Origin of the sequence: uncultured Pedobacter sp. (genome assembly GCF_913776295.1) — a bacterium.
Taxonomy (GTDB): Bacteria; Bacteroidota; Bacteroidia; order Sphingobacteriales; family Sphingobacteriaceae; genus Pedobacter.
On record NZ_CAJYOJ010000039.1, the window covers coordinates 57672 to 115342 of the forward strand.

The 57671-nt window shown below is 38.5% G+C and carries 50 protein-coding genes (2 of these 50 cut by a window edge); 23 read left to right on the plus strand and 27 right to left on the minus strand.

The window, feature by feature from the left end; translation table 11 throughout:
- From QZ738_RS07005 to QZ738_RS07020, 4 genes are all read left to right on the plus strand, one after another.
- Positions 1 to 2081, plus strand: partial view of a sodium-translocating pyrophosphatase gene (locus tag QZ738_RS07005; protein ID WP_293785993.1) — the 3' portion only. The gene continues 166 nt to the left of window position 1, outside the view; 2081 of the gene's 2247 nt are visible here — the last part of the coding sequence; its start codon lies beyond the left edge, outside the window; the stop codon is at positions 2079 to 2081.
- Positions 2082 to 2214: 133 nt separating this feature from the next.
- The gene (locus QZ738_RS07010) at positions 2215 to 3723 is read left to right on the plus strand and encodes an amino acid permease (protein WP_293785996.1); all 1509 of its coding nucleotides are present in this window, start codon (positions 2215 to 2217) and stop codon (positions 3721 to 3723) included.
- Positions 3724 to 3803: 80 nt separating this feature from the next.
- The gene (locus QZ738_RS07015) at positions 3804 to 5153 is read left to right on the plus strand and encodes a porin (RefSeq protein WP_293785999.1); all 1350 of its coding nucleotides are present in this window, start codon (positions 3804 to 3806) and stop codon (positions 5151 to 5153) included.
- 79 nt (positions 5154 to 5232) lie between these two features.
- On the plus strand, positions 5233 to 5799 hold the full coding sequence (locus QZ738_RS07020; protein ID WP_029274105.1) for a MarC family protein: 567 nt from the start codon (positions 5233 to 5235) through the stop codon (positions 5797 to 5799).
- A gap of 391 nt (positions 5800 to 6190) precedes the next feature.
- Here QZ738_RS07020 and QZ738_RS07025 read toward each other — a convergent pair whose 3' ends face one another.
- From QZ738_RS07025 to QZ738_RS07055, 7 genes are all read right to left on the minus strand, one after another.
- Positions 6191 to 7351 carry an RsmB/NOP family class I SAM-dependent RNA methyltransferase gene (locus QZ738_RS07025; protein WP_293786002.1) on the minus strand — a complete coding sequence of 387 codons (1161 nt, stop codon included), beginning with the start codon at positions 7349 to 7351 and terminating at the stop codon, positions 6191 to 6193.
- Positions 7352 to 7381: 30 nt separating this feature from the next.
- Entirely contained in the window at positions 7382 to 8593 is a 1212-nt protein-coding gene (locus QZ738_RS07030; RefSeq protein WP_293786005.1) for an ABC transporter substrate-binding protein, read from the minus strand.
- Between the two features lie 114 nt (positions 8594 to 8707).
- On the minus strand, positions 8708 to 10237 hold the full coding sequence (gene guaA, locus QZ738_RS07035; RefSeq protein WP_293786006.1) for a glutamine-hydrolyzing GMP synthase: 1530 nt from the start codon (positions 10235 to 10237) through the stop codon (positions 8708 to 8710).
- A gap of 147 nt (positions 10238 to 10384) precedes the next feature.
- Complete coding sequence (locus QZ738_RS07040) at positions 10385 to 10783, minus strand: type II toxin-antitoxin system VapC family toxin (RefSeq protein WP_293786007.1); 399 nt, start codon at positions 10781 to 10783, stop codon at positions 10385 to 10387.
- Positions 10780 to 11016, minus strand: a complete 237-nt coding sequence (locus tag QZ738_RS07045) for a prevent-host-death protein (protein WP_293786008.1) — start codon at positions 11014 to 11016, stop codon at positions 10780 to 10782. Before QZ738_RS07045 ends, QZ738_RS07040 begins: the two co-directional genes overlap by 4 nt.
- 94 nt (positions 11017 to 11110) lie before the next feature.
- Positions 11111 to 11569 carry a dCMP deaminase family protein gene (locus QZ738_RS07050; protein WP_293786010.1) on the minus strand — a complete coding sequence of 153 codons (459 nt, stop codon included), beginning with the start codon at positions 11567 to 11569 and terminating at the stop codon, positions 11111 to 11113.
- Positions 11570 to 11633: 64 nt separating this feature from the next.
- On the minus strand, positions 11634 to 13070 hold the full coding sequence (locus QZ738_RS07055) for an MFS transporter (RefSeq protein WP_293786012.1): 1437 nt from the start codon (positions 13068 to 13070) through the stop codon (positions 11634 to 11636).
- A gap of 143 nt (positions 13071 to 13213) precedes the next feature.
- Here QZ738_RS07055 and QZ738_RS07060 point away from each other — a divergent pair, with 143 nt between their 5' ends.
- Positions 13214 to 13840 carry a LysE family transporter gene (locus QZ738_RS07060; protein ID WP_293786014.1) on the plus strand — a complete coding sequence of 209 codons (627 nt, stop codon included), beginning with the start codon at positions 13214 to 13216 and terminating at the stop codon, positions 13838 to 13840.
- Positions 13841 to 14185: 345 nt separating this feature from the next.
- Here the strand turns inward: QZ738_RS07060 and QZ738_RS07065 are convergent, their stop codons facing one another.
- Positions 14186 to 16087 (minus strand): class II glutamine amidotransferase, encoded by a 1902-nt coding sequence (locus QZ738_RS07065; RefSeq protein ID WP_293786016.1) that lies wholly within the window; start codon positions 16085 to 16087, stop codon positions 14186 to 14188.
- 222 nt (positions 16088 to 16309) lie between these two features.
- Here QZ738_RS07065 and QZ738_RS07070 point away from each other — a divergent pair, with 222 nt between their 5' ends.
- The 4 genes from QZ738_RS07070 to QZ738_RS07085 are packed head-to-tail and all read left to right on the plus strand — an operon-like array spanning position 16310 to position 23177.
- A complete protein-coding gene (locus QZ738_RS07070; RefSeq protein ID WP_293786018.1) occupies positions 16310 to 19084 on the plus strand; it encodes a TonB-dependent receptor in 2775 nt (924 codons plus the stop codon).
- An 11-nt stretch (positions 19085 to 19095) separates the two neighbouring features.
- Positions 19096 to 20421, plus strand: a complete 1326-nt coding sequence (locus QZ738_RS07075; RefSeq protein WP_293786020.1) for a DUF4876 domain-containing protein — start codon at positions 19096 to 19098, stop codon at positions 20419 to 20421.
- Between the two features lie 48 nt (positions 20422 to 20469).
- A complete protein-coding gene (locus QZ738_RS07080; RefSeq protein WP_293786022.1) occupies positions 20470 to 22035 on the plus strand; it encodes a DUF6850 family outer membrane beta-barrel protein in 1566 nt (521 codons plus the stop codon).
- Positions 22036 to 22037: 2 nt separating this feature from the next.
- The gene (locus tag QZ738_RS07085) at positions 22038 to 23177 is read left to right on the plus strand and encodes a cytochrome c peroxidase (protein ID WP_293786024.1); all 1140 of its coding nucleotides are present in this window, start codon (positions 22038 to 22040) and stop codon (positions 23175 to 23177) included.
- A gap of 341 nt (positions 23178 to 23518) precedes the next feature.
- Here QZ738_RS07085 and murI read toward each other — a convergent pair whose 3' ends face one another.
- The 16 genes from murI to ubiE form a co-directional block, all read right to left on the minus strand.
- Positions 23519 to 24334: a glutamate racemase gene (gene murI / locus QZ738_RS07090; protein WP_293786026.1), complete on the minus strand. Its 816-nt coding sequence runs from the start codon at positions 24332 to 24334 to the stop codon at positions 23519 to 23521.
- A 249-nt stretch (positions 24335 to 24583) separates the two neighbouring features.
- On the minus strand, positions 24584 to 25162 hold the full coding sequence (locus QZ738_RS07095) for an OmpH family outer membrane protein (protein ID WP_293786028.1): 579 nt from the start codon (positions 25160 to 25162) through the stop codon (positions 24584 to 24586).
- A 63-nt stretch (positions 25163 to 25225) separates the two neighbouring features.
- Positions 25226 to 25756: an OmpH family outer membrane protein gene (locus QZ738_RS07100; protein ID WP_293786179.1), complete on the minus strand. Its 531-nt coding sequence runs from the start codon at positions 25754 to 25756 to the stop codon at positions 25226 to 25228.
- A gap of 188 nt (positions 25757 to 25944) precedes the next feature.
- Entirely contained in the window at positions 25945 to 28488 is a 2544-nt protein-coding gene (bamA, locus tag QZ738_RS07105; protein WP_293786030.1) for an outer membrane protein assembly factor BamA, read from the minus strand.
- Positions 28489 to 28636: 148 nt separating this feature from the next.
- Positions 28637 to 29377, minus strand: coding sequence for an isoprenyl transferase (locus tag QZ738_RS07110; RefSeq protein WP_293786032.1), 741 nt, complete (start codon positions 29375 to 29377; stop codon positions 28637 to 28639).
- Between the two features lie 19 nt (positions 29378 to 29396).
- Entirely contained in the window at positions 29397 to 30209 is an 813-nt protein-coding gene (locus tag QZ738_RS07115; RefSeq protein WP_293786033.1) for a DUF6089 family protein, read from the minus strand.
- 2 nt (positions 30210 to 30211) lie between these two features.
- A complete protein-coding gene (locus tag QZ738_RS07120; RefSeq protein WP_293786034.1) occupies positions 30212 to 31093 on the minus strand; it encodes an NAD kinase in 882 nt (293 codons plus the stop codon).
- A gap of 395 nt (positions 31094 to 31488) precedes the next feature.
- On the minus strand, positions 31489 to 32031 hold the full coding sequence (locus QZ738_RS07125; protein ID WP_293786035.1) for a hypothetical protein: 543 nt from the start codon (positions 32029 to 32031) through the stop codon (positions 31489 to 31491).
- On the minus strand, positions 32031 to 32858 hold the full coding sequence (locus QZ738_RS07130; protein ID WP_293786036.1) for a hypothetical protein: 828 nt from the start codon (positions 32856 to 32858) through the stop codon (positions 32031 to 32033). Before QZ738_RS07130 ends, QZ738_RS07125 begins: the two co-directional genes overlap by 1 nt.
- Positions 32858 to 33382 (minus strand): hypothetical protein, encoded by a 525-nt coding sequence (locus QZ738_RS07135; protein WP_293786037.1) that lies wholly within the window; start codon positions 33380 to 33382, stop codon positions 32858 to 32860. The genes QZ738_RS07130 and QZ738_RS07135 overlap by 1 nt, the downstream gene beginning before the upstream one ends.
- A gap of 43 nt (positions 33383 to 33425) precedes the next feature.
- Positions 33426 to 34088, minus strand: a complete 663-nt coding sequence (locus tag QZ738_RS07140) for a CBS domain-containing protein (protein WP_293786038.1) — start codon at positions 34086 to 34088, stop codon at positions 33426 to 33428.
- Positions 34089 to 34853, minus strand: coding sequence for an alpha/beta hydrolase (locus QZ738_RS07145; protein ID WP_293786039.1), 765 nt, complete (start codon positions 34851 to 34853; stop codon positions 34089 to 34091).
- 181 nt (positions 34854 to 35034) lie between these two features.
- A complete protein-coding gene (locus QZ738_RS07150; protein WP_293786040.1) occupies positions 35035 to 35481 on the minus strand; it encodes a GatB/YqeY domain-containing protein in 447 nt (148 codons plus the stop codon).
- Positions 35482 to 35591: 110 nt separating this feature from the next.
- Entirely contained in the window at positions 35592 to 36350 is a 759-nt protein-coding gene (locus QZ738_RS07155) for an SDR family NAD(P)-dependent oxidoreductase (RefSeq protein ID WP_293786041.1), read from the minus strand.
- An 89-nt stretch (positions 36351 to 36439) separates the two neighbouring features.
- Entirely contained in the window at positions 36440 to 37237 is a 798-nt protein-coding gene (locus tag QZ738_RS07160) for an outer membrane beta-barrel protein (RefSeq protein WP_293786042.1), read from the minus strand.
- Positions 37234 to 37965, minus strand: a complete 732-nt coding sequence (ubiE, locus tag QZ738_RS07165) for a bifunctional demethylmenaquinone methyltransferase/2-methoxy-6-polyprenyl-1,4-benzoquinol methylase UbiE (protein ID WP_293786044.1) — start codon at positions 37963 to 37965, stop codon at positions 37234 to 37236. Before ubiE ends, QZ738_RS07160 begins: the two co-directional genes overlap by 4 nt.
- A gap of 164 nt (positions 37966 to 38129) precedes the next feature.
- Between ubiE and yihA the strand changes: the two genes are divergently transcribed.
- The 3 genes from yihA (at position 38130) to QZ738_RS07180 (ending at position 41488) form a co-directional block, all read left to right on the plus strand.
- A complete protein-coding gene (gene yihA, locus QZ738_RS07170; RefSeq protein WP_293786046.1) occupies positions 38130 to 38753 on the plus strand; it encodes a ribosome biogenesis GTP-binding protein YihA/YsxC in 624 nt (207 codons plus the stop codon).
- An 85-nt stretch (positions 38754 to 38838) separates the two neighbouring features.
- The gene (locus QZ738_RS07175) at positions 38839 to 39696 is read left to right on the plus strand and encodes a UbiA-like polyprenyltransferase (RefSeq protein WP_293786048.1); all 858 of its coding nucleotides are present in this window, start codon (positions 38839 to 38841) and stop codon (positions 39694 to 39696) included.
- 85 nt (positions 39697 to 39781) lie between these two features.
- Entirely contained in the window at positions 39782 to 41488 is a 1707-nt protein-coding gene (locus tag QZ738_RS07180; RefSeq protein WP_293786050.1) for a M3 family oligoendopeptidase, read from the plus strand.
- Positions 41489 to 42275: 787 nt separating this feature from the next.
- Here QZ738_RS07180 and QZ738_RS07185 read toward each other — a convergent pair.
- Entirely contained in the window at positions 42276 to 43499 is a 1224-nt protein-coding gene (locus tag QZ738_RS07185; protein ID WP_293786052.1) for an MFS transporter, read from the minus strand.
- Positions 43500 to 43768: 269 nt separating this feature from the next.
- Here QZ738_RS07185 and QZ738_RS07190 point away from each other — a divergent pair, with 269 nt between their 5' ends.
- Positions 43769 to 45739, plus strand: a complete 1971-nt coding sequence (locus tag QZ738_RS07190) for an amino acid permease (RefSeq protein ID WP_367268567.1) — start codon at positions 43769 to 43771, stop codon at positions 45737 to 45739.
- Positions 45740 to 45747: 8 nt separating this feature from the next.
- Positions 45748 to 46299, plus strand: a complete 552-nt coding sequence (locus QZ738_RS07195; protein ID WP_293786054.1) for a transposase — start codon at positions 45748 to 45750, stop codon at positions 46297 to 46299.
- A 195-nt stretch (positions 46300 to 46494) separates the two neighbouring features.
- Here the strand turns inward: QZ738_RS07195 and QZ738_RS07200 are convergent, their stop codons facing one another.
- Complete coding sequence (locus tag QZ738_RS07200) at positions 46495 to 48453, minus strand: KUP/HAK/KT family potassium transporter (protein ID WP_293786056.1); 1959 nt, start codon at positions 48451 to 48453, stop codon at positions 46495 to 46497.
- A 180-nt stretch (positions 48454 to 48633) separates the two neighbouring features.
- Between QZ738_RS07200 and QZ738_RS07205 the strand changes: the two genes are divergently transcribed.
- From QZ738_RS07205 to QZ738_RS07245, 9 genes are all read left to right on the plus strand, one after another.
- Positions 48634 to 49164: a T9SS type A sorting domain-containing protein gene (locus QZ738_RS07205; protein WP_293786058.1), complete on the plus strand. Its 531-nt coding sequence runs from the start codon at positions 48634 to 48636 to the stop codon at positions 49162 to 49164.
- A gap of 72 nt (positions 49165 to 49236) precedes the next feature.
- Complete coding sequence (locus QZ738_RS07210) at positions 49237 to 49848, plus strand: fumarylacetoacetate hydrolase family protein (protein WP_293786060.1); 612 nt, start codon at positions 49237 to 49239, stop codon at positions 49846 to 49848.
- 3 nt (positions 49849 to 49851) lie between these two features.
- Positions 49852 to 51582, plus strand: a complete 1731-nt coding sequence (locus QZ738_RS07215; RefSeq protein WP_293786062.1) for a M23 family metallopeptidase — start codon at positions 49852 to 49854, stop codon at positions 51580 to 51582.
- Positions 51583 to 51704: 122 nt separating this feature from the next.
- A complete protein-coding gene (gene bcp, locus QZ738_RS07220) occupies positions 51705 to 52169 on the plus strand; it encodes a thioredoxin-dependent thiol peroxidase (protein ID WP_293786064.1) in 465 nt (154 codons plus the stop codon).
- 57 nt (positions 52170 to 52226) lie between these two features.
- On the plus strand, positions 52227 to 53072 hold the full coding sequence (locus QZ738_RS07225) for a transketolase (RefSeq protein ID WP_293786066.1): 846 nt from the start codon (positions 52227 to 52229) through the stop codon (positions 53070 to 53072).
- An 88-nt stretch (positions 53073 to 53160) separates the two neighbouring features.
- On the plus strand, positions 53161 to 54117 hold the full coding sequence (locus QZ738_RS07230) for a transketolase family protein (RefSeq protein ID WP_293786068.1): 957 nt from the start codon (positions 53161 to 53163) through the stop codon (positions 54115 to 54117).
- Between the two features lie 78 nt (positions 54118 to 54195).
- The gene (locus QZ738_RS07235) at positions 54196 to 54756 is read left to right on the plus strand and encodes a sigma-70 family RNA polymerase sigma factor (protein WP_293786070.1); all 561 of its coding nucleotides are present in this window, start codon (positions 54196 to 54198) and stop codon (positions 54754 to 54756) included.
- A 33-nt stretch (positions 54757 to 54789) separates the two neighbouring features.
- Complete coding sequence (locus QZ738_RS07240; RefSeq protein WP_293786072.1) at positions 54790 to 55449, plus strand: hypothetical protein; 660 nt, start codon at positions 54790 to 54792, stop codon at positions 55447 to 55449.
- 7 nt (positions 55450 to 55456) lie between these two features.
- Positions 55457 to 55897, plus strand: a complete 441-nt coding sequence (locus QZ738_RS07245) for a hypothetical protein (protein ID WP_293786074.1) — start codon at positions 55457 to 55459, stop codon at positions 55895 to 55897.
- 43 nt (positions 55898 to 55940) lie between these two features.
- Here the strand turns inward: QZ738_RS07245 and QZ738_RS07250 are convergent, their stop codons facing one another.
- Positions 55941 to 57671, minus strand: partial view of a hypothetical protein gene (locus QZ738_RS07250; protein ID WP_293786076.1) — the 3' portion only. 912 nt of this gene lie beyond the right edge of the window; 1731 of the gene's 2643 nt are visible here — the last part of the coding sequence; its start codon lies off the right edge, out of view; it ends in the stop codon at positions 55941 to 55943.

Consider the following 57671-nt stretch of genomic DNA (forward strand, 5'->3'; position numbering starts at 1 on the left):
AAGCTGAATGGAGGGTATTGAGTATTTTTGCTGTTTTTACGGCAGCACTCCTGGCTTATTCAGGAACGATCACTGAAATTAAAGGTATCCCGATGCATTCAAGCTGGATTATCGCTATCTCTTTTATTATTGGAGCAGTATTTTCTGCCACCGCAGGTTATATCGGTATGAAATCGGCTACAAAAGCTAACGTAAGAACCACACAGGCGGCCAGAAAGAGCTTAAAACAAGCCTTAAAAGTGTCGTTTACCGGAGGAACGGTAATGGGTTTGGGCGTTGCCGGACTAGCTGTTTTAGGTTTAGGTGGCTTATTTATTGTATTTCTTAAGCATTTTAATGTTGTTTCGGTTAATAGTGTTGAAATGAAAACTGCAATAGAGGTTTTAACCGGCTTTTCTCTGGGTGCCGAATCCATTGCCCTATTTGCCCGTGTAGGCGGTGGTATCTATACTAAAGCTGCAGATGTTGGTGCCGATTTAGTGGGTAAGGTAGAGGCTGGTATTCCTGAAGATGATGTGCGCAACCCCGCTACCATTGCCGATAACGTGGGAGATAATGTGGGGGACGTTGCCGGGATGGGTGCCGATTTATTTGGTTCGTATGTAGCCACTATCCTGGCAACTATGGTGTTGGGCCAGGAAATTAACGTAACTGATAATTTTGGAGGAATGTCTCCTATTCTTCTACCCATGGTAATTTGCGGACTGGGCATTATATTTTCGATCATCGGGACCTGGTTCGTCACGATTAAAGACGAAAAATCGAATGTGCAAAATGCATTGAACCTGGGTAACTGGTCATCTATTGTGATTACGGCAGTTGCTTCATTTTTTATTGTGAAATGGATGTTGCCTGAAACGCTTAATCTACGTGGATACGAATTCTCCAGCATCAACGTATTTTATGCTATTATAGTAGGTTTGGTAGTGGGTACCATTATGAGTGTTGTTACCGAATATTTTACGGCAATGGGCAAGGGACCTGTAAATTCAATTATTCAACAATCTTCAACCGGACACGCCACCAATATTATTGCAGGTTTATCTGTAGGGATGAAATCTACCGTAATTCCTATTCTTGTATTGGCCGGAGGAATTATGGCTTCCTATCATTTCGCAGGCCTGTATGGGGTTGCCATAGCCGCAGCCGGAATGATGGCTACGACAGCCATGCAGTTGGCCATTGATGCTTTCGGGCCGATTGCCGATAATGCCGGTGGTATTGCTGAAATGAGCCAGTTACCGCCCGAAGTACGCGAACGTACTGATAATTTAGATGCTGTAGGTAATACCACCGCAGCCACCGGAAAAGGTTTTGCCATTGCTTCAGCCGCGCTTACTTCATTAGCCTTGTTTGCTGCTTTTGTGGGTATCGCCGGCATTACTGCCATTGATATTTATAAAGCACCTGTTCTGGCCGGTTTATTTGTAGGTGGGATGATTCCTTTTATCTTTTCTGCTTTATGTATCCAGGCGGTTGGCAAAGCCGCAATGGATATGGTACAGGAAGTGCGCCGCCAGTTTCGTGAAATACCGGGCATTATGGAATACAAAGCCAAACCTGAATACGAAAAATGTGTAGCCATTTCTACCAAAGCCTCCATCCGTGAAATGATGATGCCGGGCGCGATTGCTTTAGTTACACCTGTAATTGTGGGCTTCACGTTCGGACCTGAAGTTTTGGGCGGTTTATTGGCCGGCGTTACCGTAACGGGCGTATTAATGGGTATTTTCCAGAGTAATGCCGGTGGTGCATGGGATAACGCCAAAAAATCTTTCGAACAGGGTGTAATGATTAATGGAGAAATGCACTACAAAAAATCAGAACCGCATAAAGCATCTGTAACAGGAGATACTGTTGGTGATCCTTTTAAAGATACTTCCGGGCCTTCGATGAATATTTTGATTAAATTAATGTCTATTGTTTCACTGGTTATTGCTCCTTACATCGCAGTAAAGGCAATTGAAGGCGAACACAAACAGGAAGTTCGGAAAGAAATCAGGATTGAACAAAAAACCGATGCTTTGGGCAACATAAAAACAGACACTTTGATTAATACAACCGATACATTGAGCCGTTAGTTGTAAAATCATAGATATAAAGACTCATAAAAGGGATTTTAACAGAATCCCTTTTACATTTACGTAATTTTTAATTACGTTTGGGGCTGAAAAACTTATATTCACCAATAAATCAAAACAACAACTAACTTTTATGAGTTTATTTCTCAAGAAATCAATTACTCAACTTTTAGCAGATTCATCAGAATCTGAGAAAAGCTTAAAACGCACCCTATCAGCGGGTTCGCTAGTTGCTTTAGGTATCGGGGCAATTATTGGCGCAGGCCTTTTTGTCCGTACTGCAAATGCAGCAGCCCAAAGTGCAGGCCCATCAGTAACTTTCGGGTTTATCTTAGCGGCCATCGGTTGCGCGCTTGCTGGTCTGTGCTATGCTGAATTGTCATCTTCTATTCCAATTTCGGGTAGTGCCTATACCTATACCTACGCTACAATGGGTGAGTTTATGGCCTGGATTATTGGCTGGGACCTGGTTTTGGAATATGCAGTAGGTGCAGCTACAGTTGGTATCGCCTGGAGCGAATATCTTAACAAATTACTCACTGAAGTTATACACACCAGCCCCATACCTTATGAATGGTGCCACTCGCCATTTCAAAGTGAAGGCGGTGTAAATGGAATCATGAACGTTCCGGCATTACTTATTATTTTCTTATTGAGTCTTTTGCTGATAAGAGGTACGCAGGAATCAGCATTTGTAAACGGACTTATCGTAATTACAAAGGTAGCCATCGTATTGCTAATCATTGCTTTCGGCTGGTCTTTCATCAATCCGGTTAATCACACACCTTACATTCCTGAAGCGACAAAATATGTTGATAAGGAGGGTTTAACACATAATTTTGGTGGTTTTTGGGGTATTGTTGGTGCTGCGGGCACCGTATTCTTTGCCTTTATTGGTTTTGATGCGGTAAGTACGGCAGCTCAGGAAACTAAAAACCCTAAAACAGCGATGCCAATTGGTATTTTAGGGTCTCTTGCAGTATGTACTGTTTTGTATATCCTTTTTGCACACGTTTTAACTGGTATGGCCCCGGTAGAGTTCTTTAGAACAAAAGGTGGCGAGGCATCTGTTGTTGCAGCAATTATTGACTATATGCCAGGTTATGGTTGGTTAGCAAAACTGGTAACAGTAGCTATTTTGGCCGGTTTTTCTTCCGTAATTTTAGTGATGTTACTGGGCCAGAGCCGTGTATTCTACTCCATGAGTAAAGATGGTTTATTACCTAAAATTTTCAGTGATTTACATCCCAAATATAAAACGCCATATAAAGCAAATATGATTATTTTTGTAATATGTGCTTTGTTTGCTGCATTTGTGCCAGGCGATGTTGTGGGTGACATGACCTCTATTGGTACATTATTTGCCTTTATATTGGTTTGTGCGGCTGTAATCGTACTAAGAAAAACAGACCCAGGTTTGCATAGAGAATTTAAAACTCCATTTGTGCCATTACTACCTATTTTAGGTATCATTGCCTGTACTTTAATGATTTTAGGCCTACACTGGACCAACTGGTTAAGGTTATTTGGCTGGCTGGCTATCGGCTTTGTAATTTACTTTGGTTATAGCCGCAAAAATTCAGTTTTGGGTAACACAGGGAAAACAGTAGACCCTGTTGATCCTCCTAAACCAGAATTGTAAATTCAACAACCATATTTTCATTTAGCCCCGATCAAAAGTCGGGGCTTTTTTATGTTAAATAATTGTTAATAAAGTTACCTTTGCAAAAAACCGATAAAATGTACCGCAATCCGGCCAAACTTAAACGCATTTATTTTTTTTTAACTATTGCTTTATTACTTAGTTCCGCATTAGCGCATGCACAAAGGACGATTAATGATGTAATGGATTCTACTACGGTTAATCATTTGCTCATCATATCAAAAAAGTACGGCTCATTATCATTTAGCGGATATTTGCAGCCACAATTCCAGCTGGCAGAATCAAAGGGGACACAGGCCGAATTTCAGGGAGGAAATTTTGGTGATTTCACCAACAACCGTTTCAGATTGAGGAGGGGCCGATTAAGGGCCGACTATATGATGTTGACCGAGGATGGCAGTCCATCTACCTATTTCGTACTGCAGTTTGATGGCACCGAACAAGGTGTGGCTATCCGCGATTTCTGGGGACGTTATTATGAGAATAAATGGAAAATGTTAGCGGTAACATTAGGGCTATCAGGTCGTCCGTTCGGTAACGAACTACAACTGTCTTCTTCTGTAAGAGAAGCACCAGAACGTGGACGGATGTCGCAGATTTTAATGAAAACCGAGCGTGATCTGGGGGTTACTTTTACCTTAAATCCACGCTGGAAAGATGCCAGCCTTAAAAATTTTGTATTCGATTTTGGCATTTATAATGGACAGGGCTTAGCCGGTAATGGGGAGTTCGACAATAGTAAAGACTATATTTTTAGGTTAAGCCACAAACCTTATGCATTTAAAAAATTTACCGTTGCAGGCGGTATAAGTACCCTTCAGGGAGGCTTAGATCATCGTTTGCCGGTAAGCTACAAAATGGAGCAGAACAATAATGTATGGAAAATGGTTAAAGACTCTTCTGCCGCAACGGTAAATAAAGTTGCTCCGAGACGATATTATGGTGCAGACATCCAGTTAGCTACAAAAACGAAAAGCTGGAAATCAGAACTTAGGGCAGAGGTAATTTCGGGCTTACAAACGGGCACTGCAACCACATCAACTACACCAGGCTCCTATCCTGTCGACAACAAATCGCTTGCATTACCTTATTACACCAGAACTTTTAACGGTGCCTACTTTACTTTTGTGCAAACTTTAAATAGTACTGATAACCAGCTCATTTTAAAATACGATTGGTATGACCCTAATGCAAAGGTTAAAGGAACGGATATTTCGGCTGACAAGGGACTATCGCCTGCAGATATTCGTTTTGATACGTTTGGTTTTGGCTTTCTACATCATTTCAATCCTCACTTTAAAGCGGTAATTTATTACGACGTCATTAAAAACGAATCGACACAGATTAAAGATTATACTGCTGACAGAAAAGACAATGTGCTCACTTTAAGAACACAGTTCTATTTCTAATAAATATTTTCTTCATATCGGAATTGACACAAATTCCACTACCTTTGCTTAAAATTGCGCCGCTATGAAATCTGATTTTATGACGTTCAACTTAAGCCAGATCCTATCAACAACGATGGTATTGTTTGCGATTATCGATATTTTGGGTGCGATCCCGGTAGTAATCGAACTTCGTAGAAAAGCCGGCCATATCGAATCGGAAAAGGCTTCGCTGGTAGCCACAGGCTTAATGATCCTTTTTTTATTTGTTGGCGAATCGCTGTTAAAAGTTATCGGTTTAGATGTAGAATCTTTTGCTATTGCAGGCTCCTTCGTAATCTTTTTTATCGCCATGGAAATGGTATTGGGATTAACTATTTTTAAAGAAGAAGCACCAGAAACAGTATCTATAGTGCCGTTGGCTTTTCCTTTGATTGCCGGGGCCGGAACAATGACCACTTTGCTTTCGCTAAAAACAGAATATCATACCCAGAATATTTTAGTAGGTATTATCCTTAATATGTTGTTTGTTTACTTTGTATTGAAAAACACTAACAGACTGGAAAAACTTTTCGGAAAATCGGGTCTGAATATTTTGCGTAAAGCTTTTGGGGTAATTTTACTGGCGATTGCCATCAAATTGTTCAGGAATAATACGGGACTATAGAGATCATTTCAAAGATTTGTCACCCTGATCCAATAGCGATCTGATTTATTTCAGGGTCCAATCAGGAAATTCAGTATGACTATTAATCGAGATCTCTTACGTTTTAAATAACAATACTTTAACCGATCTGTAACAAAAGATCCCTATATTCATCTAAACATAAAGCTTAAACGATGAACAGCTTTGAAGAATATACTTTACTCATCGGCGCAATAGCCGTTTTATTAGAAGCGGTAAAGTACGTTAAAAGGAATTTCGTATCCTGGTTTGAACATAGGTAATTAAATGGATTCGTTCAACTTGATTGGCAATTTTAAAGCATTAGCATTCCCAAATGCGCAAGATCCGGGAATATATTTACTGATCTTGAGATCCTTTAATCCTGATTATCCTAATGCTTAATCATCCTGGCCACAAACATCGTATCAGCATTATTTTCGTAGCCTTTTATCAACTCCATCTTTTCCAATTCCAATGGCAGTGTATCAACCAAATGTTGCACCACAGCCTCGTTTTCCGCCGCGAACGCTGAACAGGTAATGTAAATCAAAGGTTTTCCCGGCTTAAGGTATTTTACTACGTTCTGAGCGATCCCTTTCTGTATGGCGGTAAACTGGTTAATTTTACGTTCTTCAAAAAAAGTAAGCATTTCGGGAGTTCTTCCCCATGTTCCCGAACCCGTACAAGGTGCATCTAAAATAATTCCATCAAATTGATAATGGTGTAAAACCTGATCATTGTTCTGCAAAAGATCAAGTTCTTTTTTATGGTATTTTCTAATTCCTGCCAGGCGAAAACGCTCATCTAAATTTAAGAGCACGCTCTCCCGCAAGTCGGAAACTAAAAGTTCAATTACCGGTTCAAAACTGTGTAGCAGCAAAGTTTTTCCGCCCGAGGCCGCACAACAATCCCACCATTTATCCCATTTATTTGGCTGAAAGTACAAGCCAGTATGTTGTGAAGATAAATCCTGAACCTGATAACTTCCTTCCTTTAAAATAGGTTCAAGCTTGGTTCCGTTTGGCAAGGCCAGGGCAGTATCAGTAATGGCTTTAACGGTGATGTTTTCAGCTTCCAGCTTGGCAATAATGGCTGCTGAATCTTCAGCTTTCACCCGGATGAACAGATCTGGCTGTTTAAAAAACGAGGTAAAAAATACTTCTTTATCAATGCCGTCTGAAAGTGCAGCATGAAAAGGATAAACCTGTTCCCCATCAAAATCAGGATATTTAGCTTTGATCAGCGCTAATTTTTCTTCGGGCGATACCGCGATGCTTTCCTTTAAATCGGGCAGGTTCTTTTCTACTAACAGGCTTAAAGTATCGTGACATAGAAAATCTGCAATACTCAAACGCTCTTCGGCAGGTAATGACGGTAAAGCCTTACCTAATCTAAAAAAACTGTAGATGTATCTTGTTGCCCATCGCCTGTCAGATGAACCCATTTGTTTATGCTGTTTAAAATAAATGGGTAGAAAGCGATGTAAGGGCATGCTACCATCATAACTATTTAAAATCTGTTCAAAGGCTCTTAACTGATGATCTGCTCTCATGCGATAATTAAAATGGAAGAAAATTGTAGATTACTCAACCGGGCTTAAGGCGAAGTTTTTATACTTCAATAACATTAAACTGGTATTAATATAGCCCGATTTTTCATCACGGATAAATGAAAAATTATTATGCAGCCCTTTGTATTTATCTTTTACGATATAATCCCTGTAATCTTCACCATAGGTTACCAGCAACCTGCCGAAATAATAGCCAACATCAAAACCTTTAAAAGCAAACTCCCCGGGCTCAAAACCATATTTATAGCGGTATTTTTTGATAAAAGTAATCACGTTAGGGTTTTTATAGTCGATTTTATAAGAAGAACTGATGATGGTATTCAGATCCTGTAGCTTATCTGCCGGGTAATTTTGTTTTACCCAATTCGGATGGCCAAAAAGCGAGATATTATATCCACCCGTTTTAAGATGTTTTAATTTATACAGTTTTTCAATGGTAGGCAGTACAAAAGCACGATCTGAAGAGGATAGCACCACTGCATATTGTTTGCCTTTGATCATCCTGGTTTCAAAAGCAAAGGCAGAAGCATATTCCTGAACAACAAATTTACCATTGGCCTGTAAATAACTTTTTATGGGCGCTGCAAAAGCTTCGTCTTCTGTTTTTTTAGGGTTGATGAATACCACAATCGTATTTGAAGGATTGTAATTTTTAGCCAGATAGGAAGCTATCTTTTTTCCATGTATCCCAATATTATTTACAACAGATACCAGATTTGGATTATTGAATTCGGTGGGTTCTGATGCAGCTAACGGAGATACAATAATGGCATCATTTTCTTTGGCATAATTAGAAATAAACTTTAATCCATCCGGAAAAACAGGCCCAATAATTAAATTGCTTTGCTTAAAACGTTCATTCTTGTACAAGGAAGCAATGTGCGCATTGTCATCCTCCGTATCAAAAACATTTAGTTTAAAATTCAAACCCAGGGCTGCAGCAGAGTCCAATCCCAATTTAAAGCCCTGATAAAAATCGATAGGCATGGCATACTTTTCGATCTCGGCCTTTGTAGCTGTTTTTAAATTCAGCTGATTTAATTTGAAGGGGACAAGCAGGGAAACACTTGCCTGCGAAAACCTCTTAAGTGGCTTTTTGTCTGTGGGCTTCTCTTTTTCAACCGGTTTATCTTTCTCTGGTTTAGGTGTCCTGATTTTAGGCGAACAAGCACCTAAAACCATCACAAACAAAATCAGCAATCCGTAAACCTTCTTCAAATTCATACCTATCGTTTTTTAACAAAATATGCTAGCAAAGTTTATTCCACCTTGCTAGCATCACCTTAATTTTATACAGTTTGTATTCCAAACTGACAACTCAAAACTGCAAACTAAAAGCTATTCCCACTCAATAGTTGCCGGTGGTTTAGAGCTGATATCGTACACTACCCTATTGATTCCCTTAACTTTATTAATAATTTCGTTTGAGATTTTAGCCAATACCGGATAAGGCAGGTGGCACCAATCTGCGGTCATGCCATCAAGTGATTCTACCGCTCTTAAAGCAATTACATTTTCGTAGGTACGTTCATCGCCCATCACCCCTACCGATCTTACGGGTAAAAAGATTGCTCCAGCCTGCCATACTTTATCGTATAAACCAGCTTCTTTCAAATTATCGATATAAATTTTATCTGCATCTTGTAAAATCGCCACTTTTTCAGGGGTAACTTCTCCGATGATTCGAATGCCCAAGCCCGGTCCTGGAAAAGGATGGCGCCCTAAAATAAATGATTCTAAACCTAATGCAGTACCTACTCTTCTTACTTCATCTTTAAACAAAGTTTTAAGCGGTTCTACTACTTTAAGTTTCATAAAATCCGGCAAGCCGCCCACATTATGGTGCGATTTAATGGTTGCAGATGGACCTTTTACCGATACGGATTCGATAATGTCAGGGTAGATGGTACCCTGAGCCAGCCACTTTACATCCTGGATCAGGTGAGATTCCTCATCGAAAACTTCGATAAATACACGGCCAATAATTTTACGCTTTGTTTCAGGATCTTCTACACCCGCTAACTGACCTAAAAATTTGTCTTTGGCATCAACGCCCTTAATATTTAAGCCAAAATCTTTGTACTGCTCTAAAACACTTTCATATTCGTTTTTGCGTAATAAACCATTATCCACGAATATGCAGTGTAGATTGGTACCAATAGCTTTATGCAAAAGTACCGCGGCAACACTGCTATCTACGCCGCCTGAAAGCGCCAGAACCACTTTATCATTACCCACAGTAGCTTTAATATCTGCAATGGTTGTTTCAACGAAAGCAGCCGAAGTCCAATCCTGGCTACAGCCACAGATATCAACCAGGAAATTTTCTAAAAGAATTTTTCCATCAATACTATGGGTAACCTCAGGGTGAAACTGAATGGCATAAGTATCAGAATCTTTAATGTGGTAAGCTGCAACCCTCACGCTATCGGTACTGGCAATCAGATCAAAATTTTCAGGAATATCGGTAATGGTATCGCCATGGCTCATCCAAACCTGAGAACCAATGTTGATCCCTCTAAACAATTTGTTTTCCTGATTTACAAAATTTAAGTTAGCACGGCCATACTCACGCGTTGAGGAAGGCTGAACGCTACCACCTGAATGTTGGGCGATGTATTGCGCGCCATAACAAACGGCCAGTAATGGATATTTTAAATGATATTTTGATAAATCAATCTGAGGTGCATCTTCCTGGCGAACAGAATACGGACTTCCAGAAAAGATAACACCTTTTACATCGGGCGTAACCTCTGGAAGATTGTTGTATGGATATATTTCACAGTAAATATTTAGTTCGCGAACCCTACGGGCGATGAGTTGTGTAAATTGCGAACCAAAATCGACGATAATGATTTTTTCTTGCATCCGCAAAGGTACCAATTAGATACGAGATTTGATACGGAAGATTAGAGATTTTTAGTGGAAAAGTCAGAAGCGGCAGTCCGGAGTCCGAAGACAGTTTTCAATTTGCAGTTACTAACAAATCAGTTGTAATGAACCGATGAACAATAACTACCAAACAACCTTTAATCCTGCTGACCTGTATTTAATCATATCTTCGTCTCTACTGATTAAAGTTATATCTTTTTGAATAGCTTGCCATATTAGCATCTTATCAAAAGGATCTCTATGCCAGTTTGCATTTAAATGATGGTAATTAGCCACATCGTCAGGTAAAAGGGGCAAAAGTTCATAACCAGCCTCTATTGCGAGTTTAGGCAGAGCCTCTGGTATTATTCCCAAAATATCGAGCTTATTTATGGAATGTTTCAAAGATATTTCCCAAAAACTTATGGTACTCACTAAAATTGTATTTTTCTTATCCTTTAAAATTCCCATACAGGTATTTGAAAGCTTAGGTGAATACATGAATGACCAAACTAGTACATGAGTATCTAAAAGGTAAATCATAAACCTAAGAATTCTTCTTCTGTAATCTTGAAATCATCTCTAAATACTATTTCTGCTTTTCCATCAAGCATACCTATTTTGCGCTCTTGATTAATTTCTTCCAAATCAGGAACGAAATAGCCAATAACTTCCTTCTTCCTTCCATAAGTTACAGCAATGCCAATACCCGCCTTAACATCTTCCAGTACTTCAGAAAATTGAGCTTTAAATTCCCCGACAGACATTGTTTTCATAGCTAATAGTTTTATAATCAAAGATAAACAAAACTTGTCAAGTTGTCAAGATAAATATTAGCCTTAAGTTTTTACAATTAAAAATGATAAAACGCTAGCTTTCCATCAAAATCACCTCTACGCCAAATTTCCTCAAAAAGTCAACCCCTTCATCGCTGGGTAAACCTTTGTACGCCGCATAAGATTTAGAATAATATACCAGTTTGATCCCTGATGATAAGATCAGTCGGGCACAGGCAATACAAGGTGACAGCGTGGTATATAGCGTGCATCCTTCTATTTTTGATCCATTTTTTGAAGCATATAAAATGGCATTTTCTTCCGCATGCAGTGCTAAAGAGCAACTCCCCTTGCTATCGCGGGCACAACCATGCTCCGGCCATTCTTCATCGCAGTTATGTGTACCGGCAGGCGGGCCATTGTAACCTATGGAAATAATGCGGGTGTCTTTTGTTAAAACGGCACCAACATGCGCACGCACACAGTGTGAGCGGGCAGCTAAATCGGTAGCCAGGTTCATAAATATCGAATCAAAACTGGGTTTATCTGTCATTTGCTAAAATAAAAAAGCCACAAAGAATTCAATCTTTGTGGCTGCTAAAATACTTTATTAAAAATTAATGTCCGCCAGAAATTTTCTGGTCGAAATTAATCCCCTGTGATCTTAATATGGAAGCTACCCTCCAGGCATAAAATGCCAGGTAAGCAAAACAAATGATACCCACAATATAGCTATATTGAATACCTGTAAATTCTGACACCAAACCCTGTAACCAGCTGATAATACCACCACCCATAATCATCATAATTAAGAAGCTGCTTCCCTGACTGGTATGTTTACCTAAACCGCTAACGGCTAAAGTAAAAATACATGGCCATAAAGTGCTGCAGAACAAACCTACACTGGTAATGGCATATACACTTGTCATGCCGGTAGTAAACATACCGATCAATAAAGCGGTAATACCAATAGCAGAGAAAATCAATAACATTCTGGCGGGGTTACCTTTACTGGCCATATCCGCTAAAATCAGCACCAAAATAATAGCTGCATAAACGTAAAAAGGAGCCAGATCATGTTTTGCAATTGCATTTACCACCAGGAAAATACCAAATGCTAAATAAGGCGCAATGAAACGTAATATTTTTTGCGTACTTACATTATCGGTAAAAGCTTCAACAGCACCAGTCCAACGACCAATCATCATACTTGCCCAGTATAGCGAGATATAAGGTGCAATATCTTTAATTTCAAAACCCAAATCTTTTTCCATGTAGGCAGGTAAGTTACTCGCTGTTGAAACCTCAACACCTACGTAAACGAAAATGGCTATCATACCCAAAACCAGTTGCGGATAGTTCAATGCCGATCCCTTAATCGATTTAGTATGATCTGCTGAAGCTTCCACCAAAGCTGGTCGATCAGGTAATGATGACATTTTTAAGAAAATGGCAACCGCTATAAAAGCTACGCCCAAAATTAAATAAGGAATTTTAACGCTTTCTACACTGATGTTGGTGTTTGCATTTGCTGCCGAACCGAAAATGGCAAAACTTACAATAAGCGGTCCGATGGTTGTACCAAAGTTGTTGATACCACCTGCAAGTGTTAAACGCTGCGAACCTGTTTTAATCGGCCCTAAAGCAATGGCCAGCGGATTGGCAACTGTTTGCTGCAAAGAGAAACCCAAGGCTACGATAAACAAGCCTGAAAGCATCAATGGGAATGAGTGTAAATTGGCGGCAGGATAAAAAAGCAACGTACCTGCTGCTGAAATAACTAAACCAAGAGCCAATGAATTTTTATAGCCGAGTTTGTTTACAATATCTTTCCCTATAATAACTGAAATAAGGTTATAGATTAACGCGCCCACCGTATAAGCGATGTAAAATGCCAATGAAACCAACTGACTTTCGGCCTGCGATAAATCAAATGCCTTTTTAAATACCGGGATGAGAATGTCGTTACTGGCGGCCACAAAGCCCCAAAAGAAGAATACAGTGACCAGTGGAATAAACTGCGCCCACTTGGTTTGCGTTTGTTCTGAATTCATATTATAAATCTAGTTTTAGTGGGGTTAAACATAAATAAAAAAAACTAATAACCAGTATTTTTTATGCAACCTATGCAACAAAAATAAATGTTACATGTTTAGGTATAAAATTGCATATTCGCATATTCTAAACAATAAAATGCATGTTTGAAGCCATATTACTAGGTATAGGAGCAGGGATTATTTCATCGTTTTTAACAGGGCCGGTATTTTTTGCAATGATCAAAACCAGCATAGAAAGGGGCTTCAAAGCTGGTTTCTCTTTAGCGGTAGGCGTCATAATCAGTGATATTATATTGATTGCCCTGGTACTTTTCGGTAGTCAGTTTGTTGATTATAAGGCAGAATTTGATAAATACGTAGGCACTGTTGGTGGAGTATTCCTACTTGCGGTTGGTATCTATTACCTGGTTTCCAAAATCGCCGTGCATTACGACAGCACCACGCTCCAAAAAGTGAGCAAAAGAGGCTACGTGCTCAAAGGTTTTTTAATGTGCATCCTCACTCCTTCTACACTCATGTTCTGGATCATTGTAAGCGGTATTATCTCTGTTAAACTAAATAACATGCTTAACGAAAAACTGGTTTGCTTTTTTATTGCCATGGCCACGCAACTCAGTATTGATGGTGCTAAAAGTTTTTATTCCAGCAAGCTCCGTTATAAAATCAAAGAAGATGCGCTTAGAAAGCTGAATAAAATTGCAGGTGTAGTCATCATCTTTTTCGCCTTCTGGCTGATTATTAAAACATACCTGAAGTTTTACGCATAAAATTTACATTCCCTGCAAATTAATCTTGCATAGCGCCTTTTGTTCCTTAATAGTTTTTTTGAAAAGCAATGACGGTGCAGCTATTAAGCGTTAGTCCTGCCAATGCTGCAAGTCCTCACCCGGTGAAAAACCGGGCTCCGGGCTTTACGCGAATGTCAGGTTTAGATAGCGGGGCAGCTGTATTGGAAAGCCACATGATTAAAAGATTGCTTCGTCGTTTCCTCCTCGCAATGACGTGATTTTTAATAAAGCTTATTCTTCTCTCTGTGCAAACTCAGTGCACTCGGTGGTAAAAAAAATAGCCCATATTACTATGAGCTATTTGTTATTCAACTATTTTAGGATCTAATATGCCCTTTGGTTATTTCCTTCTTTCCAGTTAATAAAAGCTTTATTAACCACCTTATTACCGCCTGGTGTAGGGTAATTTCCGGAGAAATACCAGTCACCTTTGCTTTTCGGACAAGCCTCATGCAGGTTTTCTAAACTCTGGTAAATTACTTCAACCTCAGCAACAGTACCTTTTGGGGTAATAATCTGTGCAATTTTAGCCGAAATTTCTTCCGGGGTAAATGGTTTATAAATTTCTTTAACGTGGTTTACAATTTCCTCTTTAGGTAAAAGTAGCGAAGTTTTACATTTGGTGTAAACATCTTCAATTACCTGCCACATGCCACGTTCGGTAAGCAATTGTATAGCTGCATCAAAGGCCACAAACTGTCCCATACGGCTCATATCAATACCATAACAGTCAGGGTAACGGATCTGAGGTGCAGAAGAAACGATAATGATTTTCTTAGGATGTAAACGGTCTACAATTTTAATGATACTCTGTTTTAGAGTAGTACCACGCACAATCGAGTCATCAAGTGCAACCAAAGTGTCCTGGTGGTTATTGATAATACCGTAAGTCGTATCGTAAACGTGTGCCACCATTTCACTACGATCGGCATCCTGGGTAATAAATGTCCGTAGTTTTACATCTTTTACAGCCAGTTTTTCAACCCTTGGTGCCAGCGACAATAAATCGTCTAACTGCCCATCTGTTAACTGCTCTTTTTTATGCAACAACGTTTCTTTCTGTAGATTCCGTACATACCGCTGAACACCATCAACCATTCCAAAGAAAGCAACCTCTGCAGTATTCGGAATAAAAGAGAAAACGGTATTTTTCAGATCGTAGTTAACTGCCTGAAGAATTTTATCACTCAGTAAGCGACCTAACTGTTTACGTTCGCGGTAAATTTCAACATCGCTTCCTTTTGAGAAATAGATCCGTTCAAATGAGCAGGATAATCTTTCGGTTGGCTCGCGGAACTGCTCCATGCTTACCTCTCCGTTTTTCTTGATAATCAAAGCATGACCTGGATCGATCTCCTTAACATCTTTAAACTGAATATTAAATGCGGTTTGTAAAGCTGGTCTTTCAGAAGCCGCTACCACAATTTCATCATCGTAATAATAATAGGCCGGACGGATACCTGCCGGATCGCGCATGATAAACGAATCGCCGTTACCCACCATACCGCAGATCGAATAACCACCATCCCAGGTTTTGGCCGAGCGGCGAAGAATATTGGCAATATCCAGGTTATCAGATATTTTATGGGTAATGGCAACGTTATCGTGTCCTTCTTTTTTGTACTGATCAAAAAGCTCCTGGTTTTCATCATCCAAAAAGTGACCGATTTTTTCCAGTACGGTTACCGTATCTGCTTTTTCCTTTGGATGCTGCCCTAGTTCATACAATTGCTCCAATAACTCATCCACATTCGTCATGTTAAAGTTACCGGCAATGACCAGGTTACGCGTCATCCAGTTATTTTGCCTTAAAAAAGGATGACAATTTTCAATACTGTTCTTACCGTGTGTACCATAACGCAAATGGCCCAATAAAACTTCGCCAATAAAGCTGACGTTGTTTTTGAGCCATTCTGTATCCTGCATTAACTCAGGGGTGTTTTCCTGGATATCGACAAATTTGTTCTGTACATATTCGAAAATATCGGCTACCGCATTAGAGGCCATGCTCCGGTATCGGCTAATATACCTGCTGCCAGGTTTCATATCCAGTTTAATGGTGGCAATACCTGCGCCGTCCTGGCCCCGGTTATGCTGTTTTTCCATTAAAAGGTATAATTTGTTAAGGCCGTAAAGTGCTGTACCGTACTTTTGCTGGTAGTAAGAAAGTGGTTTTAACAGGCGAATAAAAGCGATTCCGCATTCGTGTTTTATCTGATCACTCATTATATGGATTTGAAGCCGCAAAGTTATCTTTTTAAACATTCAGAACCTAAACAAAAGTGTTTTCTTTTGTGATGATGAGTTTGATCTGACAGATAATACCAACAAGCCATCACTGCATTTCCCAAGTTAAAAACCTGTATGATTAATTAGAATAGTTCTAAATAGCTTGCAAAACAAACTTAAAATTAACACCTTTGCAGCATTATTAAGATTTAGTCTAAATTGAAAGAAATATATACCTCCTTATTATTTTTGTTTATTTGTTACACTGCGCTGGCGCAAAATAAGCATGTGGTTACCGGAAAAGTGGTTGATATAAACAACCGGCCGATCCCCTCTGCAAATATTAAAATTGTGGAAACTAACCAATATGGCACCACTACTGAAGACGGGTCTTTTAAATTCAGCCTCAGCAATTTAACCAATACGACTTTAACCTTTGAATTTTCTTTTATTAGTTATCAGCGTATAACAAAAGAAATTAAAATTTTAGCCGGTGATATTAATCTTGGCAATATTGTTTTAAAAGAATTGAATTTAAGTCTGGAAACCATCGATATTAATGCGAAACGCAATTACGAAGGACAATCGAACTCTTCCTTAATGATCTCCAGAGATATTATTGAACAAACCCCTGCCCTCAGTTTAAGCGATTTACTGAACCAGATACCGAACAGAAAAATTGTAGCCCCCTCTCTACAGCGAGTGCAAACCATCAACCTGCGATCTTCATTCGAACCCACCACCAACCAAAGAGGCCAATTTGAACTTAGCAATGCTTTTGGTGTAGCCATAATTGTTGATGGCAATGCCATTAGCAACAATATGAATATGCAGAGTTACAATCCGGGCATGCTTGGCGCTGGCAACTCCTTGTTGTCATCAGAAGGATATGGCCTAAATGGTTCGAGAGGAACAGCTTACTCAGGTGATTATGCTTTTGGAGGAACAGATTTAAGGCAGATTCCGGTTGATAATATTGAAAGTATAGAGGTCATTCCAGGTGTCGCACCTGCCAAATATGGTGATTTGAGTGATGGTGCAGTCATTGTTGAAAGGCAGGCTGGAAAAGCACCTGGTTATCTGCGCATGCAACTTCGAAATGACGCTACTTCTTACGGTTATTCGCAAGGTTTCAAACTCTCTCCAAAAGCGGGCGCAGTAAACATCGGACTAAATTATGTAAATTCTTTTGCCGATAACCGTGATAAACTTAAAGCCTATAAAAGAATCAATACCAATTTAATGTATTCGAACACTTTTGGCCGGGAAGCCAGGTTAAAAAACACCTTAAGCCTTGATTATGGCAAAAATTTGGACGGCGTAAAAAGTGACCCGGATGATATTAAAAAAGCACTGATGAGGTTCGACAGCTGGAATTTCAGTGTAAACAACAGAAGTTCATACCGTATAAATAATAACTTTCTTAAAAACATTTCAATTAACTTACGCTATTCAGAAGGCCATCAGGTAACATATAAAGAAGAATTTAAAAACGAACCTTATGTGATTATCTCCGATGCCACTTCTACCGGCATATTCGAAGGTGCTTACGTAAAGGGTATTTATACTTCCCAAACCCTGATTGATGGCAGACCAGTTAATGCTTCTGCAAAACTTGATCTGAATGGCGATTTCAAAACAGGAAACGTTACACATTTTTTAACTTTTGGAGCGGGTTATGATTACGGTGCCAATAAGGGCATGGGACAGGTACTCGATCCTAACAGACCAAGGTCTGGAACGGCCATTACCACAACGTCCTTAACACCATCGCGTTCTGAAAGGTACTACGATTTTAACCTGGCAGTACCACAAATCAATGTTGGTTTATATGCTGAAGACATGTTTAAACTCCCGCTATTTAAAAAGGAATTGAATGTAAGAGCAGGTTTGAGGTATGACGTTCAAAATGCTTTGCCATCATTTTCGCCAAGGCTCAACTTAAATTATGCTCTCAGCAAATCGGTGAAGATTGGTTTCGCATATGGGCTTTCCTTTAAATCGCCGGCGCTGGCGCAACGTTTTCCGGGACCAACTTATTATGAAATTCCTTTAGTCAATTCATACAACAATAGCAGTGCCTTAGAAAGCACTTACCTGGTCTATGTAAACCGTTACGATCATCATTCAGAAAACCTGAAATCAGCTCACAGTCAAACCATCGAACTCACCTCACAGGTTAAAATTAAAGATTTTAACCTTTCAATCAGTTTGTTTAGTAAACTGTCAAGAAATGGAATCGGAACTGTTGCTACACCTGTTATTGTAACATTGCCCACCTACAACGTGGTTCCGCAACCCGGTCAGAAACCACTAATTACCGAAACCGGAACCAGGAATTATTATTTTGTTTACCACAGATTTGATAACGACCTAAGCGCTGACAACCAAGGACTTGAACTGATATTGAATACACCGAAAATTAAAGCTATCGCTACTTCTTTTAACCTCAGTGGTGGAATTTTTAGGACCAATTACCAAACCAAAAGCGCGAGATTGGGTAACACCTCCGATCAAACCATCACACGCGATGATTATGCAAAAGTTGGCTTTTATGAACCACTTAAAAGAATTTCATACTTAAGTAATGGCCGTATCAGTTCTGCAACACATATTCCAAAGATCAGCCTTATGATTAATTTTATAGCAGACTTCTCCATTGCTCAAAAATCAATTGAATCGCCTAATTCGGGTATTCCATTTGCCTATATCACCAATAATGGCAGGTATGTTACCATCACCAACTTTGACGCCAAAAACCCTGATTACGGGCAGTTATTTAAACCATTATCAGAAATAAATAAAGACAATGTGCCAAAAATTGTTCCGAATTTCCATTTGTCTATTTCAAAGGAAATCAAGAAAAGACTGAAATTCTCCTTCAATGTATTTAATGTTTTCAATTATCAGCCTTATTATATCAGCTCATCCGGCACATACACCTATCCCAATTCTGCTCCATCGTTTGGCGCAGAAATATCCTTAAAACTTTAATTTTTATAGTCATGAAAAAGTACCTTTACCTGCTTCTAATCGCCTTTGCCTTCACGGCCTGTAAGAAAAACAATTTAACCGAGATTGAGCCTGTTGATTTAAATATTAAAATCAACTATAGCCTGTCAACCAGTACCTATACCCTACCGCTCAATATCGCTAAACTGAAAATTACCAATATCGAGACCAGAACAGTACAGGAGTTTACCGCTAATGATAAAGGGGTTATCCTGATTTCTAAGTTGGCCCCTGGATTTTACGATATTGATGCTTCTGCTAACTTTAGCGCGAACGAGTATTCGACCATTACAGGAACAGTTACGGAAAAAGCAGTCACCTTTAATGCATCTCTAAAAAATAAGCAGATTACGGTAGGTTTCTCTGAAAGCATCAACTTGAACCTGATTGCGGGCAGTGTTGGCGACTGGGTGATCAAACAAATCTATTTTGCAGGATCAGATCGAGTAAATGGAGCGCTTTACAGGGATCAATTTATCGAGTTTTACAACAATAGTGATAAAACACTTTATGCTGATAGTTTATACTTTGCAGAAACGACCGGATTGATCACCAAAAGCACATCAGGATCATATAATTTGTTGCCAAGCGGGCAATTGGACTGGAGTAAATCACAAAATATGCCTGCTAATATCGACGCCAATAATGATTATGTATATGCACGTGCTTTTTTAATGATCCCGGGTAACGGAAAACAGCATCCTGTTGAGCCAGGTAAAAGTATCGTAGTTGCCCAAACTGCAATTAACCATAAAAGTCCATTTACCGGAGCAGATGGCAAAGCGATTACGGTATTAGATCCTGGTTTAACCGTTGATTTAAGCAAAGCTGATTTTGAAGCTTATTATGCACCATTTTTGAGTAAACCTTTAGCTTCTGATATCGACAATGCCAGTGTTCCTAATCTCGAAGTACTGTCATACTTCGGTACTGATATGATATTTGATAACCCAGGAAGATATGGGTATGTATTAGTGAAAGTTGATGGTACTCAAAAACCGAAAGACTGGCCACAATACAATTATCCAACCAAGGCTACACCATCATCAACCGCAGGCAAATACTATCAGATACCAGCTAAATGGATCATTGATGCTGTTGAAGTGCAACCTAACGAAGCAACTGACCGTATCCCGAAAAAATTTGGAGCAATCCTCGATGCTGGTTTTACCTTTGTACCACTTGGTTCATATACTTCACAATCGGTCATCAGGAAAACCGAAAAAATGATAAATGGCAGGATTATCCTGAAAGACACCAATAACAGCACTGAAGATTTCGACTATTTCAACGTTGCTAATCCGAGAGGATTTAAATAAAAAATTAATTGCTGGTCGGATTCATCCGACCGGCTTTTTAAACCTCCCATGAATAGAAAAATTCTAAAATATTTTTTTTGGTTAGTGCTCCCCTCATCTGCCGTGGCTCAAAATACAGTTACTGACCAAGCGTTTCAGCAGGCATCTGCTACCAATCAATTTTATGCAGATTCGACAAGACAGGAAGCTTTTAAATTTGCCAAATTGAGCAGTTATTACCTCAGTACGATGATGCCCGAAAGGTTTAGCAAAATCAGCCTTGCCTACCATTTTGATAAAGGCACCTATATTCCTTCACAAGGAGCCACAAAAGTTAATGCTGGTCACTTATCAACCGAAGGTACGGTTAAACTCGGCAGTATTAAATTATTTGGGAGTTTCTCTTATGCGAAAACCTTTGAGGATAGTACACGTTTTGCACATCAAACCAGAAACAATATTTCTTCTCCATATTATTTTGGTTCTCCGGCCTATGTTCATTATGAAAGAAGTGTTTACAGTTTTCAGGCTATGGCCAATAAGAATTTTCTTAATGAAAAATTAAGTCTGAGTATTGGAACTGATTATAAAGTAGGAGATCATTTCTCTACAAACGATCCTAGGGGTTCTGTAGGTGAATACCAGTTTAATTTAAATGCAGCTGTAGGTTATAAATTATCCACATCAGTTAGTTTGGGACTTGGCTATCGCCATGGCAATGGTCAGGAAAAGATAACAATCGGCTACAAAAATTCACGGTACTATGAAAGCTCAAGCTTTCCAATGTATTATAACCACCTGGTAAATGGCTATGGAGAAACTAAACCAATATTAAACGACAGAAGATATAACGACGACCAACAACGCAATGGTTTAGATTTATATTTAGATATTAATGCCGGAAATCTGGGTAACTTTCACCTTTTCGGAAATTATATTGAAGAAAGTCAGCGTTATTTTTTTGCAGATGGTTCAGGCTTTATCGATTATTCGAAATATAAGCTCAAAAGAACTGACGTTAACCTGCTTTGGAATAAAAAACTTTCCTATGGCACCATTTGTGCGCAGGCAAAATATCAATCAGTTGATGGTGCTGATTATAACATTGATTTTGGTGCCAACAACTACAAGTATTTATCCAGTATCCTAGGGGCAAAAGTATTTCTAACTACGCAATCTGCTAAAAGCAACTTTAACCATTTTATAAAAGCCATTTTTTTTGACGAAGAAAGGATTGATGGCATCAGGGCAAATGATGTTTATTTTAACCGCGTAAAACTGATGGCTGGTTCAAGTAAAAGATGGATTAAAGAAAACAACCGTTATATCGGCATTGGATTTTCTGCAAGCTATCAGTTTTCACTGAATGATGAATTTACGGTAGAACCTGCTAATGAAGCTTATTTTACCAGGTACGTTATTTATCACGACTATTTGTTCAATACTTCATCTGCTGCAGGAGGTGGAATAACAGCAGAATACGGATTTCCACTATTTAAAATGATGCTGTCGAGCATCAAAATAAATACTGTTTATATACAAAAGCTCGACCAAAAAAGCTTAAACAGAACAATTGTTACCGCCCCCGGCAAAGACCGCTTTTCTTCTAACGTCAGCTTAAACCTTTATTTTTAAACATGAGTAAAATCTTTACCATTCTTGCCTTAATCATAAGCGGACGGATCTTGTTTTCCTTTCAATCGGCTAATTTTAATGACGATGATGAGTTGAGTATTGATAGTCTGCGCAAAGTTTATTCAAAACCTACCAGCCAATGGCCAAAACCAACGGTAGATGCAGGAGCGGTCTTTCAGGAACTGGGTGAACTTCTACCTTCACCCGTCGATTTAAAAAACGATTCGGTGAAACATGTGGTGGAGCTAGGTAAAATCCTGTTTTTCGATCCACGTTTATCGGGTTCGAACCAGATTTCGTGCTCAAGCTGCCATGCGCCTGATTTACACTGGACGGATGGACGGCAGGTATCCATCGGACACGATCATTTGCCCAATGTCCGCAATGCTCCATCTTTAGAAAATGTGTGGTTTTACAAACGCCTGTTTTGGGATGGCCGTGCAAGCAGTTTAGAAGAACAGGCCGGAAGCCCGGTGGCAGCACATAACGAGATGCATCAGGATATGAAAGTTTTAGCTAAAAAACTGAGTAAGATAAAAGGTTATCAACCTTATTTCAAATCTGCATTTGGTTCAAAAGAAATTACCAATAAACGTATTTTCGAAAGCCTGGCTACTTTTCAACGCAGTATTGTAAGCCGCAGAACGCCTTTCGACCGTTTTTTAGGGAATGATAAAAAAGCGTTAACTGATCAGCAACTGGTGGGCTTACACCTGTTCCGCACCAAAGCCCGCTGTATTAACTGCCATAATGGTCCGTTTTTTACCGATAACGAATTCCATAATGATGGTTTGACTTATTATGGCCGTAAATACGAGGATTTAGGCCTGTATAATGTAACGAAGAAACCAGAGGATGTGGGCAAATTTAAAACACCTGGTTTAAGAAATGTAATGAAAACCGCGCCCTGGTTTCATAATGGCCTATTCCCTGATATGGATGGTGTAATGAACATGTACAATGTGGGCATGCCCGTGCAAAGGGTAAAACCAGAACAGGTAAACGATCTGCTTCTGCCTAAAAACGATAAGTTGTTGAAAGGTTTAAAGCTGAGCAAGGCCGAAAAAGACGCTGTTATCGCCTTCCTAGAGGCTTTGTCCTCGCCAACGGTATTGATTAGGGTTGAGCAGTTGCCGCAGTAGCAAGCTGGGAGTTTGGAGTTGAGCGTTCGCAGTTGACAGCCTTTTAACCACTTTGAACAGTTAACTATTAATCCTCACCTGAGTTGGCCGTTTAGCGTTTGGTAATACCAAGAACAAATAATCAATGAACTAATGACCAGTAAACCAATGACCAATAAACAAATGAGCAATAAACAAATGACCAATGACCAGTAAACCAATGAACAACAATCAATGACCAATAAACTAATGGCTAATGACCAATAAACTAATGACCAATGACCAGTAAACCAATGACCAATAATCAATGACCAGTAAATCAATGATCAATGACCAGTAAACTAATGACCAATTAAACCACTTCACATCTTACCCGATTTCAACGCTTCGCCGAAAAAGATAGAGGCATGTTCATCGAACGCAGCCGGATCGCCGCTGGTGTAAAAAGCCCTTTTACTCTCTTTAGCCAGTTTTTTTTCGATCTCAGGGTGCCTTTGTAAATAATCAACTAAACTATCGGCTACTATATCGCCTTGTGCCAAAACGTTGATGTAATCGGGAAATACGGCTTTTAGCTTAGGCATCAATAACGGATAGTGCGTGCAGGCCAGCAATACACAATCTATATCGGCAGATTGGTTTAACAGCTGGCTACAGTATTCTTCAATAAAAAAATCTGCTCCTGGTTCCAGATGCTCATTGTTTTCAATTAATGGGACCCACATTGGACAACTTTGCTGATATACCTGTATATCGGGGTAAAATTTATTGATTTCCAACAGGTAGGATTTTGAATTAACCGTTCCCCTGGTACCCATTACGCCCACTTGTTTGGTGCTGGTATACTGGTCTATCACTTCGGCTGTAGGCCTGATTACGCCGAGTACGCGCCTATTGGGATACTTGGCAGGTAAATCCCGCTGTTGGATGGTCCTGAGCGACTTAGCTGAAGCGGTATTACAGGCGAGTATTACTAAATGGCAACCTTTGGCAAAGAGCCATTCTACACATTCTAAAGTGTATTTGTAAATGGTATCAAAAGCATGATCGCCATATGGCGACCGGGCATTATCTCCTAAATAAATATAATTATACTCGGGTAACTGATTGGCAATGGAGCGGAATACCGTTAAACCTCCGTAACCTGAATCGAAAATACCTATTGGTGATGCCCGCATGGTGTTGAAAGTTAAATGTTGAAACGTTTTAAAGTTAGTGGAAAATTGGAATGTTAGCTATCAAGTTGAAATGTAAAGCAATCGTCTTCCTGAACTTGAAGCTGCTAAACTGAAATTAGATACCAAAGATGCTGAAATAAATTCAGCATGACGAAATTGGATAAAAAAAAAGCGGAACTAAGTGAACACTTAATCCCGCTTTTTTTACACCGGAAGGGAGACGTTTGACTCTAAACTTCTGGCTGAAGACTACTTTTTAGGTGCAGCCGGTTTTGCAGCAGTAGCTGAAATACCTAATTTAGATTTAACTGCAGCAGTAATATCATCACCACCATCCCAGAATACTAAATTGTTACCTCCCTGTCCGTTTGCGATATCGAAAACATAAGCTAAACCTTTTTCTTTAGCGACAGCAGAAATTGCCGTTGCAACTTTAGCCTGGATAGGTTGAAATAATTCACCTTGTTTGGTACCTATATCTTGTGAAGCTTTAGTACGGGCATCAGTGATGCGTTTTTCTAAATCCTGTAATTCCTGACCAGCAGCTTGTAATTCTTTACCTACAGTTTCTTTGTTGGCTTCACTTAACGTTTTTTCTTTCTTTTGGGCATCTGTCAGTTTTGTCTGATATTCTTTGATCATGGCATCAATATCAGCTTGCTTCTGTTTACCTAAAGTTTCTAAAGTAGTTTGAGCTGTTTTAGCCTCAGGTAAATTTGCAAAAACCTCTTCAGAATTAATGTGACCTAATTTTTGTTGTGCACTTGCCATATTCGCTGTAAACAATAACCCCGCTGCTACAAAGAATACGTTAATTAACTTTCTCATCTTTTTATTTTACTTTTTTATTTTTTTCTGTTTGTTTTTCTTCGAAAATCAGGGACGAATATACTAATTATTTACAGTCCCCGGTTTATAACCTAATTTAACAATTACATCATTACTTACATCGTAACTGCTACTGGCATAAATCATCATGGTAGCTTCGCTGCTCTTGTCGAAAATAAAGTCCAGATATTTAGATTTTGCAATCTGTTTAATGGCCTCGGCTACTTTATCCTGGATAGGCTTAATTAGTTTCACCCGGCTTTGAAAAAGATCTCCATCTGGTCCAAACTTAGAGCGTTGAAATTCTTTAGCTTGTTTTTCTTTTTCTATAATCTCGTTTTCACGTCTTTTTCGCATATCATCAGTTAATAAAACCTGATCAGCCTGATAAGCCTTGTACATCCGGTCAATTTCAGAAAAATTCTGATCGACCTGCTGCTGCCATTGTTTAGAAGCAACATTTAACTGATTGAGTGCCGATTTATATTCCGGCAAATGTTTCAAAATATACTCGGTGTCTACGTAAGCAAACTTCTGTGCAAATGCACCAAAAGAGGTACAAATTAGGAATGCGATAAACAGATACTTTTTCATCATGTTAATGTTTTTTTAAAGGTGATGAAGCTATCATGATTTTATCTTCTCTATTGCCAAGTAGGCAAAATCCTGATGGTTTCATTTGTATGTGTGTGTTAATGATAATAATTAATAACCTAAGCTTTCTTTAAACTCTTATTGCAATGATTTATTGCATAATTAGTTAATTTTTTATTCTTTATCAATTAAAATCCACCTAATTGTTGTGCGATACTGAAAGTAAAGTTTTGTTTACCGCCATCCTGAACACCAGGAATTCTATCAAACGCATGTCCGTAATCGATACCTAGTAAACCAAATATCGGCAAGAAAATACGTGCACCTACACCAACAGATCTTCTTACGTTAAAAGGGTTAAAATCACCGAATCTATTCCAGGTATTACCAGCTTCAGCAAAGGCTAGAACAAATGCTGTTGCCTGTTGGCTCGCTATTACCGGATAGCGGGCCTCCAATACATATTTCGTATAAATAGGGCTACCAGACTGTTGTGCAATTCTTGGATCGGAACCATTCGGTATAACGGCATTATTTGCATAACCACGCATGGCAATTAGCTCAGAACCCTGTAAGAAATCGAATCCCTGCATACCATCACCACCCAGTTTGAAACGCTCGAAAGCCGATTGGCCAACTGCTTTATTATACTGGCCTAAGAAACCAAATTGTGCCTGGGCCTTAACTACAAGGTTACCAACTACCCTTTGATACCACTGCGAATCGAATTTCCATTTATGGTATTCCGTAAAACGGTATTTCTCCCGATCAGATGCTGTAGCATAGTTTGTATGATTTAACAATGAAAATGGCGGTGTAGCCTGAACAGTGAAACGTAAAAATGATCCCGATTTAGGGAAGATTGGCGAATCTCTTGAATCGCGGCTGATCTCTTGTGATAAACTCAGGTTATAAGAAGTACCTGTATTAAACAGGTATCCAGAATAGTTATTTAGAATATACTGTTGTAAACTTATCGCATGAGACAACTGGAAATAGTTATCAGGCCAGTTTAACCTTCTGCCCAGACTAACGGTTACCCCATTTAAACGAATTTTTTGAAATAGCGCATCGCTGCTGCTGATACCGTTAGATTGTAATGAAGTAAAGGCACTCACCCCAAAACTTACCGGTTTCTCGCCACCAAACCAGGGTTGTGAGAAGGAGAAGCTATAGGATTGATAATATTTACCGTTGGTTTGTCCACGCAGGCTTAATTTCTGTCCATCACCTTTTGGCAGTGGTTTGTAAGCTTTTAAGTTAAACAGGTTACGTAACGAGAAGTTATTAAAAGTTAAACCTAACGTACCAATGATCCGGCCACCACCAAAACCACCAGAGAGTTCGATTTGATCTGAAGGCTTTTCTTCTACGGCATATTCAATATCCACAGTTCCATCAGCCGGGTTAGGGCGAGGTGTAGGTACTGTTTTAGACTCATCGAAGTTACCTAACTGACCAATCTCACGAATGGTACGGATTAAATCACTTTTGTTAAACTTCTGCCCCGGTTTAGTACGGATTTCACGTAAAACAACCTTGTCATTTGTAATCGTGTTACCTTTTAAAGTAATGCGGTTGTTGGTGTATTGTGGTCCTTCGTACATCCGTAATTCTACATCAACCGTGTCTCCATAGATTCTGGTCTGTACCGGATCGATATTAAAAGTTAAATATCCATTATCGGTATACATGCTATTGATATCGCCCCCGTTTTCACCACCACCATTTAATTTTTTGTTTAATCTTTCTTCGCTAAAAACATCACCTTTTTCAATGGTCAATACTTTATTCAGAATACTATCCGGATAAATGGCATTACCTGCCCAGGTGATATTACCAAAATAATATTTTTTACCCTCGTAAAGGTCCATTCTGATATTAACTTTCTTATCGTTATATTGGTAAATGGTATCTTTTAACAATTCCGCATCACGATATCCCTTCTCGTGCATTTTAGCAACCATTTTGATCTTGTTCTCTTCATATTTCTCTTTTGAGAATTTTCCGGAGCCCCAGAAACGCCACCATGCAAATTGTTTAGGATTTTTCAGGAATTTTCTCAGTTTTGATGATTTGAAATCCTTGTTCCCGGTAAAATCGATGTGCTGTACTTTAACGCGGTGGCCTTTATCGATATAGGCTTCCAAAACCACACTGTTTTCTGCATTCGGATCTTTGCGCGTTTTGTAATCAATTTTGGTGAAGAAAAAGCCTTTATCCAATAAATATTTTTTAACAATGGCAGATGTGGTATTGTACAGGTTATCATTTACGATTTTGCCCGTTTTATCATTCAGTTTTTCCTGAATGGCGGTTTTTTCAGATTTGCGAACACCTTTTAAATCAATAGAACTCAACCGCGGACGCTCTACTACTTCAATTTCGAAATAAACAGAATCTTGTACAAATTTTTCAATGTTAAGTTTAACGTCATCAAACAAGCCCTGCGCCCACAATGTTTTAATCGCATCAGAAGTTGCCTCACCCGGAAGAACAATTTTATCGCCTTTGGTTAACTTAGATAAGGTGATTAATACTTCTTTATCCAAATACTGGGTTCCTGTTACCGTTGTACCTCCGATAATATACTCTTTTGGACTAAAATAATCGAGATCTAAGCCACCAACCTTTAAAGAAGGAGTTACCTGAGCCTGACCTTGTGGACGTATTTGAGCGAAGGCCGGAACGGCTAAAATGAGTAGGATTAAAACCTGAAATATTCTTTTCATTAAAATTATTTGTTCAGTAATGACCAAAAGGTAACGCTGTTTATCAAGCAGAATGTTTTTACGTTGTTCCCTTATTATGGTTTCATTTATCGTATAAAAGTGGTGCTAAGTTAGTTTAAACGCTTGTTAAAAAGTGTTAAAAGAAAAATTAGTTTAACTGTTCACTAATTTTACCAAATCGGCGTTCGCGTTTTTGATAGTCTACAATAGCCTCGAAAAGATTTTCACGTCTGAAATCCGGCCATAAAACATCAGTAAAATAAAACTCGGTATAAGCCATCTGCCAAAGCAGATAATTGCTAATCCGGTGTTCGCCACTGGTCCTGATCATCAGTTCAGGATCGGGCATATTTACGGTTGTTAGTTTAGATGAAAACAGGTCTTCGTTGATATCATCCAAAGAAATGGCATTATCTTTTACGGCTGACGCAATATTTTTGGCGGCTTCCAAAATCTCCCATTTCGCACTATAACTTAATGCCAGTGTTAAAGTACACTTTTCGTTATGAGCTGTTTTTTCCATCGCTTCTTTTAAATCATCAATACACTCCCGGGGCAAAGAGGCAATATTGCCAATGGCGTTCAGCTTAACATTATTTTTATTAAGTGTTTCAGTTTCCTTATTAATAGTTGAAATCAGAATCTGCATTAGCGCATCCACCTCTTCTTTGGGCCTGTTCCAGTTTTCGGTAGAAAAAGCATACAAGGTTAGGTATTTAATACCTACTTCCACACAGCCCTCTACAATATCTTTTACAGAAAGTACACCTTGTTCATGTCCGAAAACCCGCACTTTGCCCTGGCCTTTAGCCCATCTTCCATTACCATCCATGATTACGGCAATGTGCTTTGGCAGGCGGCTGTAGTCTATTTGTTCTTTAAATCCCATTAATTATATCAAAATCAGCTTAAAAGGAATAGCATTTTGAGGATACAAAGGTAAAAGATATGCCAATACTAACAAATAGATAAGTATCCCTTTTTCTAAAATCGCCTCTTTGGGTTCCCGGCACTCCAATCTGGTTAGCAGAAGGATCAGATAAATTGACCCAATTTTCTCCGCTTCTTACGAAAGCAGGATTAGTTGGATAACGGCCGCTGACATCGTCAATATAATCGGTAAAGGGTGTTCTGTACCCCAATTCTGTAAAAACGCTCCAGGTGTCTTTATAATTATACCGCAACCCCAAGCCGTAAGGAATCGTTAAAACCGCATTTGTATATCCATTTTCCTGGCCTTCAGTGGCTAAGCGGTCTAACCTGTATTTTTCACCATAAACATCCACAGTTGGCTTAAATATCAGGAAACCTACGCCTGTAAAAAGATATGGTGTAAATTGACGTGTCCCGCCACCGAGGTTGAAATTAAAGAAATTAAAATCTATCAGCCCGCTAAACTCATTTAACGCTGTTTTAAAACGCAGATTTCGTTGTCGAAACTGTTCATTATCAGAATCGGCATCATCTGCCCTGATCTGCCCATAAGTATAATTCAAACGAATGCCAACATATTGGTTAAAATTCCGCTTTACATAAGCACCTCCGGAAAAACCGCTGATCTGTAAGGGGTTGTTTTGATTGAGGTCGCCCAGGTAACCCGCGCCACCAGCCATCATCCCAACTTCCCAAGATGGCTCGCCCACCACCAAACGCTGGGCATAAATTAGCTGCACACTAAAAATAAGAAAGGATATGATCAATAGCTGTTTGCCTGGAGCCATACTTAATAGTTACGGGTGTCGATACCCCACAATAATTTATTTCTTAACGTGTTTAAGTAAGTTTCATTATTAAGCCGAACAAGATTTAAGCAAAAATCTGCCTTTTTTATGCTAATTTTTACAGAACGCTCTACGGTAACAGTCCGGCTATCGCACGAAACCAAAAACTTTGATTCTCTGGCTTCTACCTCAAAAGAGAGCATATTGCTATCGGGTACAACCACGGGCCTAACATTTAAATTATGTGGTGCAATAGGTGTAATGACAAAGTTTTTAGAATCCGGATAGATAATTGGTCCACCGCAACTTAATGAGTATGCTGTAGAGCCTGTTGGGGTAGCAATAATTAATCCATCTGCCCAATAGGAGTTGATAAACTCATTATTCATGGAGGCATGTATAATCATCATAGCCGAGTTATCACGGCGGTGGATGGTAATATCGTTCAAGGCAAAGTTCTCTTCACCAAATAATCCATTATCTGATTCCAACCTTAAAAGCGACCTCGAATCTAAGGTATATTCTTTATTGATCAGCGCATGTAGTGCCGATCCGATTTCGTTTTTATTGATACTGGCCAGAAAGCCCAGGCGGCCAAAGTTGATCCCGATTACAGGTATGCCCGAATTGCGGATCAACGATAATGTATCAAGCAAAGTACCATCTCCGCCCAAGCTTAATAATACGTCTGCACGTTCCTTTAGTTCGGTATGGTTATGAAAAATAATGGTATTGGCAGGCAGTTTTATCTTGCCATGTAGCGATGTTTTAAATTTAGCATATAAAACAGGCTGAATATGATGTTCGGCTAAATGATTAAAAACCTCCTGTACATATGGCAAAACCGTATCATTAAAATCCCTGCCGTAAATTGCAATCCTCATAGTAAGATTTAAACATTAAGCGTAACGTCGAAGAAGAACATTATCCATTTAGTCACAAAAGTAATTTATTCTTTTAATAATATGTGTAAATATTTCTTCGCAAAAACCCTCAAAATCCCAATTTGTCGAAAAAATAGCCGGCATTGAATAACTTATTATTTCGTAATATAAAGAATCAGTTCCTGTAAATCGACTTTTTATTTCTACCTTTATTTTAATCAATCTTTAGGGATCCTATACCATATTGATTAAACCATTAACCTCATCCCTATAATCACTCTTTTTTAAATCGGCCCCATAAATATCAAAAGTGGTACCTCAAAGTACAACATCGATTATTACCTCCTGATAAAATTCCATATCCGGCAAAACAAAGCTTTGCCATACCAGGATTATTACAACTCTATTTTACTAAATAAGATAGTAGGCATAGAATAACTAATCACATCATATTGCAAATAATCCGTTCCAGTAAAATTGACTTTAATCTCATCTTTTATTCTTTTATCAATCTCTGCAATATCTTCAATTGAAATAAATGTTTTCTGGTTTAAACTATAACCTATAGATAGTATTTGTCCATTCTGAGATAAATCAAACGACAAACTAATATTTTCATCGTTTTTTTTTAATTTTTCCAAATTTTCTTTTAAAACATCAAAAATTATTTTTCTTATTTTATCATTATTTATTTGAATGTCTTTTTTCTGCATGGGGAAAGGGTGTTCAACTTTTGGAAGAGGGGGAGGGGTATTTTGATATTTATAATCAGGATTTCCAATAATAATTATATTTTTTCCATTGTATGATTTAAAATCTAAGTCTTTAACCTTAAATCTTTTGCCATTAAATTCGTAAATACCAGCTCTAATAATTTGTTGCGCATAGCAAGAAGAAAACATACATATTGCTAAACATAAAATAAGTATTTTTTTCATTATTGACAGTTTAAAGGAATATTGTTAAATAAATTGATAATGGCTTGAGGTACTAAGTTTAAAGTATTGCTGTGGTAGGGGTTATTTGGCATAGAATTAAACTCGCTTAAAAAAGAATTATATTTTGTAATAAAAATATTATAAGCAGCTACCTCTGCAGGTGTACCGGTAGCATTAAATCTAGGAAATGAAGTATGCAAAATTGTTAACTCATTAATCCATTTTGTATATTCTTCACGCTGTTCAAGAGTTCCGTAAGTATCAAAAGCGGTAGTACTTCCATGCATAATATCGGTTATCACCGCCTGCTCAAATTCAATATTGGCAAAGCCTGCCTGGGCAACACCGTTTATACGGCTATATTGTAGTGTACCACCAGGATATAACTTATCTTGGTAGGCATGGTAAATTTCATGTTCGAGTATATCAACCCTGCTCGCTGCATAATTGGTACTAAAACTAATGTTGTTTTGCCCAGGATGGTATTGCGCATTACCACTAACATTTTCTATACAGAACTTGAATTGTGTACTACTGGTTTTGAAATAAGAACTTAAATATTTGGTAGCGCAGTTATAGGTATTATATTCATTTAAAGTGTTATTTATAGTCTGCATTTGCTGCTCGGATAAGCCATCACAAAATTGTTTTGCTAAAACATTTATGCTATCCTTCACTGTTGTACTAGTACCAGCTGAACCATTTCCGATTATTTCGCATGAGTTATATAAAAATATTTCCCTGACAATTATTCCGCTATTTGCATCCCATGTTGTTAAATACCAATCTGTACAAATAGAAGCATTTGGATCCGGTTGTAAGGTCATTAAAAACTTTTTTTCAACGTTGATTTGCCTTCTGAAGTTTTAAGTTTAAGAGTATACTTAAAAGCACCACTTTCAAACTGCCAACCATTAATAAAAACGTGGTCAGCACTTAAAACCAATACTTTACCTGAATAACCGCCATCCAATCGTTTTAAATTCTCATTTCCATGAAATAGCTTTATTATATTATTTATATCTCCGGGAACATTAGAATCAATAAATTCTAGCAATCTTGCCGAATATTTACCACCAAAATTTGAGATAATTAACCGAGAAATTATTCTATTCGTATCTGCAGATAATTTATAGTTTGACGGAAGAATAATATAGATGATATTATTCTTAGAAAATGAAACGGCATCTTGCCAATTCGGAATGTAATTTTTATTGGAAGATATAAACCAATTCTTTGCTTCGACAACTAGCGCATTATCATCTGCCGTTTCAGTTGTATCCTTCTTACAGCAGTAAAATAGTAAAACAATAATAGTTGTAATAAAGATAAGAGAGCGTTTATAATCCATTGTATACTTATTTACATAAATATACATTTTTTTTTAAAAAATACTACACGCTTAAATAGTTCATGAATGAATCGTAACGCTCCTGCGATCCATCATCAATCTGGGTGTTATTGTATACCTCTTTAACCAGGTAATCATATCTTTCGAAAGCGGCTACCAATGAAGTAATTTCTGTTTTATTTACTTTGAGCGTTACCTCTAAACGGGTAGAATCTTCGAAAGAATTTACATAAGAAGAGAGTATCTGCGTATTATCGGCTTCAACAATCTGTGCAATATGCGCCAGAGAATTATCGCGGTTACTGATTTCCAAAACGATAATTCCGCCCGGTTCGTTCACCGCATACTGTTCGGCCATGGCATTTACCATACTACCGATAGGGATTAAACCGGCATAGTTTTTATGCTGATCCAAAACCGGAACGGCTGTTAAATTTAACTGGTTGAACAACCTGAGTACATCGTAAGCATGAGCATTACCAAAAACAAATACATGAAGTATGTTTATGGCGTTATTACTTAGCAGTGTATCATGATCAGGAATGTTCAATAAATCATCTTCAGACACCAAACCCAATAAAGTTACCTCGTTAACCACCGGCAAATGCTTTAGTTTAAAATCGTTCATCCGATCTAAAGCCTTCTGCACCGTGTCATCGGTTCTTAATGATGGAATTGCATCTGATATGATTTCTGCAGCAAACATTTACTTTAACAATATTCTATCTAAAAACTTCTCTAAAAATGCATTAAATATCTGTGGGTGTTCCATCATAGGCGCATGCCCACATTTATCAACCCAATTTAATTCGGAGTTAGGCAACAATTCGTGGAATTCTTCAGCCACTTCCGGTGGTGTAACCTTATCGTTTTTCCCCCATATCAGTGAAACCGGTATGGTAATTTTCGAAAGGTCTTTAGCCATGTTATGGCGTATTGCCGATTTTGCCATGGTTAAGATCCGGATAACTCTTGATCTATCGTTAACTGTTTTAAAAACATCATCAACCAGTTCTTTGGTGGCCGTTGCCGGATCGTAGAAAGTAAATTCTACTTTCTCCTTAATATAATCGTAACTCTCTCTGCGAGGGAAAGACCCTCCAAAGGCATTTTCATATAAGCCAGAACTCCCTGTAAGCACCAGCGCCTTAACAAACTCCTGATGAGCAACTGTAAATACCAGGCCTACATGGCCGCCAAGCGAATTGCCGATAAGCACTACCTGGTTTAAATTTTTATATTTTAAAAAGCGGTGAAGATATCTCGACAATGCTTTTACGCCCAACGTTAAAATAGGCAGATCGTAAATTGGTAGAATTGGAATGATTACCCTGTAGCGATCTTTAAACTGTTCTATAACCTGTTCCCAATTGCTTAGCTCGCCCATCAGGCCATGTAGCAATACCAGTGTTTCGCCTGTTCCAGCTTCAATGTATTTAAATCCGTCTTCTTCTATTATCGGGTAAGTCATATCTATTTAGATGGTATTGTTGCACTAAGTTAGTAGAGTAAAATTAAATTTATGCATTTATAGGGCATTTTTCTGAAATAAAATCGAAAACGGTATAAAAACGTCGTTTGCAAAGCATAAAGCGGTAAGCGGCCGGTAATTGTTAACCTTCTGTCTTAAGCCTTTATGCCCTCTGTCTTAGTTAAGCCAGTTTTTCTTTAACTATCTCCGCAATTAATTTACCATCAGCTTTACCAACCAGCGCTTTATTAGCCTGCGCCATTACTTTCCCCATATCTTTAACCGAGGTAATACCAGATTGTTTGATGATATCATCGATAATTGCAGCAATCTCGTCCCTGCCCAACTGTTTTGGCAAAAATCGGCTGATCACCTCAATTTCTTCCTCCTCTACCTGTGCAAGATCTTCGCGGTTCTGCTGTTTGTAAATATCTGCTGATTCCCGGCGTTGTTTGATCAGTTTTTGAAGAATCCTCAATTCATCTTCTTCTTTTAATTCTGTAGACGGCCCTTTTTCGGTTACAGCCAAAAGCCAGGCCGCTTTTATCGCCCTTAAACCTCTTAACGTTACCTGATCTTTAGCCAACATGGCCGTTTTCATTTCCTGATTTAGCGTATCTGATATCATTCTTAATAGTGATTAATGGGTTAACTGTTTAAATCGGTTAACTGTTTAGATTGTTAATTGTTGAATTATTAATTGTTTAACTGACAATTTCAAATTGCCAACTGAAAACATTAAACCCTGTTTACGATCGTTGCTGTAGCCTGCGCGCTTGGCATAATCAGCATATCGTTGATGTTAACATGCTTAGGCCTACTGGTCACATACCAAATGGCATCGGCAATATCACCTGCAATTAGTGGCTCCAGGTTTTCATACACCTTTTTAGCCCGGTCTTCATCACCTTTAAAGCGCACTACCGAGAATTCCGTTTCTACCATGCCCGGATTAATTTCGGTAACCTTTATGCCATAGGGTAATAAATCGATACGCATACCTTTACTTAAAGCATCTACAGCATGTTTACTGGCACAATATACATTTCCGTTTGGATAAACTTCCTTCCCGGCAATAGAACCAATGTTGATAATATGCCCTGATTGATTGGGGATCATCCAGTTGGAAACAATTTTGGTTACATAAAGCAACCCTTTCACATTGGTATCGATCATCGTGTCCCAATCATTGATATCGCCTTTATCAATGGGATCTAATCCCTGACTCAGGCCTGCGTTGTTAATCAGCACATCGACCTTTTTCCAGGCGGCCGGCAAAGCTTCTAAAGCCGCAGTAAGACTTTCGTTATCCCGAACATCTGCTAAAACCTGTTGAATGTTAATGGCATATTTATCTGCTAAATGATGAGCAATCTTAGCCAAACGATCTCCTCTCCGGGCCAATAACACCAGATTGTAACCTTGCTGAGCAAATGTATGGGCACAAGCTTCGCCAATACCAGAAGTTGCACCTGTAATTAATGCGATTTTAGACATTTTTATGAATTTTAAGTCTCGGTAAAACTTTTAAAAACCATCTTTGATTTACCTATACCAACAAAGGTAAGTTTTTTTGGATTGCAGGACTATTGAAAAATCAAACTGAATGTTAATTGACGTAATTTCAACTTATCTATAGGATTGGCATAAACGGTATTGTCATGCTGCAGCAAATCATCGGCCGAATAAGAGAGTTTTATTTCGGGCGACATCTTAAAATACTCAAAGTAAATATCGAAACCGATACCAGTTTCATAAGACAGGTAATTCCTTTTATTTTTTAGAAACTTGTTTACAGCTGTTTCTCCTTCATCGAAGGTTTTCTTTTTAGAAGCGATATCTATCGAATATTTAGCACCACCTAACCAATATACCCTAAAATTATTCAACCGGTTCGATTTTACCTTTATTCCTAATGGAAATTCGAACATGGTGGCCTGTACTTTTCTGTCTACCACCGTTTGGAAGTTTTTGGTTTGCCCGTTACCAACATCAAGCGGCGCCATCGGCTCATACTCATAGGTGACTACCCTGTCACTAAAAATAAGCGAGGGGGTTGCCCTGATATCAAAGTTATCAGAGATCATCCTATTCGTCACAAAGCCCAATCCAAAACCTTGAGAAGGCTGGCTGGAAATAGCATTTAAAGTGGAGGTAACCGGAATACCCGAATTCGGATCATATGACGGATCCAAAGAATTGGAAACTTCATAAAAAGGCGATCGCCAGTTTGGTTTTTTAAGGATTTTATATTCGGCTGAGATATACTGAAAATTAAAACCAAAACTCCAGTCTTCATCATCGATCCCGCCACCCCAGTTTTGTGCAAAGGTGGTTGTAGAAACGATAAAAAATGAAAGGATGAGGCTTAATTTTCTGATCATTTGGTTCCTACATATATCGAACTTATTCCGAACGTTAAAATTCTTTGTTTAGTACTTTTAAACCCCACTTTTTCCATCAGATTGGTAAAATCTTCGCCGTCTGGGAAAGCGGCTACCGATTCTGGCAGATAGGTATAGGCTCTATGGTCTTTCGAGAAGAGCTTTCCAAAGAAAGGGGTTACTTGTTTAAAGTAAAAACTATACAATTGCTTTACCGGAAAAACCCTGGGTTTTGAAAATTCCAAAATGACCATTTTTCCATTGGGCTTTAATACCCGGTACATATCAGCTAATCCTTTTTCGAGATTTTCGAAGTTACGCACCCCATATGCACAGGTGATGGCATCAAACGTATTATTTTCGAAATGCAGCCCCTCAGAATCGCCTACCTGGACGGTAAACACTTCATTTAAACTACGTTCATTAGTTTTTTTCCTCGCCACTTCCAGCATACCTTCAGAAATATCAACACCAATTACCTTTTCAGGGTGGAGCTTTTTAATGGCCTCAAAAGCAAAATCGCCAGTTCCGGTAGCTACGTCAAGCAAAGTCCTGGGGTGGATAGAAACCAGTTCTTTAATGGCTTTTTTGCGCCATAACACATCAATCCCTAAAGAAAGAAAATGATTTAAAAAATCGTAAGTGCCAGAAATGTTGTTAAACATGGTTGCAACCTGCTCTTTTTTAGTTGCATCTTCTACCTGGTATGGAGTAATATTCTGATTCATGATATGGAGCAAAGATAGATAAAAGTCGGCAGTCTTTAGTCCGGAGTCACAAGTCTTTGGCGCAAAGTGTTCACCATAGTGTCAAAAATCAGATTTAATAAATATGAATTTGTACTTCCGACTTCGGACTTCGGACTTCGGACTCAAAACCCTACCTTTGTCCCATGATTATCAAAACGGCAACATTTGTTTGCAGCAACACACAGATTTCAGCATTACCGGCACCGCTTATGCCTGAATATGCATTTATTGGCCGCTCGAATGTGGGAAAATCCTCACTGATCAATATGCTCGTTAATCAACATGGATTGGCCAAAACTTCTCAGCGCCCCGGAAAAACACAGCTGATCAACCATTTTTTAATCAACGAAGCCTGGTATATTGTCGATTTACCGGGTTATGGTTATGCCAAGGTTTCTAAAACCAGCAGAGAAAAATGGGAGAAATTTATCCGGGCCTATATTACTAAAAGAGAAAGTTTGCAATGTGTTTTTGTACTGATAGACAGCCGATTAGAACCTCAGGGAATCGATATTGAATTTTGTTATTGGTTAGGCGAAAAACAGATTCCCTTTTCGTTGATTTTTACCAAAGCAGATAAACAGGGAATGACCACGACCCAGAAAAATGTAGCGGCGTTCAAGAAAAAGCTGGGCGAATTTTTCGAGGAGATTCCGGCCACCTTTATCACTTCTGCCGAAAAAGGAACCGGAAAAGATGAAGTTTTAAACTTCGTTTATGAGGTGAATAAAGATTTCGTCGTTCCGACAGAATATAAAAAATTTTAAACAGTTGCCAGTCTGCAGTTCACAATTTTCAGTTTAAACGCTAAAATTTGTGTAATCAAATCATCTGTGTAATCATCTTTAAAAAATGAAAAAATACTTTTCACTCGTATTATTCGCTCACTCCGTTTTTGCGCTTCCGTTTGCCATGATTGGCTTCTTTTTAGGCGTAACGACGACAGAAAATCCATTTTCGTGGCATAAGCTTATTTTAGTTTTGCTCTGCATGGTTTTTGCCAGAAACTCGGCCATGGCTTTTAACCGCTACCTCGACCGGCACATCGATGCAAAAAATCCGAGAACCAAAATGCGCGATATTCCTGCGGGAAAAGTTTCGGCTCATGAGGCACTTACTTTTGTCATCATCAACTGCCTGTTATTTGCCATTACCACGTATTTTATTAACCCGCTTTGTTTCTATCTATCTCCGGTGGCTTTGTTTGTTGTTTTGTTTTACAGCTACACCAAACGTTTCACCGCATTGTGCCACCTGGTTTTAGGCCTGGGCCTTGCCCTGGCTCCTATCGGTGCCTACATTGCCGTAACCGGCCATTTTGCACTGGTGCCTGTACTTTATTCTCTTACCGTGTTATTCTGGGTAAGTGGATTTGATATTATATACGCCCTGCAGGATGAGGAATTCGATCGCGAAGAAAAATTACATTCCATCCCATCGGCACTTGGCATTAAAAATGCTTTGAATGTTTCTGTGCTATTGCATATACTTTCGGCAACCTGTGTTATTTTACCCGTGTTTTTCACCTCCTTTAGCTGGGTTTATTACGTAGGGATCGTGTTTTTTTGTTCCATGCTGGTTTATCAGCATCTACTGGTAAAACCGAATGACATTAGCAAGGTAAACAGGGCATTTCAAACCTTAAACGGTTATGCATCGGTAGTATTTGCAATTTGCTTTTTAATAGACGCCTATTTAAGACATAAATAAAAATAAGTGAATGAATGAATTTTGAATGACTGAATGAAAACCATTCTTTAATTTATTCCTTCTCTCGGTCAATAATTATATAAACATGACTATAATAAAGAAACCCAGAACATATATTCCACAGGAGCTAAACATTACCTGGGAAAATTTAGAACCACTTTTTACGGAACTGCAAAACCGCGAAATAAACAGTACGGTTGAATTAGAGCAATGGTTAAAAGACCGTTCAGAGCTGGAAGCTGCTTTGGAAGAAGACTTTGCCTGGAGATACATTAATATGAGCTGTGATACCGCAAATGAAGAGTTGGTTAAAAACTTCCAGTATTTTGCGACGGAAATCGAGCCGAAAATTTCTCCTCTGGCCAATAAATTGAACAAAAAATTTGTTGAAAGTTCGTTTATGGAAAAGTTGGACAAAGAAAAATACTTTGTATACAGTCGCGCCATTAAAAAAGCCTTAGAACTTTACCGCGATGAGAACATTGAACTTTTCACTGAGCTTCAGGTAAAACAACAGCAGTACCAAAGTATTACCGGTGCCATGAGTGTGGAGCTAAACGGCCAGGAATATACTTTGGAGCAAGCTTCTATTTTTATTAAAGATTTAAACCGCGAAGTTCGCGAACAGGCGTGGAAGACGATCCAGCAACGCCGCCTGGTTGACAAAGATGATTTAAATATTCTATTTGATGAACTGATCAGGTTGCGCAATCAGGTTGCATTGAATGCGGGTTTTGAAAACTATCGCGATTATATGTTTCAAGCTTTGGGACGTTTCGACTATACCCCACAGGACTGTTATGATTTTGCCAATGCGATTGAAAAGGAAATTGTTCCTATTTTAAAGGAACAGGCTGAAAAACGCCGGGAAGCGTTGGCTTTAGAAGAATTGAAGCCCTGGGACCTGGAAGTAAGCGTAAGTGGTAAACCAGCTTTAAAACCGTTTAACAACGGCGAAGAGCTGATTGATAAAAGTATTGATTGTTTTAATGCCATTGATGAAAAACTGGGTGCCAAACTGGCCACCATGAAAGCAAACAATCTTTTTGATGTAGAGAGCAGAAAAGGTAAAGCACCAGGCGGTTATAATTACCCGCTGGCTGAAACAGGGGCGCCATTCATCTTTATGAATTCGGCCAATTCGTTACGTGATTTAACTACTATGGTACACGAAGGCGGCCATGCCATCCATACTTTTTTAACCGCAAATTTAGAACTTAACGATTTTAAGCATTGCCCGTCTGAAGTAGCCGAACTGGCATCGATGAGTATGGAGTTAATTTCAATGGATAAATGGGATGTTTATTTCGATAATGCAGAAGATTTAAACCGCGCTAAAAAAGAACAGCTGGCTGACGTTTTGAAAACATTGCCCTGGGTTGCTGTAATTGATCAGTTTCAACACTGGATTTACACCAATCCTAACCATACAGCGGCCGACCGTGAAGAAACATTCAAACAGATCTACAGTCGCTTCGGTGCGGGTTTCGCCGATTGGACAGATTTAGCGCAACAATTTGGAAATGTATGGCAAAAACAACTGCACTTATTTGAAGTTCCATTTTATTACATCGAATACGCCATTGCCCAGCTAGGCGCTATTGCAGTTTGGAAGAATTACAAGGAAAACCCTGAGAAAGCCTTACAGCAGTATTTGGCAGCACTTGCGCTGGGCTATACCAAACCCATAAACGAGATATACGAAACTGCAGGAATTAAATTTGACTTTAGTGCCGAATATGTACAGGAACTGGCAAGTTTTGTAAAATCGGAGTTGGAAAAGTTAGGTTAAGATGAGGTAGAAGGTTGGAAGGCAAAAGGCTGGAAGGTTTCTCCCCTCACCGTTATATAAATGAAAATCGTGGCATTTTGCCACGACTTTTTTGGTTTATAACTATACCTGGTCTTAGCGTCTCGCTAGGACTCGATTCCAGTTCTTTGCCACGGAAACACAGAAGACACGGAAAATAGGCAATAATGCAGAACCTATACCTGGTCTTAGCGTCCCGCTAGGGCTCGATTCCAGTTCTTTGCCACGGAAACGCAGAAGGCACGGAAACTAGGCAATAATGCAGAATCGACAATGTATTTAAATGGATAACTTCAGTTCGATTATCAATGTGGCTTGGGGATTATTAGTTAAGTATTAGTGTTGTTTGCGTCGCCCTGAATTCATTTCAGGGTCTTAATAGAATGAAAGATGCTGACCACGAAGTAGCTACAAGGCAATTGAAAACACCTTATCTGGTCTTAGCGTCTCGCCAAGACCTTAATTCTGCCAAATACCATTAGCATCTCAATAACCATTTGTGCCACGGAAACGCAGAAGGCACGGAACACAAGCGAAACTGTAGGTTTCAACATCCTAAAAATGTTTTTTTTACTGGTAATCAAAATCAAGGTTTTACCCGATGTACCCAAGTGAATAGACCTGATGGGAATGGAAATCCCTTTTGGAAAGGATATTTGTTTTTCGATCCAAAACTTCCCAAAAGGATTGCAATGTACAGCAGGACTAAGCTAAACCTATACCCCGCAGGCTTTGCTCTCCAAAAACATTCAGCCAGATCCTGAAAACATTAAGCTCCTGCTTCATCCTTTTTTCTGATCCTGAGAATCACAAACATCACTAAAACCGACAGCAGGATCATGATGAAATAACTATAGCTTAGGTTACGCTCATCTTTAGCTGGGATCAGGTTAACTACTCCATAGCTTAAAAAAGAGACAATTACATAGGTAAACCCTCCTGTTAATCCGCCTGCTATCCCCGCATTTTTCGGGAATTTGCTAAGACAGAAGGTAAAATAATTATTAAAGGTAAAACCTGCTCCTACATGGATCAAAAAGGCAAAGAAAATTAACGACCAAAGGTTGGAAACAAAATTTAAGCTGACCATCATCACTGCTACAAAAACGACCTGTAACAGCGAGTTGATCATTAATCTTTTGAAGAAGGGCCTGTTAATGGTGGCCTTACCAATAAAGCCACCCACCATCCATGCAAAACCTAAAAACAATGAACTATAACCGGCAATAACAGGGGAATACTTCAAGTGGTGCTCGATAACAAATGGACCGGTCATATTGTAAACCATTACCATACAATAGGCCAGCCCCAACATGACAATGCCCAAGGTAAAACTTGTTGTTTTAATCATTTCTAAATAAATGCCTGTGATCTTTTTTAATTGAAAATCAGTAAAGTGTTTTAAAGTTTCACCGCTGAATAAAAACTCGAGCACCGCAAAAACAAGTGCGAAACCTGCCAAAAAATAGAAATTAGATTCCCAACCAAATACAGTTTGCAGATAACCACCAATAAAGGGTGCTACAATTGGCCCGGTAGACCAAATGATAGAAAACAAACTGAGGTAGTGTTTTAACTGGTTTCCTTCGAAGAGATCAACAAAGTATGCTCTTTTGGCTACTACAATTGCGCCTACGGTTAGTCCGTGGATAATGCGCATTAAATAAATTAGGTAAATATTATGTGTTGTAGCAATAACTATACTTGCCATTGCAAAAATTAACAACGCATACAGGCAGATCTTATACCTCCCAAAACTATCAAGCACGCTTCCGATAAAAAGTTGTGCAACGCCATAACTAATTAAAAAAATACTTAACGTAAGCTGAACCTGTATACTGCTTACCTGCATTTCGCCTGCCATTGTTGGTAAAGATGGGATATAAATATCAGTGGCAAAGCCCGAAATGGGAATCAGGGCAAAGGCCAGTAAAGTAGCCAAACCTTGGTGACGCTCTTTAATGTATCTTATGGGTGCTGTTTTTGAATGCATATGGGTACGCTAATCGCTAAAAATATTCGAATCAAACATCTACCTAAGTATCCTTAAGGTATCTGATTGACTATGGCAGCAAAATTAGAACTTTGGTTTATCTTAAAATTATGCGAATCAAATAAAGGATTATTTAAGCCAAATAATTGCAGATTTTTACTTTAATCTAATAAATTTCCATTTTTTACGCCCTTATTTAACTTTTGAAAACTGCGCAAATAGAAAATTATATCACCCTTTAAACGTTTTTAGCCAAACTTTTTATAAGTTTGAACAAACAAGCAAACATAAAGATGTTCGAAAAGCTATTCAGAAAGAAATCTATTTCCAAGATATTAAACGATGCGGCAAAAGGCTATGGCGATCACGAAAATACATTACATAAAACACTAGGAGTACGTGATTTAACCGCCTTTGGCATTGCAGCGATTATTGGAGCGGGCATTTTTAGTACGATTGGCAAGGCAAGTGCAGATGGCGGTCCGGCGGTAATTTTTTTATTTATTTTTACAGCGGTAGCCTGTAGTTTTGCGGCCTTTGCGTATGCAGAGTTTGCCTCAATGGTTCCTGTCTCAGGCAGTGCTTACACTTATTCTTATGTGGCCTTTGGCGAATTAGTGGCCTGGATTATCGGCTGGTCGCTTATTATGGAGTATTCTATTGGTAATATCACCGTAGCCATATCCTGGTCAGATTACTTTACCGGATTACTATCCACGATCAAAATACCTCCGCTCGGCATAGATGGCATCCATGTACCCGACTGGATGACTATGGATTATTTAAGTGCTTATAACGGACACAAACATGCCGAAGCGCTTTTAGCCGCTGGCAAAAACCTGGCAGACTTAGATTCGGCAACAGCCCTGGCCAATAACGCATGGCTTACTGCTCCAAAAATCGGTAGTTTTCACCTCGTTGCAGATATCCCTGCCCTGGGTATCATCATTTTAATTACCTGGTTAATTTACCGCGGCATGAAGGAGAGCCGCAACGCCAGTAATGCGATGGTAGTGGTTAAGCTTGCGGTAATTCTTTTGGTATTGGCGGTAGGTATATTTTATGTAGATACTAAAAATTGGAATCCATTTGCGCCTAATGGAGTTTCAGGTGTTTTAAAGGGCGTTTCGGCAGTATTTTTTGCCTATATCGGTTTCGATGCCATTTCTACAACGGCTGAAGAATGTAAAAATCCTCAACGCGATTTGCCCCGCGGAATGATGTGGGCCATAATTATCTGTACCCTTCTTTATGTGGCAATCGCACTGGTTTTGACGGGTATTGTCAAATCAGATACCTTAGCAGTGGGCGACCCGTTAGCGTTTGTTTTTGATCAGATTGATTTAAAATTAATGAGCGGCATTATTGCCGTAAGTGCGGTATTTGCCATGGCCAGTGTCCTTTTGGTATTTCAAATGGGCCAGCCGCGGATCTGGATGAGCATGAGCAGAGATGGATTGCTGCCAAAATCGTTCTCCAAAATCCATCCAAAGTATAAAACGCCCTCATTTGCCACCATAGTGGTAGGTTTTGTAGTGGCTGTACCGTCATTGTTTATGAACCTTACCATCGTTACCGATCTTTGTTCCATCGGAACACTTTTCGCTTTCGTACTGGTTTGCGCCGGTGTGTTGGTGCTACAGAACAGACCTGATGTTCAACGTGGAAAATTCAAAATACCGTATGTAAACAGTAAATTTATTGTTCCCGTTATTCTAATTGGCGCTTTAATTTTCGCTTTTACAAAATATGGAAAAGAGACTAAGGCATTCTTCATCAATTCACCTAAAACCGTCCAAACGGTATCCTTTGTTACCTCTTTAAATGGCGATGAACTGAAAATTGTTAAAGAAGAAATTGTTAAAAATGCAGCACCACAAATTGTATTGGCCGATAAAGTAGATGCAGAATCTTACTTAAGCGCTTTACCGGCCGATCGTTATGAACAGTTTATTTCGGCCTCCAAAGTTCCTTTGGAGAAGAAATATGAAAGCGGCTGGGGATTGTTTAAACACAAAATCCCGATGTGGATTTTCCTGATCATCTGCGTGGTGATTACTTACTATTGTATCACCAAAAACTTATCGTTGATTCCCGTTTTAGGCTTGATTAGCTGTTTATATATGATGTGTGAGCTTGGCATCTCAAATTGGATTGGCTTCGGCATCTGGCTGGTAGTTGGGCTGGTAGTTTATTTTGCCTATGGATATAAGCATAGTAAGTTGGCACAAGAACAGTAGTAAGCATTATGAAATATAACCCTTTAATACATCATCGAAGATCGATCAGGTTAAAGGGTTACGACTATTCAAAAGCAGGAGCCTATTTTATTACCATTTGCTGTGAAGATAGGATTAATAGATTTGGAAAAATTGTAGCTGATGAGATGATCTTAAACCAGTCTGGAACTATCGCTTATAAAGAATGGATTAAGTTAGCTGACAGATTTCCAAATTTTGAACTTGACGTATTTCAGATTATGCCTGATCATATGCACGGCATAATTGTTTTATCTGATCTTACTACCGTCGGGGCGACCCTTGCGGTCGCCCAAAAAGAAGATCCGGTAAACATGACGACCGCGAGGGTCGCCCCGACGATTCCTGATATCATCGGAGCATACAAATCGATTGTTTCAAATGCATGCCTGCAGTTGTTTAAATCACATAATAAAATAATGGGAAAGCTATGGCAGCGCAATTATTACGAGCATATTATCCGTAATGAAAGAGCGTACCAAAATATCTCAAATTATATTATCAATAATCCAAAAAAGTGGAATGAGGATAAGTTTCGTTGAAAACAAAATCCCCCTTCTTTGACAGAAAGAGGATTTTGTCTATTTCTTCTTGATCAAGGCCAGCGCAGTAATCATCACGAGTCCTAATCCAGATGCAATCATGTAACTATTGGCATGATTAAGGTGATATATTTTTGCTATGGGCCCGGCTAAAAACAAGCCGATTCCCAGCATCATAATCGCTTTCCTCATCAATTAAACAGGTAGCCTATGTAATTCAATATCATCTGGTGTAACAAAAATTAACGGAACTTTCTCTACATCAACATAACTGCTATCCAAACCGAAACTTCGCTCCTCAGATAAACTTAATTTTTTAAGGATAAAGTAGTAATCCATAATCTGTCTTTCGTAGAAACTCAGTTTGGTAAATTTCGATAAATGTTTTTCCAAAAGTACAAACCTGAAATCGCCCGCAATTTTATGTTTGTTTAACGAAGCATACTGACTGGTAATATCAATCTCTCCGTTTTTCACCAGCTCTTCAACCACTTTACGGTACAATAAATTTACCCGTTGCTCAATCCTGAATCCTAGCCTAAAGTCGATCCTGATTAATTTGCCAGGAATCAGGAATTCAACTTTATAATCCATCGTATATGGCTCATCCATCACGTCAACGTGCACTAACCAATACACGTCAGCACGTTTTGGCTCTTTTTGAATGATGGAATAAATAATTTTCGATTCGATTTCCGTTTTAAAATTGGCGCTCGTTAAATAAACTAACTGCGAGGAGTATTTCGGAACTGATTCATCACTGCTCAATTCGGTTAAAATCTGGTAGTAATCTTCAATTTCTACATATTTAACAAAACGGTTTTTGATTTTACGGGCCACAAACCAACTCCACATTACCGTAAATAACAGGGAGCCAATTAATACCGTTACCCAACCACCGTGTAAGAATTTGGTTAGATTACTAATCAAAAATGTACCTTCAATAATCACATAGGTAAAGAAAAATAAGGCTATTAAATATTTCGGGAAACGCCTGCTTCTTAAATAAAAACTCACCAGAATGGTCGTCATCAGCATGGCTATGGTGATAGATAAACCATATGCCGCATCCATTCTCTCCGCTTTTTGAAACCACAGCACAATACTACAGCAACCTATCCATAACATCCAGTTGATAGATGGTACATATAACTGGCCTTTGGAAACCGATGGATAAATAATCTTAATTTTTGGCCACAGGTTTAATCGTACTGCCTCAGCAATTAAGGTAAAGGAGCCACTAATTAAAGCCTGACTGGCAATTACCGCTGCCATTGTAGCCAGTATAACCATTGGGATCTGAAACTGGTCTTGCACGATCTGGAAAAATGGATTCATTTTTGCCCCGGGAACGTAATTCCCGCTATTTTGCAAAATCCAAACACCCTGACCTAAATAATTTAGAATAAGCGTGAGTTTCACAAAAATCCAACTGATTCTAATATTATTTCTGCCGCAGTGCCCCAAATCTGAATACAAAGCCTCGGCTCCTGTTGTACATAAAAAAACACCGCCAAGAATTAAAAATGCTAACTTATTGGTCACCAATAAATGAATGGCATAATAAGGATTGAAAGCCTTTAAAATGCTTAAATCCTTAACTATAAAAGACATTCCCAAAATACCTAAAACAGCGAACCAAACGAACATCACCGGGCCAAATAATTTCCCGACAAGGTTGGTTCCAAACTGCTGGATAATAAACAGAATGGTTAAAATGCTTATTACAATAGGAATAACTGGTACATCAAATTTGTTGGTAAGCCCCTCAATGGCTGATGTTACCGTAATACTGGGAGTTATAACGCCATCTGCAAGCAATGCACAGCCCCCTACAACCGCCGGTACCACTAACCACTTAGCCTTTTTGCGTACCAGTGAAAATAAAGAGAAAATACCACCCTCACCCTTGTTATCTGCCCTAAGGGTAATAATAACGTACTTAACGGTAGTTTGTAAGGTTAATGTCCAGATGATGCAGGATAAAACGCCCAAAACATTTATTTGATTGATATCCTGCTTCCCGCCTAAAATTGTAGTGAAAATTGCATTTAAGGTATAAAGGGGTGATGTACCAATGTCTCCAAATACAATTCCTAAACTAATTAGAACACCGCCGGCGGTTAATGCGTTGACATTTTTATGATTTGACACTTCGTTGATTATTTAGTGCGGCAAAAGTAAACTAACTATAACAATTTAACAACCAAATTATTGTGTATTTTTAACACTATGAAAAATTAAAATTTATTGTTAAATTGTGTTAAATTATGGGTTTTAAACAAAATGTTTAATTTCTTTGTTTTAAATTAATACATTTGCTATACCAATTTGATGAAACTCTACACTAAGATAACGTTGCTCACAAAACTTGCATGCACATGGTGCATTGTTTTGTTATGCAGCTTAAATTCTTGGTCGCAACAAACAGATAGCATTCATATCAGTTTAAAAAGCAGAACAAAAAAAACCAGCCGGATTCCTGAAATTAAAGCCAACATTACGCCTTACAAACCACTTTTTATGACTGTTGGTGGTTCAGGAATGTTCAATACTTCTTCCACAGTGCCTAAAAATGCAACGGTCGTACCAAAAGATAAACTCCTAAGCATCTTAAAAATATATCCTAACCCGGTAGAAGATCAGTTAAATATCATCTTATCTATCGGAAAAGATGGTACTCAGACAACCATTAAAATCATTGATTTATTGGGAAATGAGGTGGCAACGCTTTTAAATGAACGTTTAAATGCCGGTGAACATGCCAAAAACTTTGTCGTTCCAAACAGAATAAATCCAGGCATTTACTTCTTAAGGGTTATCGCCGGTTCAGAAAGCCAGGTAAAACGGATCTCAGTTTTATAACACCATTTTCTTTTCTATTTTTGATTGATGCGGGTTAAACCCCATTTATTTTCTCATATATTATAATTAAGAATGAAAATCATCGCCATTGGCAGAAATTATGCAGAACATGCAAAGGAATTGAACAACCCGGTTCCCACTAGTCCGGTAATTTTCCTGAAGCCGGATACAGCCGTATTAAAAGACAATAAACCTTTTTATCTTCCTGATTTTTCTGATGATGTACATTACGAACTTGAGGTGGTATTGAAAATCTGCAAGGAAGGAAAACACATTGCTGAAAAATTTGCGGCTAACTATTATGATGAACTGGGTTTGGGCATCGATTTTACCGCACGTGATATCCAGGCAAAACACAAAGAAAAAGGATTGCCATGGGAGCTGGCGAAAGCTTTTGACAACTCAGCACCAATCAGTATTTTTTTGCCTAAAAGCGATTACGAGGACCTTTACAATTTAAATTTTGAGTTAAAGATCAATGGCGAAAGCCGTCAGATTGGGCATACTAAAGATTTGTTATTCTCGTTCGAGAAGATCATCAGGTTTGTTTCTCAATACATTACATTAAAAAAAGGAGATTTAATTTTTACCGGCACGCCTCAGGGCGTTGGAAAAGTAAATAGAGGGGACAAGCTGGAAGCCTGGCTGGAGGGAAAACAACTTTTAAATTTTGATGTTAAGTAACGAATGATCAATAACCCAATCCAATACATTAAAATTTTCTTTACTATCTGCCTTTTAATTGTGTCGTCCTTTGTTCGGGCACAGCAGATTTTCAGTAACAATAAATATCCGATTACCGATTTCCGGCAGCCTTTAGATATTACCCCTCCGGCCCTGGCAGGTTCTTTTGGCGAAATCCGGGCCAATCACTTTCATTCAGGAGTTGATTTCAGGACCAACCAGCGCGAAGGGTATCCGGTTTATGCAGTTGCAGATGGCTATATTTCGAGGTTGAGGGTACAGAACAGTGGTTTTGGACAAGCACTTTATATTAACCATGCAAATGGTTTTACTACTGTTTACGGCCACTTACAGCGTTTCGCTCCCAAAATTGCAGCGATTGTTAAGAATCTTGAATATGAAAAAAAATCCTTTGAGCTAGATGAGTTTCCTGATGCCACATTAATCCCTGTATATAAAGGTGATATTATTGCCTGGTCTGGTAACCGGGGCAGCTCTGGCGGTCCACATTTACATTTCGAAATCAGGGATACTAAAACTGAAGAAACCATCAATCCGCAGTTCTTCGGGATCATCATTCCCGATAATATCCCTCCTGTCATCCATGGATTGTACGTATACCGTTTAAACGGCAAAAACTTTAATGAAAATACGCCAAAACAGGCTATTGCCATTAGCGGTGCAAACGGCAGTTATAAAACCACTGCCCCCATTAGTTTAACAGGCGAAGTTGGATTCGGCATCGTGGTAACCGACAGGCATAATGGACTATCAGGCACCAATGGTGTGTATTCTATTCAGTTGGAGCTGGACGGTAAGAGAATTTACACTTCTGCTCTTGAACGTTTTGCCTTCGAAAACAGTAAAGCAATTAATTCACATATCGACTATCCTACCTACTTAAATACAAAAAGAAGTATCCAGAAAAGTTTTGTTGAACCTGGAAACCCCTTAAAAATTTACAGTGGCTTGGTAAACAGTGGCAAAATTAATTTCAATGATGGCGCTTCACACCAGCTTCGCTACATCATTACCGATTCAAAAGGCAACTCTTCTGTTCTTCCTTTTACGGTAAATGCAGGTGTGGCAGCTGTTACTGCCCCTATTGTTCCTACCGGAATAATTTATCCTTACAACAAAGTGAATGAATTAAACACCGATGAGATTAAAGTGGTGCTCCCCATCGGAACGTTGTACAGTGATTTAAACTTTACTTATAAAAAGTTACCAAAGCCTGCAGGCAATGCCTGGTCGGCTGTGCATCAGATTCACAATAGATATACGCCGTTACATATCGGATTCGAGATCTCTGTCAAGGCTGATCAACTTCCCGAAAACCTCAGGAGTAAGGCCCTGATTGTAAATACCAACGGCTCCTCACAGGGTGGCTTTTTTGAAAACGGTTATATTAAAGCCACACCCAAAAATTTTGGAAGTTTTTATATAGCTACCGATACTATTGCACCTAGAATAGTACCTGTAAATATCTCGGCCGGGAAAAACATAGCAGGTTTATCTAAAATAATCTTCAAAATAAGCGATAATCTATCCGGAATAAAAAGTTTTAATGGCTACATTGATGGAAAATGGATATTAATGGAATTTGATGCCAAAACGGCAACCCTTTGGCATAGCTTTGATGAGCGAACTTCATCAGGCAAGCATTCGTTTGAACTGGTGGTTACAGATATGAAAGAAAATACAAGACGATACACGATAAATTTTTCCAAATAAGTGGTAAAAATGTTTTAAAATGTCATCTTTTAAATCCCATCGAACAGGATACTAATTTAAACTGTTTACATTGCAGCATTAATTAACAGATCCATTAACATAAATATTCAATCATTTTATATATGGCAGAATTAAAAGAAGGTGATCAGGCACCTGCAATTACCTCAAAAGATCAAAATGGAAACCAGGTTTCGTTAAGCGATTATAAAGGTAAAACCGTTGTACTTTATTTTTATCCTAAAGACGATACCCCGGGTTGCACCGCTGAAGCCTGCGATTTTAGAGATAACTATCAAGGTTTACAGGCCAAAGGCATTGTTGTTTTAGGCGTAAGCGTTGATGATGAAAAATCGCATCAAAAGTTTGTGGCCAAACATAACCTTCCATTTACCCTATTGGCAGATACCGATCAGAAAATCGTAAATGACTATGGAGTTTGGGCAGAAAAGAACATGTATGGCAAAAAATACATGGGTACCGTTCGCGCTACTTTCATAATAGATGGCGAAGGAAAAATTATCCACATCATCAAAAAGGTCGACACCAAAAATGCTACCCAACAAGTACTCAATTTAATCAATAACTAATTATGATATAGCAGGTAAAATATTACCTTTGTTATGTAACAACAACCTCTTATTTTAATGAAACATACAATTAAAGAGCTAGAAGATATTGCGTCTCAAATCAGAAGAGATATCGTAAGAATGGTTCACGGATGCCAATCTGGCCACCCTGGTGGCTCATTGGGTTGCGCCGATTTTTTTACCGCCCTGTATTTTGAAGTGTTAAATCACAATAAAGATTTTAGTATGGACGGTATTGGCGAAGATTTGTTTTTCCTCTCTAATGGTCACATTTCTCCGGTTTGGTACAGTACACTGGCTCATGCTGGTTATTTTGATAAAAGTGAACTGGCCACTTTCCGTAAACTGGATTCGAGATTGCAGGGTCACCCTACAACACACGAACATTTGCCGGGAATCCGCGTGGCTTCCGGCTCATTGGGCCAGGGTATGTCGGTAGCTATTGGTGCTGCTTTAACTAAAAGATTAAATGGCGATCACTCATACGTTTTCACCCTGCATGGTGACGGTGAGCTACAAGAAGGTCAAAACTGGGAAGCGGCCATGTTTGCCCCTTTTCATGAACTGGATCGCTTAATCTGCAGTGTCGATTACAATGGTCAACAGATTGATGGTCCTACCAAGAAAGTGCTTTCTTTAGACAGTTTGCAGGATAAATTTGAAGCTTTCGGATGGCATGTAATCAATACAGACGGTAATGATATGCAATCGATCGTTGAAGGTTTACACTATGCCAAAACCCTAACCGGCAAAGGTAAACCGATCTTAAATTTAATGAGTACGCAAATGGGCGCAGGTGTAGATTATATGATGGGTTCTCACAAATGGCATGGTACAGCGCCGAATGATGAGCAATTAGCGACTGCTTTAGCGCAATTGCCAGAAACTTTAGGGGATTACTAAATTAGATTGGAGACAACAGATATGAGATTGGAGACGAATTGTCGCCTGATCTCACATCTAAAATCTCATATCTCATATCTAAAACAAAATGAAAAAATATACATATACAGAAAAAAAAGATACACGTTCGGGTTTTGGAGCTGGCTTACATGAAGCTGGAAAGAAAAACGAAAATGTGGTTGCCTTGTGTGCAGATTTGGTTGGATCGCTTAAAATGGATGCTTTTATCAAAGATTTTCCTGAGCGTTTTACACAGGTTGGTATTGCAGAAGCAAATATGATCGGTATTGCAGCAGGGATGACCATTGGCGGTAAAATTCCTTTTACGGGTACTTTTGCCAACTTCTCTACTGGCCGTGTTTACGACCAGATTCGTCAATCAGTAGCTTATTCAAACAAAAACGTTAAGATCTGCGCATCTCACGCCGGATTGACTTTAGGGGAAGATGGAGCAACACACCAGATTCTCGAAGATATCGGTTTAATGAAAATGTTGCCGGGCATGGTGGTAATCAACCCTTGCGATTATAACCAGACCAAAGCAGCAACTATGGCTATTGCCGAGTACGAAGGCCCCGTTTATTTACGTTTCGGCCGTCCGGTAATCCCGGTATTTACAGATCCGGATCAAAAATTCGAGATTGGTAAAGCCTGGATGGTTAACGAAGGAACAGATGTGACCATTATTGCTACCGGCCATATGGTTTGGAAAGCGATCGAAGCTGGCGAGAAATTAGCTGAATTAGGTATTGATGCCGAAATTATCAATATCCATACCATCAAACCTTTGGATGAGGAAGCCATCCTAACATCCGTTAAGAAAACCGGATGTGTAGTTACTTGCGAAGAGCATAATAAATTTGGTGGATTGGGCGAAAGTGTGGCTCGTTTGTTAACCACCGAACTGCCAACTCCTCAAGAGTTTGTAGCTACTAACGATACTTTTGGCGAAAGCGGAACACCTGATCAACTGATGTCTAAATATGGTTTAGATGCCGTAAACATTGTTGAAGCAGCTCAAAAAGTAATTGGCAGAAAAAAATAGATTTGAGATATTAGATATGAGATTTGAGACATCAATCAAATCTCATATCTCCATTCTCACATCTCAAATCTATATACAATGAAACAAGTTGAAGATTCAGAAATTCTCGCCATGTTTGCCGTTGAGCAAACGCGAAATGAAGCCTTTAACCTGTTGCTCAAAAAGTACCAGCAAAAAATCTATTGGCATATTCGCAGACTGGTTTTAAACCATGATGACTGCGATGATCTTTTGCAGGAAGTGTTTGTTAAAGTGTGGAAAAATCTCGATAAATTCAGAAATGATTCCCAGCTTTACACCTGGATTTACCGCATTGCTACCAACGAATCGATCACTTTCTTAAATAAACAAAAGCAGCGAAACAATACCCCTTTGGATGAGGTATCATCCGAACTTGCCGATCATCTGGTAGCGTCATCCTATTTTAACGGCGATAAACTCCAGCTTAAACTGCAAAAAGCCATTCTCACCTTGCCTGAAAAACAACGGATTATCTTCAACATGAAATATTTTGATGATATGAAATACGAAGAAATTTCTGAAGTATTAGGAACCTCTGTTGGAGCACTCAAAGCATCATTTCACATCGCTGCAAAAAAAATTGAAGCTTTTATTAAAAATGATGAAGTAGACTATTAAACCTTTTCACATGAATTGTATCATATATCTGTGATGAACGAAAATATAGAAGACAACGATTGGATAAATGAGTCTCCGGCACTTGCGGCCATGGAGAAACATAATCCTTTCTCCGTTCCCGACGGATATTTCGAAAATGGTGGAGAGGGCATTTTTTCTGCTATATTCATAGATGAGTTAACGCAAAAAGCAAGTAGTAAACATTTTGAAGTTCCGCAGCATTATTTTGAAGATTTAACGGAACGCATACAAACCCGGATTGCCCTGTCTGAAATACCGGTTGCAGAAAAAGCTTTCACCGTACCAGACAATTATTTCAATACACTGCAAAATAGAATTACTGATAGAATTTCCACGTTAGAACCTGCAAAGAAAGCCAAAGTTATCCCTTTATGGAGAAGAAATATGGTTAAATATGTAAGCGCAGCCTGTTTCTTGTTAATGGCTTCATTTAGTATTTATTTTTACCAAAATGGCTCAACTTCTACCGGGCAGCAGTTGCCCGCCGCAGAAGCTGTGGCAAACGAGCAGTTATTATATGATATTGACGAAAGTACCATCATTGATCATTTAGAAACACAAAATACCACATCATCTAATATAAAAACAACTTCTGCGTCAGATACAGAAATGGAAAACTATATCTTGAGCAATTTCTCATCAGGAGACCTGGCTCAGGAACTAAACAATTAATACAGAAATGAAGAATTTACTTTTTGTTGCTTTAATATTTTTGTTGCCCACAACTTTACTGGCACAAAGACCAAGGGGAGAAGAAATAGAATCGCTTAAAATAGCTTTTTTCACTCAGAAACTTGATTTATCGCCGGAAGAAGCCAAGATTTTTTGGCCGATTTACAATAATATGCAGGCAGAATTAAACAGCTTGCATAAAGAACGCATGCAGAAAATGATCTCTTTCAGAAAAGTTGACGAAATTGATAACTTAACAGATGCACAGGTACAGAATTTGATTACCAGTGAGTTTGATTTTAAACAGAGAGAGCTTAATCTCAACAAAAAATACTACAGCAAGCTAAAATCATCATTGCCTATAAAAGTGGTAGGTAAATTCTACAGGGCTCAGGAAGGTTTTAAACGCGAATTGCTTAATAGATACCGAGGCGGACAAAAGCCATAAAAACAAAGACTTACAGTAATGTAGGTCTTTTTTGTTTTATAAATTATTTGATTGACATGGATACATTAAACATAATATATCTGCCTAAAATAGAAGATGAGTAATTAGAAGAATATACTTCATTAATATTTAAGTTGGTAAAAGCTTTAAGATTTGCAAGGTTTTTCCCTTGTATGCTATATTTAAAACATCCTTTATTAGGATTAAACTGTAATTCTGTATCAATTAGGTTAAAGTATTGATTATTCATATTATACCTATTGTAGGAAGATATGCTAAAAATTTTATTATTGATCTTATATCTATATTCGAATGTATATTTATAAGCTTCATTTTTAGCGATTTGTTTTCCTTCAGTTCTTGTTGAATTAATTTTCAGCTCGGTTCCTATTCCAAAGTTTATTGGCAAGTTAAACCCTGTAGTTATTTTTAATAATCCTGATTGATTAAAAGCCTGATATTCCATTACCCCTCCAATTGCTTTACCATAATAAGTTGAGAAAGATGGTGCATAGCTTGCAGAAAATGACATGGATAGAGCTGGTAAAAATTTCTTCGTAATAAAATTTGCAGTTATGGTTTTAACACCTTTAAATGGCTCTTTCTTTGTATAATTTAAAGTATTTAAGAAAAAATTAGTATAAAGAAATCCGTATTGACTATAACTCCCATTTATGGCCAAATTTAGGTTAAAATAATTGTTGGCGAAATCATTTAAATTATAACTTATGCCAAGGTTGTGAGTATTATAGTTATAAAAATTATTCAAACCACTATTTAAACTACGCAGGTCGGTAAGGATATAATTTTCATAATACTCAATGGGCTGAGGGTTAGAATTTTTATAATTATAATTTAAAGAAATATGCTGTATATCGGTCAACTTATAAGAAAAAGATAAACTTGGTTCCAAAATCAAATAGGTGCTGTCCTGATCCATGTTTTTTAAAAATTGAAAGGTAGATTTCAGCTGTACCAATACCTTAACCGGTTGATTATCGTAAACATATTTCCCAGTGATATAGCTTTGGTTTAACTTAAAGAGATTATCATTGATAAAATCATTACCAATTGATACTTGATTATATTGAGATCCGCTAAAGAGATTTGATTTAATTTTAAAATGGTTAATTTCATTGCCCACATTTAAATATAGAAAGCTGGTATTATATCTCTTTAATCCTTCAAAATCAATTTTTAATTTGAAATTGATATTATTTACCAATTGGTATAAATTTTGGTTTCCATTAAATATAGTTGCATTTTGATAAAGCGGTGAACTAGTTAGATAGCTTTGGTTCATATTATCAGCTAAAGCCCTTACTGAAATCAAATAAGCACTTCTTTGATTTATCTTGACAGTATACTTCAACTGGGCATTAAAATTTCGGTTTAAATCAGTTTGATTTTGAGAAACACTATCACCAGCTATATTATTATATATAGAAAAAGCGGAACTATTAAACCGATCCGGCACTTGCCTATAGGTAAATTTGGCCCAGAAACGAGCATTGCTTCTAACCAGGTAATCTGCGCTAAAATTACCTTTAATGGTTTTGTTTAAACTGGTTCTGCTATCGTTATCTTCCGTATAGATCGAATTCGGAGCGAAGTACATACTATGCAAAGATGTTTGTCCGTACAGTTTATTCCAAAAATACAATATTGCATAGCTGATCTTAAATTTTTCTGTTACCCTTGTAATAGCATTTATACTTGCTTGAATGGTGTTATTAAGGGTATATGAAGTTGCATCAAAAGGATTGTAGGTGCC

Coding starts and splice junctions, on each gene's coding strand:
- QZ738_RS07010 (WP_293785996.1), top strand. CDS start 2,215: ATGAGTTTATTTCTCAAGAAATCAATTACTCAACTTTTAGCAGATTCA.
- QZ738_RS07020 (WP_029274105.1), top strand. CDS start 5,233: ATGACGTTCAACTTAAGCCAGATCCTATCAACAACGATGGTATTGTTT.
- QZ738_RS07025 (WP_293786002.1), bottom strand. CDS start 7,351: ATGAGAGCAGATCATCAGTTAAGAGCCTTTGAACAGATTTTAAATAGT.
- QZ738_RS07030 (WP_293786005.1), bottom strand. CDS start 8,593: ATGAATTTGAAGAAGGTTTACGGATTGCTGATTTTGTTTGTGATGGTT.
- guaA (WP_293786006.1), bottom strand. CDS start 10,237: ATGCAAGAAAAAATCATTATCGTCGATTTTGGTTCGCAATTTACACAA.
- QZ738_RS07040 (WP_293786007.1), bottom strand. CDS start 10,783: ATGATTTACCTTTTAGATACTCATGTACTAGTTTGGTCATTCATGTAT.
- QZ738_RS07045 (WP_293786008.1), bottom strand. CDS start 11,016: ATGAAAACAATGTCTGTCGGGGAATTTAAAGCTCAATTTTCTGAAGTA.
- QZ738_RS07050 (WP_293786010.1), bottom strand. CDS start 11,569: ATGACAGATAAACCCAGTTTTGATTCGATATTTATGAACCTGGCTACC.
- QZ738_RS07055 (WP_293786012.1), bottom strand. CDS start 13,070: ATGAATTCAGAACAAACGCAAACCAAGTGGGCGCAGTTTATTCCACTG.
- QZ738_RS07060 (WP_293786014.1), top strand. CDS start 13,214: ATGTTTGAAGCCATATTACTAGGTATAGGAGCAGGGATTATTTCATCG.
- QZ738_RS07065 (WP_293786016.1), bottom strand. CDS start 16,087: ATGAGTGATCAGATAAAACACGAATGCGGAATCGCTTTTATTCGCCTG.
- QZ738_RS07075 (WP_293786020.1), top strand. CDS start 19,096: ATGAAAAAGTACCTTTACCTGCTTCTAATCGCCTTTGCCTTCACGGCC.
- QZ738_RS07080 (WP_293786022.1), top strand. CDS start 20,470: ATGAATAGAAAAATTCTAAAATATTTTTTTTGGTTAGTGCTCCCCTCA.
- QZ738_RS07085 (WP_293786024.1), top strand. CDS start 22,038: ATGAGTAAAATCTTTACCATTCTTGCCTTAATCATAAGCGGACGGATC.
- murI (WP_293786026.1), bottom strand. CDS start 24,334: ATGCGGGCATCACCAATAGGTATTTTCGATTCAGGTTACGGAGGTTTA.
- QZ738_RS07095 (WP_293786028.1), bottom strand. CDS start 25,162: ATGAGAAAGTTAATTAACGTATTCTTTGTAGCAGCGGGGTTATTGTTT.
- QZ738_RS07100 (WP_293786179.1), bottom strand. CDS start 25,756: ATGAAAAAGTATCTGTTTATCGCATTCCTAATTTGTACCTCTTTTGGT.
- bamA (WP_293786030.1), bottom strand. CDS start 28,488: ATGAAAAGAATATTTCAGGTTTTAATCCTACTCATTTTAGCCGTTCCG.
- QZ738_RS07110 (WP_293786032.1), bottom strand. CDS start 29,377: ATGGGATTTAAAGAACAAATAGACTACAGCCGCCTGCCAAAGCACATT.
- QZ738_RS07115 (WP_293786033.1), bottom strand. CDS start 30,209: ATGGCTCCAGGCAAACAGCTATTGATCATATCCTTTCTTATTTTTAGT.
- QZ738_RS07120 (WP_293786034.1), bottom strand. CDS start 31,093: ATGAGGATTGCAATTTACGGCAGGGATTTTAATGATACGGTTTTGCCA.
- QZ738_RS07125 (WP_293786035.1), bottom strand. CDS start 32,031: ATGAAAAAAATACTTATTTTATGTTTAGCAATATGTATGTTTTCTTCT.
- QZ738_RS07130 (WP_293786036.1), bottom strand. CDS start 32,858: ATGACCTTACAACCGGATCCAAATGCTTCTATTTGTACAGATTGGTAT.
- QZ738_RS07135 (WP_293786037.1), bottom strand. CDS start 33,382: ATGGATTATAAACGCTCTCTTATCTTTATTACAACTATTATTGTTTTA.
- QZ738_RS07140 (WP_293786038.1), bottom strand. CDS start 34,088: ATGTTTGCTGCAGAAATCATATCAGATGCAATTCCATCATTAAGAACC.
- QZ738_RS07145 (WP_293786039.1), bottom strand. CDS start 34,853: ATGACTTACCCGATAATAGAAGAAGACGGATTTAAATACATTGAAGCT.
- QZ738_RS07150 (WP_293786040.1), bottom strand. CDS start 35,481: ATGATATCAGATACGCTAAATCAGGAAATGAAAACGGCCATGTTGGCT.
- QZ738_RS07155 (WP_293786041.1), bottom strand. CDS start 36,350: ATGTCTAAAATCGCATTAATTACAGGTGCAACTTCTGGTATTGGCGAA.
- QZ738_RS07160 (WP_293786042.1), bottom strand. CDS start 37,237: ATGATCAGAAAATTAAGCCTCATCCTTTCATTTTTTATCGTTTCTACA.
- ubiE (WP_293786044.1), bottom strand. CDS start 37,965: ATGAATCAGAATATTACTCCATACCAGGTAGAAGATGCAACTAAAAAA.
- yihA (WP_293786046.1), top strand. CDS start 38,130: ATGATTATCAAAACGGCAACATTTGTTTGCAGCAACACACAGATTTCA.
- QZ738_RS07175 (WP_293786048.1), top strand. CDS start 38,839: ATGAAAAAATACTTTTCACTCGTATTATTCGCTCACTCCGTTTTTGCG.
- QZ738_RS07180 (WP_293786050.1), top strand. CDS start 39,782: ATGACTATAATAAAGAAACCCAGAACATATATTCCACAGGAGCTAAAC.
- QZ738_RS07185 (WP_293786052.1), bottom strand. CDS start 43,499: ATGCATTCAAAAACAGCACCCATAAGATACATTAAAGAGCGTCACCAA.
- QZ738_RS07195 (WP_293786054.1), top strand. CDS start 45,748: ATGAAATATAACCCTTTAATACATCATCGAAGATCGATCAGGTTAAAG.
- QZ738_RS07205 (WP_293786058.1), top strand. CDS start 48,634: ATGAAACTCTACACTAAGATAACGTTGCTCACAAAACTTGCATGCACA.
- QZ738_RS07210 (WP_293786060.1), top strand. CDS start 49,237: ATGAAAATCATCGCCATTGGCAGAAATTATGCAGAACATGCAAAGGAA.
- QZ738_RS07215 (WP_293786062.1), top strand. CDS start 49,852: ATGATCAATAACCCAATCCAATACATTAAAATTTTCTTTACTATCTGC.
- bcp (WP_293786064.1), top strand. CDS start 51,705: ATGGCAGAATTAAAAGAAGGTGATCAGGCACCTGCAATTACCTCAAAA.
- QZ738_RS07225 (WP_293786066.1), top strand. CDS start 52,227: ATGAAACATACAATTAAAGAGCTAGAAGATATTGCGTCTCAAATCAGA.
- QZ738_RS07230 (WP_293786068.1), top strand. CDS start 53,161: ATGAAAAAATATACATATACAGAAAAAAAAGATACACGTTCGGGTTTT.
- QZ738_RS07235 (WP_293786070.1), top strand. CDS start 54,196: ATGAAACAAGTTGAAGATTCAGAAATTCTCGCCATGTTTGCCGTTGAG.
- QZ738_RS07240 (WP_293786072.1), top strand. CDS start 54,790: ATGAACGAAAATATAGAAGACAACGATTGGATAAATGAGTCTCCGGCA.
- QZ738_RS07245 (WP_293786074.1), top strand. CDS start 55,457: ATGAAGAATTTACTTTTTGTTGCTTTAATATTTTTGTTGCCCACAACT.